Source organism: Streptomyces sp. NPDC058678, from assembly GCF_042714835.1.
Taxonomy (GTDB): Bacteria; Actinomycetota; Actinomycetes; order Streptomycetales; family Streptomycetaceae; genus Streptomyces.
In genome coordinates, this window is the sequence record NZ_JBHXSG010000041.1 from 1 (window position 1) to 57,671 (window position 57,671).

41 protein-coding genes and 4 pseudogenes (1 of these 45 running past the window's edge) are annotated in these 57,671 nt (G+C 70.5%); 18 read left to right on the forward strand and 27 right to left on the reverse strand.

Annotated elements, in window-relative coordinates:
* Positions 1-760: 760 nt before the first annotated feature.
* The 9 genes and pseudogenes from ACFWWR_RS31025 to ACFWWR_RS31065 all read right to left on the reverse strand — a co-directional run.
* Positions 761-1,068 (reverse strand): annotated as a pseudogene (locus ACFWWR_RS31025) (XdhC family protein); the annotation flags it as partial.
* Positions 1,069-1,158: 90 nt separating this feature from the next.
* A pseudogene (locus ACFWWR_RS31030) lies at positions 1,159-1,263 on the reverse strand (hypothetical protein); the annotation flags it as partial.
* Positions 1,264-1,455: 192 nt separating this feature from the next.
* On the reverse strand, positions 1,456-2,211 hold the full coding sequence (locus ACFWWR_RS31035) for an enoyl-CoA hydratase/isomerase family protein (RefSeq protein ID WP_384306756.1): 756 nt from the start codon (positions 2,209-2,211) through the stop codon (positions 1,456-1,458).
* Entirely contained in the window at positions 2,099-2,845 is a 747-nt protein-coding gene (locus ACFWWR_RS31040; protein WP_383868542.1) for a class I SAM-dependent methyltransferase, read from the reverse strand. Before ACFWWR_RS31040 ends, ACFWWR_RS31035 begins: the two co-directional genes overlap by 113 nt.
* Positions 2,846-2,902: 57 nt before the next feature.
* Positions 2,903-3,562 (reverse strand): response regulator, encoded by a 660-nt coding sequence (locus ACFWWR_RS31045; protein ID WP_383868544.1) that lies wholly within the window; start codon positions 3,560-3,562, stop codon positions 2,903-2,905.
* 108 nt (positions 3,563-3,670) lie between these two features.
* Positions 3,671-4,825, reverse strand: a pseudogene (locus ACFWWR_RS31050) (low temperature requirement protein A).
* 73 nt (positions 4,826-4,898) lie between these two features.
* Positions 4,899-5,750, reverse strand: a complete 852-nt coding sequence (locus ACFWWR_RS31055) for an alpha/beta fold hydrolase (protein WP_383868548.1) — start codon at positions 5,748-5,750, stop codon at positions 4,899-4,901.
* Between the two features lie 52 nt (positions 5,751-5,802).
* Complete coding sequence (locus ACFWWR_RS31060; RefSeq protein ID WP_383868550.1) at positions 5,803-6,618, reverse strand: oxidoreductase; 816 nt, start codon at positions 6,616-6,618, stop codon at positions 5,803-5,805.
* Between the two features lie 466 nt (positions 6,619-7,084).
* On the reverse strand, positions 7,085-8,095 hold the full coding sequence (locus ACFWWR_RS31065; RefSeq protein WP_383868552.1) for an alpha/beta fold hydrolase: 1,011 nt from the start codon (positions 8,093-8,095) through the stop codon (positions 7,085-7,087).
* Between the two features lie 752 nt (positions 8,096-8,847).
* Between ACFWWR_RS31065 and ACFWWR_RS31070 the strand changes: the two genes are divergently transcribed.
* Both ACFWWR_RS31070 and ACFWWR_RS31075 read left to right on the forward strand, forming a co-directional pair.
* The gene (locus ACFWWR_RS31070) at positions 8,848-9,426 is read left to right on the forward strand and encodes a TetR/AcrR family transcriptional regulator (RefSeq protein WP_383868554.1); all 579 of its coding nucleotides are present in this window, start codon (positions 8,848-8,850) and stop codon (positions 9,424-9,426) included.
* 1,395 nt (positions 9,427-10,821) lie between these two features.
* The gene (locus ACFWWR_RS31075) at positions 10,822-11,886 is read left to right on the forward strand and encodes a LacI family DNA-binding transcriptional regulator (protein ID WP_384306684.1); all 1,065 of its coding nucleotides are present in this window, start codon (positions 10,822-10,824) and stop codon (positions 11,884-11,886) included.
* Here ACFWWR_RS31075 and ACFWWR_RS31080 read toward each other — a convergent pair.
* The 4 genes from ACFWWR_RS31080 to ACFWWR_RS31095 form a co-directional block, all read right to left on the reverse strand.
* Positions 11,849-13,249 (reverse strand): glycoside hydrolase family 32 protein, encoded by a 1,401-nt coding sequence (locus tag ACFWWR_RS31080; protein ID WP_383868721.1) that lies wholly within the window; start codon positions 13,247-13,249, stop codon positions 11,849-11,851. The two genes, ACFWWR_RS31075 and ACFWWR_RS31080, sit on opposite strands and share 38 nt — an antisense overlap.
* 5 nt (positions 13,250-13,254) lie before the next feature.
* Complete coding sequence (locus tag ACFWWR_RS31085) at positions 13,255-14,115, reverse strand: carbohydrate ABC transporter permease (protein ID WP_033327945.1); 861 nt, start codon at positions 14,113-14,115, stop codon at positions 13,255-13,257.
* 65 nt (positions 14,116-14,180) lie between these two features.
* Complete coding sequence (locus tag ACFWWR_RS31090; RefSeq protein WP_384306687.1) at positions 14,181-15,167, reverse strand: carbohydrate ABC transporter permease; 987 nt, start codon at positions 15,165-15,167, stop codon at positions 14,181-14,183.
* On the reverse strand, positions 15,164-16,573 hold the full coding sequence (locus ACFWWR_RS31095) for an extracellular solute-binding protein (RefSeq protein ID WP_384306690.1): 1,410 nt from the start codon (positions 16,571-16,573) through the stop codon (positions 15,164-15,166). The genes ACFWWR_RS31090 and ACFWWR_RS31095 overlap by 4 nt, the downstream gene beginning before the upstream one ends.
* Positions 16,574-16,780: 207 nt before the next feature.
* On the opposite strand from ACFWWR_RS31095, the gene ACFWWR_RS31100 reads away from it, so the two are divergent.
* The 4 genes from ACFWWR_RS31100 to ACFWWR_RS31115 all read left to right on the forward strand — a co-directional run bounded on the left by ACFWWR_RS31100 (position 16,781) and on the right by ACFWWR_RS31115 (position 21,446).
* Entirely contained in the window at positions 16,781-18,358 is a 1,578-nt protein-coding gene (locus ACFWWR_RS31100; protein WP_384306693.1) for a glycoside hydrolase family 32 protein, read from the forward strand.
* Between the two features lie 470 nt (positions 18,359-18,828).
* Positions 18,829-19,269, forward strand: a complete 441-nt coding sequence (locus ACFWWR_RS31105) for an NADPH-dependent F420 reductase (protein ID WP_383868566.1) — start codon at positions 18,829-18,831, stop codon at positions 19,267-19,269.
* A gap of 72 nt (positions 19,270-19,341) precedes the next feature.
* Complete coding sequence (locus tag ACFWWR_RS31110) at positions 19,342-19,605, forward strand: hypothetical protein (protein ID WP_384306696.1); 264 nt, start codon at positions 19,342-19,344, stop codon at positions 19,603-19,605.
* Positions 19,606-19,967: 362 nt separating this feature from the next.
* Positions 19,968-21,446, forward strand: coding sequence for a ricin-type beta-trefoil lectin domain protein (locus ACFWWR_RS31115; protein WP_383868570.1), 1,479 nt, complete (start codon positions 19,968-19,970; stop codon positions 21,444-21,446).
* 1,038 nt (positions 21,447-22,484) lie between these two features.
* Here the strand turns inward: ACFWWR_RS31115 and ACFWWR_RS31120 are convergent.
* Positions 22,485-24,920 (reverse strand): SpoIIE family protein phosphatase, encoded by a 2,436-nt coding sequence (locus tag ACFWWR_RS31120; protein WP_383868572.1) that lies wholly within the window; start codon positions 24,918-24,920, stop codon positions 22,485-22,487.
* Between the two features lie 136 nt (positions 24,921-25,056).
* Between ACFWWR_RS31120 and ACFWWR_RS31125 the strand changes: the two genes are divergently transcribed.
* Positions 25,057-26,520 (forward strand): aldehyde dehydrogenase family protein, encoded by a 1,464-nt coding sequence (locus tag ACFWWR_RS31125; RefSeq protein ID WP_383868574.1) that lies wholly within the window; start codon positions 25,057-25,059, stop codon positions 26,518-26,520.
* Between the two features lie 194 nt (positions 26,521-26,714).
* Here the strand turns inward: ACFWWR_RS31125 and ACFWWR_RS31130 are convergent, their stop codons facing one another.
* Both ACFWWR_RS31130 and ACFWWR_RS31135 read right to left on the reverse strand, forming a co-directional pair.
* A complete protein-coding gene (locus ACFWWR_RS31130; RefSeq protein ID WP_384306699.1) occupies positions 26,715-28,340 on the reverse strand; it encodes an MFS transporter in 1,626 nt (541 codons plus the stop codon).
* Positions 28,341-28,776: 436 nt separating this feature from the next.
* Positions 28,777-29,061 carry an SHOCT domain-containing protein gene (locus tag ACFWWR_RS31135; protein ID WP_384306702.1) on the reverse strand — a complete coding sequence of 95 codons (285 nt, stop codon included), beginning with the start codon at positions 29,059-29,061 and terminating at the stop codon, positions 28,777-28,779.
* A gap of 267 nt (positions 29,062-29,328) precedes the next feature.
* On the opposite strand from ACFWWR_RS31135, the gene ACFWWR_RS31140 reads away from it, so the two are divergent.
* Positions 29,329-29,763 carry a hypothetical protein gene (locus tag ACFWWR_RS31140; protein WP_383868580.1) on the forward strand — a complete coding sequence of 145 codons (435 nt, stop codon included), beginning with the start codon at positions 29,329-29,331 and terminating at the stop codon, positions 29,761-29,763.
* Positions 29,764-30,457: 694 nt separating this feature from the next.
* On the opposite strand, the gene ACFWWR_RS31145 is transcribed toward ACFWWR_RS31140, so the two are convergent.
* Entirely contained in the window at positions 30,458-30,913 is a 456-nt protein-coding gene (locus ACFWWR_RS31145) for a DUF6325 family protein (RefSeq protein ID WP_383868582.1), read from the reverse strand.
* 153 nt (positions 30,914-31,066) lie between these two features.
* On the opposite strand from ACFWWR_RS31145, the gene ACFWWR_RS31150 reads away from it, so the two are divergent.
* From ACFWWR_RS31150 to ACFWWR_RS31160, 3 genes and pseudogenes are all read left to right on the forward strand, one after another.
* Positions 31,067-32,440, forward strand: coding sequence for a hypothetical protein (locus ACFWWR_RS31150; protein ID WP_384306704.1), 1,374 nt, complete (start codon positions 31,067-31,069; stop codon positions 32,438-32,440).
* Between the two features lie 526 nt (positions 32,441-32,966).
* Positions 32,967-33,308: pseudogene (locus tag ACFWWR_RS31155) on the forward strand (dehydrogenase); the annotation flags it as partial.
* A 173-nt stretch (positions 33,309-33,481) separates the two neighbouring features.
* Complete coding sequence (locus tag ACFWWR_RS31160) at positions 33,482-34,900, forward strand: DUF2252 domain-containing protein (RefSeq protein ID WP_383868586.1); 1,419 nt, start codon at positions 33,482-33,484, stop codon at positions 34,898-34,900.
* Between the two features lie 286 nt (positions 34,901-35,186).
* On the opposite strand, the gene ACFWWR_RS31165 is transcribed toward ACFWWR_RS31160, so the two are convergent.
* A complete protein-coding gene (locus tag ACFWWR_RS31165; protein WP_384306707.1) occupies positions 35,187-36,509 on the reverse strand; it encodes an MFS transporter in 1,323 nt (440 codons plus the stop codon).
* 209 nt (positions 36,510-36,718) lie between these two features.
* Positions 36,719-38,815 (reverse strand): RICIN domain-containing protein, encoded by a 2,097-nt coding sequence (locus tag ACFWWR_RS31170; protein ID WP_383868590.1) that lies wholly within the window; start codon positions 38,813-38,815, stop codon positions 36,719-36,721.
* Between the two features lie 547 nt (positions 38,816-39,362).
* Here ACFWWR_RS31170 and ACFWWR_RS31175 point away from each other — a divergent pair.
* The gene (locus ACFWWR_RS31175; protein ID WP_383868592.1) at positions 39,363-40,442 is read left to right on the forward strand and encodes a LacI family DNA-binding transcriptional regulator; all 1,080 of its coding nucleotides are present in this window, start codon (positions 39,363-39,365) and stop codon (positions 40,440-40,442) included.
* A gap of 110 nt (positions 40,443-40,552) precedes the next feature.
* Here the strand turns inward: ACFWWR_RS31175 and ACFWWR_RS31180 are convergent, their stop codons facing one another.
* Positions 40,553-42,343: a protein kinase gene (locus tag ACFWWR_RS31180; protein ID WP_383868594.1), complete on the reverse strand. Its 1,791-nt coding sequence runs from the start codon at positions 42,341-42,343 to the stop codon at positions 40,553-40,555.
* A 174-nt stretch (positions 42,344-42,517) separates the two neighbouring features.
* Here ACFWWR_RS31180 and ACFWWR_RS31185 point away from each other — a divergent pair, with 174 nt between their 5' ends.
* The 3 genes from ACFWWR_RS31185 to ACFWWR_RS31195 are packed head-to-tail and all read left to right on the forward strand — an operon-like array spanning position 42,518 to position 44,853.
* The gene (locus ACFWWR_RS31185) at positions 42,518-42,877 is read left to right on the forward strand and encodes a hypothetical protein (RefSeq protein ID WP_383868596.1); all 360 of its coding nucleotides are present in this window, start codon (positions 42,518-42,520) and stop codon (positions 42,875-42,877) included.
* Positions 42,856-43,719 (forward strand): DUF6424 family protein, encoded by an 864-nt coding sequence (locus ACFWWR_RS31190; RefSeq protein ID WP_383868598.1) that lies wholly within the window; start codon positions 42,856-42,858, stop codon positions 43,717-43,719. The genes ACFWWR_RS31185 and ACFWWR_RS31190 overlap by 22 nt, the downstream gene beginning before the upstream one ends.
* 12 nt (positions 43,720-43,731) lie before the next feature.
* Positions 43,732-44,853: a DUF2235 domain-containing protein gene (locus ACFWWR_RS31195; protein ID WP_384306710.1), complete on the forward strand. Its 1,122-nt coding sequence runs from the start codon at positions 43,732-43,734 to the stop codon at positions 44,851-44,853.
* A gap of 54 nt (positions 44,854-44,907) precedes the next feature.
* Here ACFWWR_RS31195 and ACFWWR_RS31200 read toward each other — a convergent pair whose 3' ends face one another.
* The gene (locus ACFWWR_RS31200; protein WP_384306713.1) at positions 44,908-45,780 is read right to left on the reverse strand and encodes an LLM class flavin-dependent oxidoreductase; all 873 of its coding nucleotides are present in this window, start codon (positions 45,778-45,780) and stop codon (positions 44,908-44,910) included.
* Positions 45,781-45,876: 96 nt separating this feature from the next.
* Complete coding sequence (locus ACFWWR_RS31205) at positions 45,877-46,566, reverse strand: ANTAR domain-containing protein (RefSeq protein ID WP_383868604.1); 690 nt, start codon at positions 46,564-46,566, stop codon at positions 45,877-45,879.
* Positions 46,567-46,753: 187 nt separating this feature from the next.
* Between ACFWWR_RS31205 and ACFWWR_RS31210 the strand changes: the two genes are divergently transcribed.
* Positions 46,754-47,107 (forward strand): STAS domain-containing protein, encoded by a 354-nt coding sequence (locus ACFWWR_RS31210; RefSeq protein WP_383868606.1) that lies wholly within the window; start codon positions 46,754-46,756, stop codon positions 47,105-47,107.
* Positions 47,104-48,045, forward strand: coding sequence for an anti-sigma factor RsbA family regulatory protein (locus ACFWWR_RS31215; RefSeq protein WP_384306715.1), 942 nt, complete (start codon positions 47,104-47,106; stop codon positions 48,043-48,045). Before ACFWWR_RS31210 ends, ACFWWR_RS31215 begins: the two co-directional genes overlap by 4 nt.
* A 69-nt stretch (positions 48,046-48,114) precedes the next feature.
* On the opposite strand, the gene ACFWWR_RS31220 is transcribed toward ACFWWR_RS31215, so the two are convergent.
* From ACFWWR_RS31220 to ACFWWR_RS31235, 4 genes are all read right to left on the reverse strand, one after another.
* Positions 48,115-49,152: a rod shape-determining protein gene (locus ACFWWR_RS31220; RefSeq protein WP_383868610.1), complete on the reverse strand. Its 1,038-nt coding sequence runs from the start codon at positions 49,150-49,152 to the stop codon at positions 48,115-48,117.
* Positions 49,153-49,427: 275 nt separating this feature from the next.
* Complete coding sequence (locus ACFWWR_RS31225; protein ID WP_384306718.1) at positions 49,428-50,777, reverse strand: carboxyl transferase domain-containing protein; 1,350 nt, start codon at positions 50,775-50,777, stop codon at positions 49,428-49,430.
* The gene (locus ACFWWR_RS31230; protein WP_383868614.1) at positions 50,770-52,215 is read right to left on the reverse strand and encodes an acyl-CoA synthetase; all 1,446 of its coding nucleotides are present in this window, start codon (positions 52,213-52,215) and stop codon (positions 50,770-50,772) included. Before ACFWWR_RS31230 ends, ACFWWR_RS31225 begins: the two co-directional genes overlap by 8 nt.
* Before the next feature lie 52 nt (positions 52,216-52,267).
* The gene (locus ACFWWR_RS31235; RefSeq protein ID WP_383868617.1) at positions 52,268-53,626 is read right to left on the reverse strand and encodes an SLC13 family permease; all 1,359 of its coding nucleotides are present in this window, start codon (positions 53,624-53,626) and stop codon (positions 52,268-52,270) included.
* A gap of 220 nt (positions 53,627-53,846) precedes the next feature.
* Between ACFWWR_RS31235 and ACFWWR_RS31240 the strand changes: the two genes are divergently transcribed.
* On the forward strand, positions 53,847-54,554 hold the full coding sequence (locus ACFWWR_RS31240; RefSeq protein ID WP_383868725.1) for a FadR/GntR family transcriptional regulator: 708 nt from the start codon (positions 53,847-53,849) through the stop codon (positions 54,552-54,554).
* A gap of 12 nt (positions 54,555-54,566) precedes the next feature.
* Here the strand turns inward: ACFWWR_RS31240 and ACFWWR_RS31245 are convergent, their stop codons facing one another.
* Positions 54,567-57,671 carry the 3' portion of a DUF4062 domain-containing protein gene (locus ACFWWR_RS31245; protein ID WP_384306721.1) on the reverse strand. It continues 1,209 nt past the right edge of the window, so 3,105 of the gene's 4,314 nt are visible here — the last part of the coding sequence; its start codon lies off the right edge, out of view; the stop codon is at positions 54,567-54,569.

The following is a 57,671-nucleotide window of genomic DNA, read 5'->3' on the forward strand; positions in this document are numbered from 1 at the left end:
CGAGCCACGCCATGCCGGCCATCGTGCGACACCCGGCCCGCAAGGGACCAACTCCCAAAGCCGGGGGCCGCGTTCATGGGGCGGTGTGCGGAGGCAGGGGAGTGTCGACACAGGCCACCCCATCTGAACTGCAGAAACGCCATGGATCAGCTTAGAAACGCAGGGGCCGCCAAGATCCTCAAAGGACTCATAATCCGTCGGCCGTGGGTTCGAGTCCCACCCGCCCCACTTGTGCAGGCTTCTGACCTGCGGAAACGTTCCTCGTGAGGTGTCGGAGCGGTCAACTATCGCTCAACGGACTGAATCCGCTGCTCGCGGCTTTGGGGCGGGGGCAGGATCTTGCTCCCTCACCAGGCAGTCGTTGCGCTGACCTGCGATAATGCTGATGATCAGGAACTGTGCCGGCGAGCTGGCAGTATCCCCTCGGCTTCATTTCGTGATCGTGGGGACGTGTTGGGGACGCAGGGTTTCGGAGCGGTCTGCTGACCACCGTTTGCGGGCCCTCTGTCCGGCCGCCCGGGGAGCTTCCGTGCGGGATTGCTGACCGAGTTCGGCCGCACCTTCGAGGGACTCCATCGCGTCGGCACCGGGGCGTGAGGGTCTGGTGCGCGGTGGGCGGAAACTGCCCGAACAGAAAACGGCCCGGTCTGTTCGATGAGCTGCTCGAGTGGGGTGCCGACGTCGCCCCGCGCAGCCCATGGCTTCGTGACGCCGTACCGTGAAGGACGCTCGCAGGGTCTTTTCCGTGGGTGGACGTAGGTCAGGCATTGAGGAAGTGGGGGGCCTCTCTTGCGAGGGGGCGGTCGTGAGCCGAGTGGATGGGGCCCGTGCCGTTGGACAGGGACCAGCCGGTGCCGTAGTGGGTGTGGGCGATGATCTCCGCGGTGATGGAGATCGCTGTTTCCTCGGGGGCCGGGCGCCGAGGTCGAGTCCGATCGGGGAGTTGAGGCGGGTGAGCTGTGCCGTGGTGACGCCGGCCTCGCGCAGCCGCTGGATGCGGTCCGCGTGCGTGCGACGGGAGCCCATCGCGCCGACGTAGGCGACGGGGAGACTCAGCGCCAGGCTCATGGCCAGGCTGTCGGGCAGGATCAGTGCGCCGCCGAGGCCGGAGATCAGCTGCGCGGCGATCACCACGGCGGTGGTGTCGGCGGTCGCGGCGAGCAGCCCTCCCGCGATCATGACCACCACACCGACGCAGAACATCCGCTTGCGGCCGAAGAGGTTGCCCAGCGTGCCGGCCGACAGCACCAGACTGGCCACCACCAGCGTGTGCGCGCTGGTGATCCAGATCAACGCACTCGGGCTGACGTACCCCTCGTTTCCCGAGGATGTGGTCGGCGTCAGTTGCTGGGCGCACCGCCGTGGGGCGCCAGGGCGGTGCGCCGTCGGCCGCTATGCCTGCTGGTTGATGAGGCCGGCGTAGCGACCGAGGTTCCGCTCGATCTCTTCGAGGCCTTACTCGGCTATGGCCTTGCCGAGCTGGGGTACGCGTGCCTGGAATCCGGGCCAGTTGACCGACTCCGCGAACTCCGCCCAGGACGCGCGCAGGTCGGCCACCGGCGGCAGCGTCGACCGGTTGATCTGCGCCTTCGCGCCCAGGACGGACGCCTTGTCGAAGGACGCGATGCGCGCTGCCACACCGTTGACGAGGTCATCGAGTTCGGCGTCCGGGACGGCCCGGGTCACCCATCCGTACTTCTCGGCGCGCTCGGCGTCGTAGTCCTCGCTGGTGAGGACCGCTTCGAGCGCGCGGTCCCGTCCCAGCAGCCGGGCCAGACGGTCGCTGCCGCCACCGCCCGGGACGATGCCGATCGCGACCTCGGGCTGGCAGAAGACCGCCTGCTCGAGGCTGGCGTAGCGCAGGTCGAAGGCCAGGGTGATCTCGTCGCCCCCGCCCCGCGTACGCCCGCGGATGGAGGCGATGCTGATGAAGGGGGCGCTGCTCAGCCGGGTGACGAGTTCGACCCACGTCGGGGTCCCGTCCGCGCCGTTCAACGCCAGGAGTTCGGGCACCTGGCCGAGATCGGCGTGGTTGAAGAAGTATCCGGGCGTACCGCTGTCGAAGACGACGACCTGAACCTTCTCGTCCCTGCTCAACTCATCGACGACAGCGAGCAGTTGGACGACAGTGTCCGCGCCGACGACGTTCACGGGCGCATTCGTGAAAGTAACGCGGCGGATCTTCGGTGCCACGGTCTCGATGCTGAACATGCTGTGCTGCGTCATGGTGTGCTCCGGTTCTGAAGTGTTCGAGTGGGGGTGGGAAGGGTTGTGTGGGCCGGCGTGAACGCGCGGTGCACGTACGCCGGCGGGAGATTCGGCCAGACGACCCGGCTGCGCTCCACGCTGGAGAACCGCGTGGCCAGTTCGGCGGCGAACCGGCGGGCCGGGGGAGTCCAGGCCGCGTGGACGTAGGCGGAAGGTGTTGAACCGGCCGTCCGAGTTCAATACGCCGGTCACCGCGTCGAGGATCCGGCGCTGCCGCTCGTGCGGCATGACGGTCCACGGCAGGCAGACCAGACACGACGGCGTCGACCGGATGGGGGACGAGCGCCGGCAGGTCCTCGGCGGAACCGTGCACCACCTCGACGGTGCTGTCCCGGCACCGGTCCGCGAGCCGGCGGGCGAAGACGGGGTTGAGCTCGACCGCGACCAGCCGTGTCCCCGGTGCCAGCCGTCGCCGTATCGCCTCGGTGATCGCTCCGGTGCCGGATCCCAACTCCACCACGACGTCGGCGTGCTCCAGGTCCAGGCCGACGGTCGTGGCTTGCGCGAGTGTGGCTGAGCTGGGGGCGACGGCGCCGGTGAGTCGGGTGTGGCGAAGGAACTCGCGCATGATCGACATGTCCGAAACCTAGGGAGCGTTTGTGTCGTCGGAAACCATCCCGAGCGCCCGACGGGGTCACCCGCCAGGACGAACCAGTCCGCTCTCGTAGGCCATGACGACGGCCTGAATCCGGTCGCGAAGGCGCAGCTTGGTGAGGATCCTGGCCACGTGGGTTTTGACCGTGGTCTCGCCGAGGAACAGCTTCCCGGCGATCTCCGCGTTGTTCAGCCCGCGGGCCACCAGGCTCAGCACCTCGCGCTCGCGGTCGGAGAGCACGTCGAGCGTTGCGTCGGTGAGCGGAGCGAGGGAACCTGTGATGTAGCGGTCGATCAGCCGCCGCGTCACCGAGGGGGCGATGACCTTGTCGCCGCGTAGGACGCTGCGGATGGCCACGAGCAGCTCGGCGGTCGGCGCGTCCTTGACGAGGAAGCCGCTCGCTCCCGCACGCAGCGAGGCGTAGGCGTACTCGTCGCGGTCGCACATGGTGAGGGCCAGTACCTGCGTCCCGGGCAACGCGGCCCGAACCTGCTCGGTGGCCGAGATGCCGTCCAGGCAGGGGAGCCGTACCTCCATGAGGACGAGGTCCGGGCGCAGGGTGAGCGCCTGCGCCACTGCCGTCTCGCCGTCCCCGGCCTCGCCGACGACCGTGAGGTCCGGCTGGCCGTCCACGACCATGCGCAGGCCGGCCCGCATCAGCTCCTGATCGTCGCAGATCAGCACGCTGGCCTGCGTCATGGCGCCCGGCCGAGGCCCCGGTCGGCCCCGGTGACGAGGACGGTGTGAGTGGAAAGGTTCATGGAAGGCTCCGGTGAGTCGGTCGGTGAGCAAGCGCATCGGTGGAGGTCAGCGCGATGGGATCGGCTTCGCACGCGCCCTCCCCGGCTGATGGCGGTCTTCGAACACGGCCAGCGCGACGACGATTACGGCGGCGATGACGGCCGACAGGTAGGCCGGGGCCGCCGTCGTGACCGCGCATCCGACGACCAGGGCGGACAGCGTGACCAGGCGTGCCGGGCTCAGTGCGTCGAACAGGGTTGCCCCGTGCCAGGTCTGCGCCCCGATGTAGAGGGCAGGCCCGCCGAAGAGGAGCAGGTTCGTGGTGATGCCGGCGTGCTCCACCGGATGTGCGATGACTCGTTCGTCGCCCGAGGCGGCGGCGATGATTCCGGCGACGGAGGCCATGAGGCTGATGACGCCGCTGCGCCCGGCCCTGATGGGGTCCTCGGTCCGCTCTTAGTGGCGGACGACGTGTTCTGAGCGGCTGAAGAACAGCCAGAACAACGCGATGGTGCCGGTGAGCGCGACACCGCTGGTCAGCAGGGTCATCGGCGCGTACGGCGCCGTGGTGAGCGCGGTGCCAGTGGTCATGATTGTCTCGCCGAACGCGATGATCATGAATAGTCGACCGCGTTCCAGCAGGTGGCCGCCGGCGAAGGCGACCTCTCGGGAGTCCAGCCTGCGGCCGGGCAGTGGATGCGCGGCCCAGGTGCCCGCCAGCTCGATCAGGATGGCGGCGGCCCACCAGGTCAGCCGCGCGCCGCCGTCGACCGCCGCGCCGATCAGCCACAGAGGTGCGGCCGCGACGAACCAGACCAGGACGCGGATGAAATGTTCCTGGTTGACCCGGTCGAGGCCGACGGTCAGCAGCCATACGGTCCGGCCGATGTGAATGAGCAGGAAGGTGGCGACGAAGACCCAGCCGGCGTCGCCGAAGGCTCGTGGGATCGCGGCGTTCATGAACAGCCCCGCGAGCATGACCCCCAGCAGCATCCGCCTGGTCCGCGGGTTCTCGGCCGGGACGAGGGTGACCGCCCAGGTGGTGTACGCCCACGCCGCATAGACGGCGAGGTAGAGCACGAGCGCCTGGGCGGCGCCGGTCCAGGTGGGATGTACGAGGAGCCGGTGCGACAACTGGCCGATCGCGAAGACGTAGACCAGGTCGAAGAACAGCTCCAGCGGCGTGACCTCCCGGCGCGCCGGGTCGCTGGTCACCTGCACGATGACTCTCCTCAGTGCGGGAGGCGTCCCGACTTTGTCGTGCCTCCTGTGGGGCCGGTGTCCGTGTGAACGGTCAGTCGGCGAGGAAGGCGCTCACCTGGCGGGCGAAGTCCTTGGCGTGCTGGAAGAGGAAGGCGTGCCCGGCGTCGCTGTAGGCGACGAGGGTGGCGTCGGGGACGTACTGGACAGCGGTGTAGGACGCCAGGGCGGGGATCATCGCGTCCTGCATGCCGGTGGCGTACAGGACCGGCTGCCGGATGGTCGCCAGGTCCGCGCGCACCTGCTCGAAGGGGATCGACGCGTCCTTCTGGATCGCGGCGATCTGGCCCATGGCCGCCGCCTCGGACACGTCGGGGCGTCCGGTGGCCAGCCGGGTGGCCACCCTGGCGAGGTGCTCGTACCCGGCGGCGCGGCCGGTGTCCGTCTCGGGGAAGAACAGGAACACCAGGTCGTCCCCGGTGACCTCGGGCTTGGTCATGGTGGCCCGCACCTTCGGGTCCGGGTCGGGAGCGCCGGGCACCGTCCCGCCGGGGTTGGCGGCCGCCACGACCAGCTTGCGGACCAGGCCGGGCCGGGTGCGGGCGATGTGCTGGGCGACGGTGCCGCCCAGGGTCCAGCCGAGCAGGTCGACCTGCGTGAGGCCGAGGGCCTCGATGAACTCGACGGTGCCGTCGGCGAGTCCCTCGACGGAGTCGCGTGGGGTGCCGGTGGTGTAGCCGGTGCCGACGTTGTCGAACACGATCACGTCGTGGGCGGCGGCGAGGTGGTCCAGGAACTCCGGGTCCCACCAGTCGAGGGTCCCGCGGACCCGGTTCAGCAGGACCAGCGGGATGCCGCCCCGGGGGCCGATGCGCCGGTAGGTGAACGTCGCGGAGGGGCCTTCCACGGTGAGGTCCTTCGCCGCGTCTGCCAGATAGGTGCTCATGGCGGGCTTCGCTTTCCTGTCGCTGCGTCTCATGACGGTCTTGTGGGAGTGGTCAGGCGGGCAGGCGGTTGAGCTTGCGCAGCTGCTGATCGAACATGCGGGAAGGGACGATGCGGCGCATGGTGCGTACGCGCCCGGTCATGGCGCCGGCGGTGTAGCGCACTTTGGGCTTGGTGTCGGTTGCCGCAGCGACGATCTGCTTGGCGACGACGGCGGGGTCGTCGCCGTCCTTGACCGCGCCGGCCATGTACTCCTCGAAGACGTGGCGCTGCTTGGCGTAGACGTCCAGGGGCTGGTCGGGTCGCACGCTGGCGGCGTCGAACGCGGTGTTGGTCCAGGCGGGTTCGACGAGCAGGGACCGTACGCCGTACTCGCGGAGTTCGTGGTCGACGGACTCCGAGTAGCCCTCGACGGCGTGCTTGGAGGCGGCGTAGACCGCCATGTAGGGCTGCGGCATGAAGCCGACGATGGACGAGATGTTGATGATCCGTCCGCTGCGCTGGGCGCGCATGTGCGGCAGGACGGCGTTGGTCATGCGGATGACGCCGAAGACGTTGATGTCGAAGAGGCCCTGGGCCTGTGCGGCGGAGCTTTCCTCGGCGGCGCCCGCCGAGCCGATGCCGGCGTTGTTGACCAGGACGTCGATCCGCCCGAAGCGGTCGATCACCTCGCCGACCGCGGCGGTCACCGAAGCGTCGCTGGTCACGTCGAGGTCGAGGAAGGTCACGCCCTTGAGGGGGGTGACCTGCGCGGTGTCGCGGCTGGTGCCGACCACCTCGTGGCCAGCCGCCACCAGCGCGAGCGCGGCCGCCTTGCCGATGCCGGAGGACGCACCCGTCACGAGGGCTACCGGACGTGTTGTCGCCATTGTGGGCTCCTGACTCATGGACTGCTTCGTCTTTACGGGGGGTGTGGGGGTCGCGGTGTCGGACGCGGACGCCCGTCATGCCGAGGTCCGTCGCCGTCGCCGCAACCTCCAATCGGTTTCACTAATGTATCAACTTCTCACTCAAAGGCAACATGACAGCATCAATTAAAAAGTCATCCGTAGCGTTCACGTATCTCTTACGGAGGGTCACGACATCAGCGGGTCCTCCCTCGGAGCGCCCGCACCGCACCCGAGGAGCGCCCGCTCGGGCACTGTGGGAGGCATGCCTCTGTGTCGGCGCCCGCCCCGCTGCAGCCCTCCGGATGGAGACCGGTCGGCGGCCCGTTGCACGGCGATGCCCCGCCGGGCTCGGCTCCGGCGGGGCATCGGGCATGAGGCCGGTCTGCGGTCACCGCTCCTGTCGGCGTCCTGTCGGCGCCGGCGACCGTCTCAGGGGGGGGGGCTGTCAGCGGTCGAGGAAGGCGTTCACCTCGGTGCCGAACTTGACGGCGTACTGGTAGAGGAAGCCGTGGCCGGCGTCCGGGTAAATGTGCAGTTGCGCGTTGGGGAGGTACTTGGCCAACAGGTGGGAGTTCTTGGCGGGCATCAGGATGTCGCTCTCGCCGTCGGCGACCAGAGTCGGCTGGAAGAGGGCGTTCAGGCGCGCCAGCTTGGACTTGTCGGGGATGCCCCACTCGGACCACGCGGTGAGCTGGCGGTCGCGGGTGGCGAGGCTGGAGGGGGCGTCGGGGTCGGTGGTGCGCTGCCCGAGGCGCTGGAGGAACTCGCCTCCCGCGGCCTGGCTGGAGGCGGTGTTCTTGAAGAACAGGAAAAGGTAGTCCTCGGGGCCCGGGTTGTCCTTCAGGGTCCGCTGCAGGATGTTCGGGTCGGATGCGCGCTGGTCCACTCCGCCCTGGGGGCCGGTGGCGGCCAGGACCACACGGCGGACCTGCCAGGGGCGGCGCAGGGCGACCTCCTGGGCGACCTCGCCGCCGAGGGAGAACCCGAACACGTCGTAGCGGGGCAGCTTGAGGGCGTCGATGAAGTCGATGGCGTCCAGGGCCATCTGCTGGACTGTGCTGGCGGTGGTGCCGGTGGAGCCGCCGACACCGACGTTGTCCACGAGGATGACCTCACGCTTGGCGGCGATGGTGTCGATGAGCTTGGGGTCCCAGCTGTCGAGAGTGCCGCGGAAGTGCTGGAAGAAGACCAGCGGCACGCTGCCCGCGCTGGGGTGGCCGAAGCGGCGGTACTGGTAGGTGACGCCGTTGGCGGCCTTGACGCGCAGGTTGGGGGCGGTGCTGGCGCTTTCCGCGTTCTGCGCCTGGGCGGCCGAGTGCCGCGTGCCGCCGGAGCTGCCGCTCACGGCATTGGCCATGCTCGGTGCCGTGACGACGACAGCCGCGACGACCGACATACTGGCCAGCGCCATCGCGGTCCGCCGGGAGATACGGGTACCTCGAGTGTTTGAGGACATGCCAATTCCTTGAGTCGGGCCGGAGATCTCCCCGGCGCGTTGAACCTGCCGTGCGCTCCGTGAATGCTCTGCGGGCGCGCGGGAGTTGGGGCTATTCCTGACCCGGCGACTTCGTCGAACCGGGCTCGCCGCCGTACGCATGTGAAAGCCCCAACGGGTCCGGGGACCTCCCGCTTGGATGCAGACCGGAGGCCACGGACTGCGCGAGGGTGGGGGGGGCTGGGAGCGACGACGCCGGTGAGCCGGGGGCGGCGAAGAGACTCCCGCATGATCGACATGTGCTGAAGCTAGGGATCGGCAATGTCGTCGGGAGTCGTCCCGGGCGCTCGACTGCGTCATCCGCCAGGGTGAATCAGTCCGCTCTCTTGGGTCATGACGACAGCCTCTGTCCGGTCGAGCCCGAAGCGTCGAGAGCATGACTGCTCGGGTCATGACCGGAGGGTTTGCCCCGGAGTGGTGAATCTGTCGTGCGCCGACATCGTGGGCTGCGCGAGCCGGTGCCGTCCCGGCTTCCGGCCACTGTCGCGACGCACCTGTCCGGTGGGCGCCGGCATGGAGCGCGAAAGCGTTGCCTGACCGGCGACTTCGCCGAGTCGTCGCCTGTCGGGCGGTGCGGCGCAAACTCCAATATGTGTCATCCATGTATCAGGTAGAGGTACATGCGCGGCAGGAAAGAATCAGTTATCGGGATACCCGTAGCGTTCACGTATCCTCTACGTGGGGATGAAAACGAACGAGACAGGGAGACCGCTATGGGCCGACCGCTGCGGGCAGATGCCGAGCGCAGTGTGCGTGCGATTTTGGAGGCGGCCGAGCGGGTCCTCGCCGACGACGCCGGTGCCTCCATGGAGCAGATCGCCGAGGCAGCGGGGCTGACCAGGATCACGGTGCACCGCCGGTTCGCGAATCGGCAGGCGCTGCTGGAGGCGCTCGCCGTCTCCGCGAAGCAGCAGCTCCTCGACGCCATCGGGGAAGCCCGGCCCGACTCCGCCCCCGCGCTCGTGGCCCTGTACCGGGTGACCGCGAACGTCCTGCGGGTCAAGAACACCTGGCGCTTCACCCTCAGTCACGCCACGCCCCATACCAGCGCCGCAGCCGCCATCTGGGAAGAGATCGACACCTACACCGTCGAACTCCTCGCACGAGCGCAGAACGAGGGACTCCTCGCCCCAGACGCGGACCTGGACTGGACGCGGCAGGTGTATTACGCCCTCCTGAGCGAAGCCCTCGACAGGCCGGGCGCCGACCAGGATCCAGCCGCGCAGGACCCGGACGCGCTGGCCGCACTCGTCATCGACACACTCCTGCACGGCGCGGGACCACGCGGCTGAGCCGCAACTGCTCGACAGGACGCCGGATCCACTGACCGACCGCCGACGCCGCCGAAGCGTGTCGGCGGCCCTCACGTCTGGCGGCACAGGTCGGCCTGCGTAGCCACGCGGACGCGCGGTGGGGCACCTCGGCCCTTTCCCGGTACCAAAACTTGTCTCCGCACGGCGTAGGGTCACCCGCCATAACGGCCACTGGGGCTCCACCCTGGGTGGCGGACGGACCTGTGCGCTGGAAGGGGAATCCGCTGCGGGCGAGTTCGAGAGCCCCTTTCGAGCTGGCGAGATCGCATGTTAGCCCCGTGCCATTTTTGCTGTGCGACGGAGTTGGGGACGCGTTGGGGACGCGTTGGGGACGCGTTGGGGACGCAAGGATAGGAACAGACTGACAAGGGCCGGGGAGTATCGACACAGGCCACCCCATCTGACCTGCGGAAACGCCACGGATCGGCTTGGAAATGCAAGGACTGCCAAGATCCTCAAAGGACTCATAATCCGTCGGCCGTGGGTTCGAGTCCCACCCGCCCCACGTGCGCAGGTCTCTGACCTGCGGAAACGTTCATTTTTGGGTGTTGGATCGTCAACTTTGCCTGAACGGACTGGATCCGCTGCTCGCGAGTTTGACCCCAGGTTGGTCTGTGTCGGCTGATGTTGCTCTGACCTGCACGTATGCGCCCAGAAACGTAGCTGGTGAGGCGTGTTCTGGTCGGCTCTGCTGCGGCGTTGAGGCCATTCTGAGGCCGAAGGTATGGGGGAAGTACCGGAGACTGGGCTCCGACGAGTCGTCTGGATATGGCTCAGGGCTTTGGCGGGTGTGTCGTACATGCGGACGGCGACGATCAGGCCGGAGACGGCGGTGAGGGCGGCGACGGTCCAGATCGCGGTGGTGATGCCGTAGGCGTCGGCGAGGAAGCCGGCGAGGAGTGCGCGACGGCGAAGCCGCCGTCGCGCCACAGGCGGTAGACCCCGACGGCGCGGGCGTGCCTTCTCGGTCCCGTCTCCGGTGCGCACTTCAACCCTCAGCACGTCGAGCGCCCGCCGGTCCGGCGTCAGCATGCGGTCGAAGAGTTCGATGGGGGTCCTCTGGGTTGTGGACCGCTCGGGATGTGCCTTGGCCATGGCCGGTAAGTGGTGAGGAAACGGCCCCGGGAGAAAGCGGCCTCGCAGGGAGCCCTCGACGGCTGTCGGGGGCGGTCGAGGCCGAGCCTCGTTGAGGCGTGCTGACAGCCGCGAGGGACGGCGGTCGGACGTCCACGGTCGCACGGCGACCTGCACCCCGGCGTGCCGAGGCCTGCGGCTGTTCCACCGCGGTGTCCCGTTCGGTCCGCGGCGGCGGGCTCCGCAACATCTCCCGCGGGTAGGCTTTGCCTGATCAGGCAAAGTCGGCGGGGACGAGGCATGGGCGGGGTCGAGAAGACGCGGGGTGGCGGGGCTGAGCGGGCGACCTCGCGGGATGTCGCCCGGCTTGCCGGGGTGTCACACACGGCCGTGTCCTTCGTCTTCAACGGGCGTGCCCAGGGCAACCTCTCCGCCGAGACGCAGGAGAAGATCCGCAAGGCGGCCGAACAGCTCGGCTACCGGCCGAACGCGGTCGCCCGTGGCCTGCGCCGGCGTCGTACCGCCGTGATCGGTCTGGTCACGGACGAGATCGCTACCTCGCCGTTCGCCGGGCGGCTGCTGCGCGGGGCCATGGACATGGCGTGGAGCAGTGAGCACCTGGTGCTCACCGTCGACTCCGGGCAGGACCCGGTCGCCGAGGACGCGGCTGTCGCCGAACTGCTCGACCGGAGGGTCGACGGGATCATCTACGCCGCGCTGTCGTTGCGCCGCGCCCGAGTCCCGGAAGGGCTGCACCGCACGTTCGCCGTGCTCGCCAACTGTCTCCCCGAGGACGGCTCCCTCCCGGCCGTCATCCCCGCCGAGCGGGCCGGTGGCCGCAGCGCCGCGCGCGTCCTTCTCGACGCGGGCCACCGCCGTGTCGCCCTGGTGGGCGGTCTGGACGACATCGCGACCGCGGAACGGCTGCGCGGCTTCCGGGACGTGCTGCGGACGGTGGGGCTGACCGCCGAGAAGGACTGGATCATGCGGACGGGAGGGGAGATCGCCGCCGGGTACGAGGGAGCGTTGCGGCTGCTGGACGGTGTTCCCGCCGACCGGCGGCCCACGGGGATCGTCTGTTACAACGACCGGGTCGCCGCGGGCGTCCTCCACGCCGCCGCGCGCCTGGGCCTCGACGTGCCCGCCGAGCTGTCCGTCGTCGGCTATGACGACCAGGAACACATGGCGGCTTTCCTCAGCCCGCCCCTCACCACGGTCGCTCTGCCCCATCGCGCGATGGGAGAGACGGCCGTCCGCCTGCTCCTGGACGCCATCGACAGCGGGACCGCGCCGCCGGTCACCACCCGGCGCCTGGAGTGCCCCGTCGTCACGCGGGCTTCGGTGGGACCAGCTCCCAGCCCGTGACCTCGACGTCCGTCCCCCGCACGGTCAGCTCCGCGATGTCGTCGTCCCGTCGGTACACCCGTTCCGTGGCCGTCGCCCGGTCGCCCGCGAACAGTTCCAGCAGGGAGCCGTCCACGAGGATCCGTACGGTGAGGGTCTCGCCCGGCGGGGTCGGCAGGACCAGGGGGGCCGTGCCGTCCGTGCGGGAGCGTGGCCAGGCCGTGCGGTCCAGGGTCACCGTGCCGGACGCCGGATCGAGTCGCACGGTCAGTTCGGCCCCGGACGTGGCCCGCAGCAGACTCACGGTCGCCGCTGAACGGGCGGTCACCAGCAGGTCGTACGCGAGGGGGAGTGGCCGGTGCGGTCCTGGTGCGGCCGTGAACGGGACGGCCGCTCGCAGTAGTTCGAGCTCCGGAGCCGGTACGACCCGTAGCGTGCCGTCCTCGTGGGTGTCCATCACCCGGGGTGCCGTGAGGACGCCGGACCAGCCCGCGCGGTCTACCTCCTCGGGCGGGCGTGACTCCCAGGACCAGCCCCAGAGCAGGGCGCGGCCGGACTCCGTGTCCTGGAGGACGGAGGGGGCGTAGAAGTCACGGCCGAGGTCCAGCGGGCCGCCGCCCGTACCGGCCGCGAACCTCGGTCCACCGTCCGCCTGCTCCACCAGACGGCCCGTGACGTACGCGGTGCTCAGCGGGTCGCCGTCCCACAGGGCCACCGCCAGCACCCAGTCGCCCCCGGGGGTCGCCCACAACTGCGGGCACTCCCAGCCGATCGCCCGCTTGCCGAATGCGCGGGCCGCCGCCGGGTCCCGGCCGTCCAGCAGGACCCCGGCGAACCGCCAGTCGTGCAGGTCCTCACAGTCGTACACCAGGACTGACGGGGTGCCGTCGGCGTGGCCGGCGCCCATCAGCGCCCAGCGGCGTCCGGCGAAGCGGAAGACGAAAGGGTCCCGGAACATCGTCACGTCCAGGCCGGGTGGTGGGCCGGCGACCACCGGCACCGGCAGTTGCTTCCACTTCTGGAGGCCGTCGTCCTCGGTCACAGCGAGACAGATCGCGCTCAGGCCCTGGTGGTCGTGGTCGATCCCGGAGTACACCGCTGTCGGTACACCACCGTCGTCCACCACGCAGCCGGACCAGCAGCCCGCCTGGTCCGGGCCGTCGGGCGTGGGGCGCAGGGCGATCCCGTGGTCGTCCCAGTGGGCGAGGTCGGGGCTGGAGGCGTGGCCCCAGTGAACGTTCGTGTGCACGGGGGCGTCGGGGTTGTGCTGGTAGAAGAGGTGGTATCGATCGCCCCAGCGGAACGGGCCATTCGGGTCGTTCATCCAGTTGGCCGGCGGGCGGACCCTGAAACGCGGGCTGTTGGCGTCGGTCGACCGGCTCACGGAACTCAACGATTGACTCCTGCGGATGTGATGCCCTCGCGCAGAGGGCGCTGGCCGACGACGAACACGACGACGGCGGGGATCATGGAGAGGACGACTCCGGCGAGGACGACGGAGATCGAGCCGGTGCCGAGGTTGCCCTGGAGGGAGACCAGGCCCAGGGGCAGCGTGAGGTTCTCGGTGGAGGTTTCGAGGATCAGCGGCCGGAAGAACTCGTTCCAGTGGTAGTTGAAGGCCAGCACGCCGACGATGGCGAGACCGGGGGCCGCCAAGGGGGCGTACACCGACCGGAAGACGCGCCACGGACCCGCGCCGTCGATCATCGCCGCCTCGCCCAGGTCCTTCGGCATGCCCAGGAAGTACTGACGCATCAGGAAGGTGCCGAAGGCCGTCGGGAAGGCCGGGACGATGAGGCCGAGCAGGGTGTCGGTCAGACCCATCGTCTTCAGTTCCAGGAAGACCGGGACCATCGTGACCTGCAACGGCACCATCATCGTGGCCAGGACCAGCGCGAACAGCGGCTTCTTGAAGCGGAATTCGAGGCGGGCGAAGGCATAGCCCGCCAGGCCCGCGGTGATCATCTGGCCGGCCGCGATCAGCGCGGTCACCAGGGTGGAGTTCAGTGCGTACAGCCAGACGTCGATCTGGTCGAAGACCCCGCGGTAGGCGTCGACGGTGGGGTCCGTGGGGATGATCTTCGGCGGCAGGTCGAAGGACTCCGCCGGCGTGCGCAGTGACGTCGACACCGTCCAGATGACCGGGCCGAGCGTCAACAGGGCGCACAGCGCCAGGCCTGCGATCCGGCCCCAGGGCGCCAGGCCGTGCCGTACGCGTGACGCGGTGGGGCTCGTGCGGGGACCCGGCATCGAACCCGACGCCGCACCCGATACCGAACCCGAGAGGGAACTCGTACTCATCTGACTCACCCGGCTCACTGGTAGTGGACGTAACGCCGGCTGAGCCGGAACTGGAGTGCGGTGACCGCCATGATCAGGGCGAAGAGCAGGACGCCCACGGCGGACGCCTCGCCGAAGCGGAGCTGCTCGAAGGCCGTCTCGTAGATGACCATCACGACCGTGCGCGTCGAGTCGCCGGGACCGCCCGCCGTGAGGACGTACGGCTGCTCGAAGACCTGGAGGGCGTTGATGATGCCGACCACGGACGCCACCAGCAGCGTGGGCGACAGCAGCGGCAGGGTGATGGCGAGGTGTTTGCGCACCCCGCTCGCACCGTCCAGCGAAGCCGCCTCGTGCACCTCTTTCGGGATGTTGTTCAGGCCGCCGACGAACAGCAGGAACGAGAAGCCGAACTGCTGCCAGACGTACGCCAGGACCACGGCCGCCATCGCCCCGTTCTCCGAGGTCAGCCAGGGGACCGAGGGGATACCGACCGTGGCAAGGAGCCAGTTCACGGGGCCGAAGTCCTGGTTGAACAGGTACTTCATCACCACCGAGATGGACGCGGCGGACAGCATCAGCGGGAAGAAGAACGCCGAACGGAACACGGACCGCAGCCACTTGGGCATCCGGCCGTTCACCGCGATCGCCAGCACGAGCGCGATCAGCAACTGGAGTGCGACCGCGAGCACCATGAAGACGAGCGTGTTGCGGAAGGAGACGAGGACCGTCGAATCGGTCAGGATCTCCCGGTAGTTGGCCGCTCCGGCCCACCGCGGGTCGTCGATCACGTCCCACTGGAAGAGGCTGAGGACGACCGAGCCGACGATCGGTACGACCGTGAAGACGACGATGCCGACGACGGTGGGCGCGAGGAACAGTACGGCGAGGAGGCGGGTGCCCCGGGTGCGGATGGTGGTGGCGGCCGTGGACTCGGAGGCCTTACGGGTCTGACCGGTCCTGCGGTTCCTGCGGGTGCGGGCGGGCTCCGGCCCCACGGGCCTGATCTCGGTGTTCGTCACAGTTCACGCTCCATGGCCTTCTCCAGGTCCCCCTGCAGCCGGCGCAGCGCGGGACGCACCGCGCCGGGGCTCGCGAGGGCGGTTCCGGTGTGCTTGATCAGCAGTTGCTCGACCTCGTTGACCTGCGGCGGGGCCGGGATCGGGCCGGTGGTGGGGATCTTGTCGAGGGTGTCGTAGAAGACCTGCCAGTGGGCCGGTCCTGTCTCCCGGTAGCGGGCCTCGTCGACCATGGAGCGGCGGGCCGGAGTGGTCTGGTTGGCCGCGAAGAGCTGGGTCATCACGTCCTTGCGGGCGGTGTACTTGATGAACTCCCAGGCCTCGTCCCGCATCTTCGACGTGCGCAGCATCGCGTACCCGGCGGCGCCGAACTGGTGACGCCGGGTACGCCGGCGCGGGAAGTACTGCACGTCGTAGTCGGCCGGTTTCATGCCCGCCTGATGCAGGCCGCCCGCCCAGAAGCCGCCCGCGGGCGTGACACCGACGCGGCCGGTGGAGAAGACGCCGACGAGGTTGCGGCCGTCGCCGCCCTCCGGCCGGGTGCACAGGTCCTCCTGGACGAGGGAGGAGAGGTAGTCGTAGACCTCCGCGACGCGGTCGGAGTCGGCCAGGGGTGTCGTCCACCGGTAGCCGCCGCCCCGGCCGCGCCGCTGTGCCTCGGGATAGAAGGAGTTCCAGAGCCAGTCGCCGCCGGGGGCCTTGGACTCGGTGAGGAGGTTGGTGTCGTTGGCGAAGAGCCAGGGGACCACTCCGCCCCACAGCCGGTTGGTCCAGAAGTACGGGGTGAACCGGTCGCCGTTGCTGCGTTTCATCGCTCGCAGCAGCGTGGTGAAGTCGTCGTGGGTCCAGTCGTCGTCGGGGAGGTCGGCACCCGTGCGTTCGAGGACCCGGCTGTTGAGGTACATGTCGGCCGCGTTGAACTCGACCGGCAGCTGGTAGAGGCTCCCCTCGTACATCATCGACTCGACCAGCGAGGGATGGACGTCGGCGAAGTACGTGCGCAGCTCGGCCGCGTCCCGCTTCGCCCACCTGTCCAGCGGTACGCCGAGCCGCTGGGCGAAGAGCTGCACGCCCTCGGTGGCGACGTACACGAGGTCGGGTGCCGTGCCCGCGGCGATCTGGGTGAGGATCTTGGAGAAGAAGTCCGACCAGTCGTAGGCCTGTACGGGGTTGATGCGGATCCTGATGTCGGGGTGGACCTCGCGGAATCCGTCGCGCAGGGCGCGCTGCGCCTCGGGGTTGAAGGCGGAGCCCAGGGTGGCGATGACGAGCGAGCCGTCGTCGCGGCCGGGGATGTCGGCGGCGGTGAGGCGGTCCCAGCCGGCCGCGACACCGGCGAGAGCGGCGGCTCCGGCGCCGTATGCGCCGTAGCGCATCAGGGCCCGTCGGGAGAGGAGCGAGTCGGTCATCGGCGAGCCTAACTCGTGTTAGCCGAACTTTGATTTCATGATGATGAGAACCCCGCCGCGGCTCTGTCAAGGGATGTGCGCGGAGGGGGAGTTGCGAACGGCCGGTGCGCGAGGGCTTGACCTTTAACGAGTTAGGTATACGGTTCCGGACCACATGAGCCGTGTCCCGACGACGATGTCGGGGAAGGGAGCCGCACGATGCGTGGCATGAAGAGGAGTTCGCTCGGCCCGGGGGAGACACTGTCCAGGCGGTCGCTGCTGACGGCCTCGGCCGTCGGCGCCGCCGGTGTTCTGCTGCCGGACCTCGTGGGGCCGGCGGTGGCGGTGCCCCGCGAGGCGACGGCCGCGTGCTCGGGCAGCTACCGCGCCGAGTACCACTTCACGGTCCCCGACCAGTGGATGAACGACCCGCAGCGCCCGATCTGGATCGACGGCGAGTACCACTACTACTACCTCTACAACCCCGACTACTCGACGGGCGGCACGACGGCCGGCACCACCTGGCGCCTGGCCACCAGCACCGACCTCGTCTCCTTCACCGACCGGGGCATCGCCGTGCCCAAGGACACGACTCCCAATGGCGATGTCTGGTCCGGCTCGGCGGTGGTCGACACGGACGGCACGGCGGGCTTCGGCGCGGGCGCGGTGATCGTCCTCGCCACCATGGCGCCCGACGACGTCACCCAGGCCCAGTACCTGTACTACTCGACGGACGACGGCCGCACCTTCACGAACCACGGCACCGCCCCGGTCCTCCCCAACCCCGGCGTACGGGACTTCCGCGACCCCAAGGTGATCCGCGACGAGGAGCGCGGGCGGTGGGTGATGCTGCTCGCCGAGAACGACAAAGTCGGCTTCTACCACTCCGTCGACCTCAAGGCGTGGACGTACGTCGGCGGCTTTATCAAGGGCGGCATCGGCGTCCTGGAGTGCCCCGACCTGTTCCGGATCAGGGCGGACGACGGGACCTGGAAGTGGGTGCTGGGCGTCAGCGCCAACGGCAAGGGCTCCGGGCTGCCGAGCACGTTCGCGTACTGGACGGGTTCCTTCGACGGTACGACCTTCACCGCCGACGCCTCCGATCCCCAGTGGCTGGACCACGGCTGGGACTGGTACGCGGCGGTCACCTTCGACAAACGTGACGCGAGCGGGGTCCTGGACCCTGACGCGCGGTATGCGATCGGCTGGATGAACCACTGGGACTACGCGAACACCACGCCCACCATCGAGTGCGACGGCTTCAACGGCACCGACTCGATCGTCCGCGAGGTACGACTGAAGCACGCGTCGGGTACGTATTACCTGGCGTCCCAGCCTGTGGCGGCCCTGGACGACCATGTGTCGCGCACGGTGGACCTCGGCGACATCGCGGTCGACGGCACCCGACCGCTCGACTACACGGGTACCGCGTACGAGCTGACCTGTGAGATCACCTGGGACCAACTGCTGGGCGCCGGCCTGCAGTTGCGGCGGTCGTCGGACGGCGGGCGGCACATCGACGCGGGAGTCTACGGCGACTACGCCTTCGTCAACCGCGGTTACACCGTGAGCCCCGACACCTCCGGCCGCTGGCAGGAGAGCCGCACGCCGTTCGACCTGTCCGCCGGCACGGTCCGCCTGCGGATCCTCGTCGACCGCACGTCCGTCGAGATGTTCGTCGACGACGGCCGGTACGTGCACTCGACCGAGGCCTTCCCCGACCCGTCCGACACCGCACTGGCGCTGTTCACGATCGACGGGCAGGCGGTGTTCCGGAACGTGGTGATCCGGGAGTTCACGGTCTGATCCGACGGGGAGGTGGCCGGGGCGGGCCGAGAGGCTGCCGACGACCGGCGCGCCAGGGCTCTCTATACCGAGGCAAGCCAGGGCCTGTCCGGCGGATCAGGTCGGCTGCAGAAGACGGCGCTTTTCAGGCAACCCGAGCGGGGTCATGGGGGTCCCCCCCGCTCGAGCGAAGCCGAGAGTGGGGGAGCGTGCAGCTGCAAGGCGGAGGAGGGAGTCGACGCGGGGCGTCGGCGACTGACGACAACGCGGCAGATGTGCGTGCCAGGGCCCGCGACGCCGACATGATCCGCCGGACAGGCCCTAGACATCGGCACCGCGGAAACGGGCACGAGACCACGCCCGCACATGTGGTGGAGCCTCGCCCGTCGGTAGGGGAATGCGCCGCGGGCGAGTTCGAGAGGTCCTATCCAGCCGGCGAGATCACTCTCGACGCCATCGGTCCTGCCCCTTGCGGCCTCATTGAGGCCGCGTTGAGGCCACAAGGACAGGAGCAGACGGTCATTGACACGTGCAACTACGGCCCCGGGCGTGACGGGCACATCCTCGAGCTCGACAGCAAGTCGCTCACCTCGAGCGAGCTGCCGCTGCGGTACATCCCGGACGCCATGGTCGTGAAAGCGTTCAACACCATCTTCTTCAAGCATCTGCTGTCACTCGCCCGCCCGGCGGGGGCGGCCGACCGCTCCTACCTGCCGATCGCCGGGGACTCCGCGCCGGCGAAGGCGGCGGTGACCGAATTCATCGAATCCATCGGGTACAGCGTGGTGGACGCGGGACCGCTGGCCGACAGCTGGCGGCAGGCGACGGGCACGCCGGTGTGGGGGACCCCGTATGGGCCCTTCTCGAACGAGAAGGGCCAGCCGGTCGGCGAGGACGCCATCCGCGCGGCACTGGCCACCGCAACGCGGTAACCGTAAGTTGGCGCGGGCCGCGGTATGGTCCGGCCGTGTTATGGCCCCGCCCGGTAGGCGCCGGGCGGGGCCATGACGCAGAACTCGTTGCCGTCCGGATCCGCGGGGATCCAGCTGGCCAGGGGCGATCTGCTGGCCACGGCCACCAACCCCGGGGCACGCCTGGAGGGGGTGACCGCCGGCCGGGTGGCCGCCGGCGCCGATGCGACGGCGGACGCCTGGTCCAACCCCACCTCGCTCATGATCGGGCTGCTGGCCGTCACGACGACGGCGTTCAGCCAGCCGCTTCCGAAGCCGCTACGGGCCTCCCTGCGCGTAGACCTCCCTGCAGCATGACTCGCCATGGCACGAGCCTCCGTGTCGAGCGTCACGGTCCTGCGAGACAGGAACGGATACCTCCAATTTCCCTCAATCCGATCAACGGTGCACTTCGGCCGATTGTCGGGGTATCGGACATGCTCAGCTACGCGTCGCAATGGACCACTCCGGGCCCAGGGCAAGAGTCCGTCGTGTTTCGGAACCGTCACGGGTCTTGTCACCAGTGCGGGCGTCGTGCCAGTGTCCGGGCCAATGGTTACGTAACCATGGCCGGTTTACAGGGGTCCGAGTGTCTGTATCCGGACCCTGGTTCATCACTGCCTCGGCTCAGGTGACGAACCCGCACTCCGCCCTCCGCGATTCCCGTCACTGGAGACGACATGACCAAGACCCCGACGAGGTCGAGAAGACTGGCCAGTGTGCTCATGGCCGGCTTCGGCGCGACACTCATGTTCCTGACCGCCCCCGCCTTCGCCCAGCCGGCCGCCGAGACGTCAGCCGCCTCGCACACGTCGGTGAAGCCTGCGTCGAAGGGCGGTACCAGTGACTTCCGCGGGGTGAACTGGGCAGACCCGCGGGACAACTACGCCAGTGACGCCGTGGTGCCCAGCGGGCTGTCGGTGACCGACGACTACCGCACCGTGTACCGCACCACCGGTCACATGGTGCGCGGCTTCAAGAAGAACCTGGGCGCCAACACGCTGCGACTGCCGATCAACCCGGCAAGCGTGGGCACCAACTGGTGGAAGTCGTACCGGGCGACGATCGACGCGGCCACGGCCTACGGTGACAAGGTCATCGTCAGCTACTGGGAGGCCAACACCAGCAAGGACGGCCTGGTCGACGACACGGCCGCCTGGAAAACGATGTGGAACACCGTGGTGCGGGAGTACAAGCACAACCCACGGGTCTACTTCGAGCCCATGAACGAGCCGCACGGCTACACCCTGGACCAGTGGGTGTCCGTCACCAGCGGTTGGCTGGCCCAGCACAAGGACGTCCCGCGCGGCCGTGTCGTGATCAGCGGTACCGGCTACAACGACAACGTCACCGGTGTCGGCGCGGCACCCGAGCTGCGGGGAACGCTGCTGTCGCTGCACTTCTACGGCTTCTGGGCCAGCTACACCCAGCAGGCGGACTGGACCGCCGACCTCGAAGCCCGCATCGGCAAGTACGCCGGCCGGACCATCATCGACGAGGCCGGCTCCCCGATGACCACCGGTCTGAACTACGGCGCCTGGAACGGCAACATCTACACGTCGTATCTCGCGGCCGTGACCAACACCGCCCGCAGCAAGGGGATGGGACTGGTGTACTGGCCGGGCCTGAGGTTCGGCGACGCCTACTCGATCGAGTCGCTGGACTCCGAGGGCAACCTGGTGGACAACAACGCCAGCGGAGTCGCCCTGCTGCGCTGGGGCTACGGCTTCGGCACGACCCCGCCCGTCAACGACCTGCCGCCCGCGCCTCCCGGCGAGGTCCTGCGCGGAGTGGCCTCCAACCGCTGCGTCGACGTGCCCGGCTTCAGCACGACCAACGGCACCCAACTCGACCTCTGGGACTGCAACGACGGCGGCAACCAGTCCTGGAACTGGAACGCGGACAAGCAGCTCACCGTCTACGGCAACAAGTGCATGACGGTGGGTGGCACCGGAGCCACCGCGGGCGACCCCGTGGTCATCTCCGACTGCACCGGCGCGGCGGCACAACAGTGGAACGTGAACGCCGACCTCACGGTGACCAGCGTCGCGAACCCGGCGCTCTGCCTCGACGCAGCCGGAGCGGGCACCGGCAATGGCACGGCGGTCGATGTCTGGTACTGCAACGGAAGCAGCAACCAGCAGTGGGCCAGGAGCTGAGGCCGGCACCTGTTCCCCTCGACCACTGATCCGAACCGCACGGGCCCTTCGAGTACCCTCGCCGGCCCGTGCGGGTCAGCGCCGCCGCGCCTCGCCTTCCGGTGAGGGCGGCGGCGCTCCGGTGCTCGCGCGGACCACCAGCCGGGTGGACCGAGGTCTTGTCGATCAAGTCGGGCCCAGTGCGGCCGATCTCGCTCAGCAACTCCTGAAGACCGAGCCGGCCGACCGCGGCGAAGTCCTGCCGCACGGCGGTCAGCGGTGGCGCCAGTGCGTACCCCGGGCAGGACGAAACGCCTTGCAGTCTTTGGCGTGATCCCAAGAGGCCGGAATGATGTTGTGCTCGGGGGAGCCGGGATGACGTCCTTGTCACCCGTTCGCCGGACTGCGCGGTCGGCATGGTGAGCCTCATGATGTGTGCCGTGATCAAACATGCACTTGCAGTTGTCGCCCTGGCCGCAACATCCACCGTCCTGGCAACGGGAACCGCGTCCGCTGCGCCCCCTCCCAAGGCCGGCGACCATGCTGCCGCCGTGGCCCCCTTCGTTTCGGCCGTTTGCAACTCCAGGGTGCTGAACCGTCACCTCTGCCACAGGTGACCTGCTGAGCGACTTCCGTATCGAGCCCGAAGACCGAGGGGTACGCACAGTCTGAGCACCCCAGGAAGCACGAAAGCGGCCCCGCCCTCCCGAGGCGCATTCCAGGGGTCGTTGCCACACAAGTGATCAACTGGCTGTGGCCAGTAGCTCAACGAGACGCTCGGCTGGGGTTTCCCAGCCGAGCGTTTTGCGTGGGCGGCGACCCGCACTGCCACGGACGGCCCGGTTGGTCCGGTCGGGCCCGGCGGCTCCGTGATGGATGTACCGGGCTCGCCGCGGCTGCCGGGCGGCCCAGTGACGGGTCCCCCCCCGAGGCGCTCGACCTGTTGGGCGAGCGGCCGGTTGTACTCCCGTTCCGCCTTCAGCCGGTGGCCGAGCCGGCCGCCCTCTTGGCAGTGGCGGTTCTGCAGGACGCCTCGCCCGCGGCGAGTTCCCCCCGGCTTCAAGTGAGGGGGAGGGGCTGTTCGGCCCAGATCGTCTTGCCGTTGTACGTCTGGCGGGTGCCCCAGCCCTGGGTGAGCTGGGCGACGAGTAGCAGGCCGCGGCCGCCTTCGTCGAAGGTGCGGGCGCGGCGCAGGTGGGGGGCGGTACTGCTGGCGTCGGAGACTTCGCAGATGAGGTTGCGGTCGCGGATGAGCCGGAGCTGGATGGGGGCGCCGCCGTAGCGGATGGCGTTGGTGACGAGTTCGCTGACGACCAGTTCGGTGACGAAGGCGGCCTCGTCCAGGCCCCAGGCGGCCAGCTGTCGGCGGGTGTTCCTTCGGGTCTCGGCGACGGCTGAGGGATCGGGCGGCACGTCCCAGGTGGCGACATGTGCCGCGTCCAGGGCGCGGGTGCGGGCTATCAGCAGCGCCACGTCATCGGCGGGGCGGTCCGGGAGGAGCGTCTGGATCACGGTGTCGCAGATGCTCTCCAAGGACGGAGCCGGCCGGGCCAGCACCTCGCGCAGCGCGTCGAGGCCTTCGTCGATGTCGCGGCCACGGTCCTCGATGAGACCGTCGGTGTACAGCGCGAGGAGGCTGCCTTCGGGCAGTTCGAGCTCGGTGACTTCGAAGGGCAGGCCGCCCAGCCCCAGCGGCGGGCCCGGCGGGATGTCGGGAAATTCCACGGCGCCGTCCGGAGTCGCCACCGCGGGTACGGGGTGGCCCGCGCGAGCCAGGGTGCAGCGCCGGGAGACCGGGTCGTAGACGGCGTACAGGCAGGTCGCGCCGATGTCGCCGACGGCGACATCGGCCTCGGCGGACAGGTGGATGACCAGGTCGTCCAGGTGGGTCAGCAGCTCGTCGGGCGGAAGGTCGACATCGGCGAGGGTGCGCACGGCGGTGCGCAGGCGTCCCATGGTGGCCGAGGCCTGGATGCCGTGGCCGACGACGTCGCCGACGACGAGCGCGACCCGGGCGCCGGACAGCGGGATCACGTCGAACCAGTCGCCGCCGACGCCGGCCTGCGTACTGGCGGGCAGGTAGCGAGAGGCGACGTCGACGGCGGCCTGCGGGGGCAGCCGTTGCGGCAGGAGACTGCTCTGCAGGGTGAGGGAGGTGCGGCGCTCACGGGTGTAGCGGCGGGCGTTGTCGATGCAGACGGCGGCCCTGGCGGTGATCTCCTCGCCCAGGAGCAGGTCGTCCCGCTCGAAGGGTTCCGGGCGCCGGTGCCGGGAGAACGTCGCCACGCCGAGGGTGATGCCTCGGGCGCGCATCGGTACGGCCAGCACCGAGTGGAAGCCGTAGCGCCGCATCCGTTCGGCCCGGTCCGGGGCCTGGGTCGCCACCTGGTCCATCGTGGACACGGTCACGTTCTCGATCAGCGGCCGGCCGGTGGTCAGGCACCTGGCCGCGGTCGACTCATCCGGGTAGGCGGCCACTTTCCCGCGCTCCACCACGACCTCGGGGCAGCCCTCCAGGACCGACTGGTAGGCGACACGGCGCAGCATGACGGGGCTGGGCGGCGAGCTGTCGCGCGGGTCTTCGCCGCCTTCGATGGCGGGAAGCAGGTCGACGGTGACGAAGTCCGCGAGGTGCGGGATGGCGACGTCGGACAGTTCCTGCGCGGTCCGGGCGAGGTCCAGGGTGCTGCCGATGCGGATGCTGGCCTCGTTGAGCAGGGCCAGGCGCCCTCGGGCCAGGTGCTCCTCGGTCACGTTGTAGGCGGACAGGAGGACTCCCCGTACCGTTCCCCCGGCGTCCCTCACGGGGGTGAGCGAAGTCGACCAGATGCTCTCGCTCTCGTGGCCCGCCAGGCGCAGGACCTGCTGCAGACGCTGCTGTTCTCCGGTCTCCAGCGCCCGCCGCATGCACGCTTCCGTCCGGTCGCCCTCCGGGGCGACCACGATCTCCGACACACGCAGACCCTCCATCGCCGCTTCGGGCAGGCCGATCACACGCTCCATCTCCGCGTTCGCCCGCCGCAGCCGCAGGCCGGTGTCGTAGAGCGCCGTCGTGGACGGGGACTGGGTGAACGCCCACCTCACCAGTGCGTCGTCCTGGACGGGCGACGACGGCCGGGCCAGGGGGGACACCAGGAGCCACTCGCCGTCCCCGTTGTCTTCGTACCCGGGCTCCCGGCGGTGGGCGAGCAGGTTCACTGTGAGGCGGTGGCCGTCCCGGTGCAGGAGAGTCGCCGTCCCGTTCCACCTCGGCAGCTCCTGCAGGGAGCGCAGCGTCTCAGAGGTCGGCTCCCCGGCGAGCAACGGCGCCGCGGGCCGGCCGACGACCTCCGCGGACCGGTATCCGAGCAGCCGCCGCGCTCCCCTGCTCCACCCGGTCACGATGCCGTGCGGATCCACGGTGGCCCTGGCCGTGGCCGACTCGTCGACGGGGTCGTCCGGCCGCCACGCCGCCCGGTCGTCGTCGGCGGTTTCAGAACCCGTCATCACGTTCATCCGCCTCACCTCGGTCTTTCCACCGTGCGTCCCGGCCCGGCCAGGAGCAACCGACGGGGAGTGGTTGAACATATACGCTCAATAAGGCGATAAGTGTAAAAAGGCTATCAACGCATCGACGACGGAGGGTCGTGCCATGGCTGCCACAGGCGAGGGGACGTGGCCGGACGCGGCCGAATGGACCGGGAAGATCTACAGCGGTGGCTGGCGGCAGTCCGGGGGCGGGGCTCAGCCGGTGAACGAACCCGCCACGGGAGAGCGGCTGGCGGAGGTGGGTGTGGCGGCGCCCGCGGATGTCGCCCGGGCCGGGGCCCTGGCCGCCCGGGCTCAGCGGGCCTGGGCCGAGACGGCACCCCAGGAGCGCGCCGAGGTCCTGCTCCGTGCCGCCCGGGCACTGCGCGACAACAGCGGGGCGATCCGCGAGTGGATCGTCAGGGAGTCCGGAGGCGTCCCGGCGAAGGGCGACTACGAGATCGCGGCCGGACTCAGCCAGTTGTCGCAGGCCGCCGGGCTCGCCTCGCTGCCTCGCGGCGAGATCCTGAGCCCGCCGACACCCGGCCAGGCCAGTTACGCGTGGCGGGTACCGCTGGGTGTGATCGGCGTCATCAACCCCTGGAACGCCCCACTGCTGTTCGCCATGCGGGCCCTCGCGCCCGCTCTTGCGCTGGGCAACGCCGTCCTGCTCAAACCCGATCCCCACACACCGGTGTCCGGCGGCGTCGTCGTGGCGCGGCTGTTCGAGGATGCCGGGCTGCCGGAAGGGCTGCTTCATGTCCTGCCCGGAGGCCGCGGCACCGGTGAGGCGGTCGTGGCTGATCCCCACGTCGCCATGGTCGCCTTCACCGGCTCCACCGAGGCGGGACGGGCGGTCGCCCGCGCCGCGGGCGACGGGCTCAAGCGGGTGGCCCTGGAACTGGGCGGCAAGAACTCCATCGTCGTGCTCGACGACGCGGACGTCGACGCCGCCGCGGCAGCCGGGGCGATGAGTTCCTTCGGTTACCAGGGGCAGGCCTGCGTCGCCGCCGGACGTCATCTCGTGCACGTCGACATCGTGGAGCCGTACACCGAGGCACTGATCAGGCAGGCCGGCGCGCTGCGGGTCGGCGACCCCCGCGAGCAGGGTGTCGCCCTCGGTCCCGTGATCAGCGAGCGCCAGGCCGCGAGGATCGAACGTCTCGTGGACGAGAGCGTGGCCGCCGGGGCACGGGTGCTGGCCGGCGGACGCCGTGACGGGCTGTTCTACCCGCCCACCGTCCTGGACCACGTCGAGCGGACCATGCCAGCCTTCACCGAGGAGATCTTCGGTCCGGTCGCCCCTGTCGTCGCGTTCCGTACCGACACGGAGGCCGTCGAGATCGCCAACGACACCGCATACGGTCTGACGGCGGCTGTGCACTCCCGTTCGGTGCCGCGGGCCGCGCTCATCGCCGAGCAGTTGCGCACCGGAATGGTGCACCTCAACGACGTCTCCGCCAAGGACGCCGCGAACGCCCCCTTCGGCGGGATGGGAGCATCGGGCAACGGCTCCCGCATCGGCGGCACCGCCAATCTGGAGCAGTTCACCCAGTGGCGCTGGATGACGGTGGCCGAGGCGGTCTGATGCCTGCGGCGCCGACGGCGTCCGCGCCGCGGCACCTGTGACCTGTGTTGTCAGTGCCCTGTGTTGTCAGTGCCCTCCGGGGCAACAGGCAGGTCACAGAGCAGGTCGTAGTGGAGTTCGGGCGCGATGAGGCGGGTCTCGCCGGACATCTCCTGCAGCAACGGGGTGCGGCTGTGGTTTCAGCAGTCCGGCGGCTATGGCCCCGTCGAACCGGGCTGGGCCTTCGGGATCCGGTGGGTGAAGAACATCGCGAGGAGGGCGGTGAAGGCGAGGATGGCGAGTGCTGCGCGCAGACCGTCGATCCTGGCCGCGGCGTTCGAGTCGAGCGCCGCCCGAGTCACCTCCGTGCTCGTGCCCGCTTCGTCGAGGGCGGTCTTGAGCTGGGCGTCCGACAGGAACGGCGCGCCGCTCTGGAGTTCCACGCCCGCCCGGTTCTTGACGTCGGCCGGGACCGCCGGATTCTGCTCCACGCTGGTCAGGAACGAAGTCGTCAGCGTGGCGATCATGATCGATCCGGCGAGTGCCGTACCGATCGAGGCGCCGAGATTGGTGACGGCGTTCTGGACGCCGCCGACCTCCGCGCTCTGAGCCTCCGGCACCGCGGATACGGTGACCGCCCCGAGCTGGGACGCCAGCGCGCCCATCCCAAGCCCGATCAGCAGGAGCGGGATGGCGACGATTTCCGCACCGGCGTCTGCGTCGAGCGCGGCCATCAGGACCACCGCGCCCGCGAGCAACGCGAGGATCCCGAGCCGTACCACCCGCCGTGGAGAGACGTCCGGAAAGAAGCGGGGGATCAGGATCGCGGCCGCCAGAAGGGTGACCGACAGCGGCAGGATGCGGGCACCGGTCGCGAGCGCGGACAGGCCCAGGGCCACCGACAGGTAGAGCGGTACGACGAAGAACACGCCCATCTGTACGAGGTACTGGAAGAAGAACATCGTCAGCCCGCCGGTGAGTTGCTTGTTCTGCAACATGGCCGGGTCGATGAGCGGCTCCCTCCGCCGCTCCACCAAGCGGGCCTCCCAGCGGAGAAGGAGCCAGATCAGAAGGAGGCCGGCCAGCATCAGCCACACGACCAGCGAAACTCCGAGCCACGAAGGCGCCTCGGGCTTCGGCCGGAACCAGCCCCATTCGTCCGAGCGGAGAACGCCGTAGACGAAGATGCCGAGCCCGCTCGCGGAGAGCACGACGCCGACGAGATCGATGCGCGGGCGTTCGCCGATCGGCGCGTCCGTGATGCGGCGTGCGAGCGCCAGGATGCCGAGCACCATCAGCACCTCACCCGCGAAGACCCACCGCCAGGAGAAGTACGTGGTCGCGACACCGCCGATGAGCGGCCCGACCGCGATCGCCACGGCCCCCGCGGCCGCGACGAGTCCGTAGGCGGCGGGCCGGCGTTCCACGGGGAAGTTGCTTGCCACGAGCGTCACGATCGCGGGCAGGATGAGCGCCGCTCCGATCCCCTCCAGGAACGCCCAGCCGATCAGCAGCACGGGCAGATTCGGTGCGAGCGCCGTTACCAGGGAGCCGCAGCCGTAGATACCGCAACCGATCATGAAAACGCGTTTGCGGCCGATCAGCGCCCCGGCCTTGCCGCCGGGAATCATGAACATCGCCATCACGAGGGTGTAGGCCGTGATGGCGCCCTGGATCCCCGTCACGGTCGTGCCCACGTCGTCGGCGACCGTCGCGATCGACACGTTCATGACCGAGCTGTCGAGCGCCATCAGGAACTGGCCGGCCGCGAGTGTCAGCAGGACGATGCGTGCCGTTGCCGCAGTGCCGGCAGTGCCTGCAGTGCCTGCCCCGGGTGTCATGCGCGCATCGTCTCAGCAGCCCCGGAGGGCGATCCGCGCCACGCCAAGGAGGTCAACCGGTTGGCGGGCCCCTCAGCGGGGACCGGGTCGCGTATCGGGCATGGTGACCGGTCGTCGGAGTCCATCACCGGTCCGTGGTCTGGTCGTACAGGCTTCGGCCCGCGACGAAACGGCCACCGAGGCTCCGTCCCCGTAAAGGGACGCCGTCGTGGCCTGAGGTCCAGTCCTCGGACCTCGGACCGGGAGTCGCCTCGTGTGGTCCTCGGCGGCGGGCTGCCGCAGCGTGCCGGACAGTGAGCTGTCGGTCGGGATCGTGCTCCGTGTCACCTCCGGCAGGGGGAGCGCATCGAAGGCCGTGCGAGCCACCCTTGTCGCAGCGCCGGGAGAGGCGCCGCAGCACGACGGGCTCGGCCAGCCCTGGTTAATTCGGCATCGCTCAGGAACTGAGCAGCCTGCTCTTCTGCTCCTCGAACTCGGCCTCCGTGAGGACACCCTGAGCCTTGAGTTCCCCGAGTTGCTTCAGCTGGTCGATCTTGCTGCTCATGTCGACGGGCGGCTGCGCGGCAGGGGGCCCGGCGGGTGCCGCCGGCTGCAGCGCGGCGTCCTGGTAGTCCTGTTGGGCCCATCGCCCCTGCTGGCGGCGGGACACACGGTTCGACACGGCGGTCGCTGTACCGGCCACGACGGCTGTGCGGGCGACCCCGCGGAGGAGACCTGGCACGGCGATTCCCTTCTCGAAGGAGGCATGCGGGACAAAGGTGCGAGCCAAGCGCGGGAGACAAACAAATCCCCGGCCGACGCGCAATTACCGGCACACCGGACCCTCCCATTGGATCACCGTACGAACTTCCCCGCATCTCGGCCTCGGCGCTGCCCGGCGTGCATATCGGTGTTCTGCCGGGCTGTGATTCTCATGGCAAGCTGATATGTGGGCCATGTGGCCGCGCGGCCACATCAAGTGGCGAGGTCTACGCGGGAGGAGCCCGAAATGACCACGACGGGAATGCACCACCGGCACGGAGCCACGAGCGGCAGCGAAGGGGCGTGGGTGGCCGGCTGGACCGGTTTTGCCGGGGTCATGATGATCTTCGGCGGGTTGATGGCGATATTCCAAGGAATTGCCGCCATTGCCAAGGACGACGTCTTCGTCGCCACCCGCGACTACGTCTACAACTTCAACCTGACGAGTTGGGGATGGATCCACCTCGTCCTCGGTGTTCTGGTGGTCCTCGCGGGCGCCGCCGTGTTCCGTGGGGCGGTGTGGGCGCGGGTGGTCGGAATCGCCCTGGCCGGCCTGGCGATGATCGCCAACTTCATGTGGCTCCCGTACCAGCCCGTCTGGGCCATCGTGCTGATCGCCGTGGATGCCTTCGTCATCTGGGCGCTGTGTGTCGGAAAGGGCCGGGAGGCTCGCACCGATTAGTCGTCTGCGCCGTGCCGTCCAACCCGGCGGGCGGGAAACGCGCCGAACGGAGCGGGACAGCACCCACCCCGGGCGGTGGCACGGGACGCGCCGCCGGGCCCGCAGGACCCATGGACGCCACAGCCGGCCTTCCGGTGGATCTCCTCCCGGGTGCGGGCCGCCGTCGCTCCCCGGGGCGGACGAAGGTGAGCAGCGGGCCGACGACCGTCTGCCTGGACACCACCAGGATCGCTCCCGGCATCACGGCCGCGCCCTGTGACATCCCGAGGAGCGGTGCGGCCACCAGCGCCACAGACAGCGCCACCGAGGCGACGGTGAGCAGCGTGCCGAGCCAGATCAGCCGCACCGCGAACCCGCCGGTTGTGGGCGATGAACATCTTCAGGTCGAGGCCGAGTCCGGCGTCGTAGAGAAAGCACCGCGACCGCCAGCGGGACCAGCGGGGAGAAGGTGCTGCCCAGGAGCCGCCCGGGGTGGACGTCGTCGGTCAGTGCGCCCGCGGTGAATCCGACGGGCAGCAGCAGGATCAGCGCGGGGATGCGCAGCCGGCTCGCCACCACCTGGCAGCCCGCGGCCAGTACGACGATCAGGCAGGCCGTGGCCCAGGAGTACTTGGCCTTCCGTCACCGCTAGGCCTCCCGCACCGCTGAGGACACCCGAGCGGACCCGGCCCCGTGGCCCGCGGTGGCGGAGTCACTACGTCGACGGCTGACCCGGATCGGTGGCATCCAGTGCGGCCAGGACGTCCGGCACCGGGATCCGCCCGGAGGCGACCAGCTGCCCGCCGCCGCGTCGCAGGGCGGTGGCGAAGGGCGCGGCCCACAGGTTCTCGTAGATCAGGATCCCGGCGGAGGTGCCGGGTTCCAGGGCGGCAGCCGCCTCCTCGATGTCGTCCTGGCCCAGCAGGCCGGAGGAGACGCCCTCGAAGACGGCCAGGTCCAGAGCGCCGTCGCCGGTGAGGTCGGCGATTTCCAGGCCGACCACGGATCCGTCCTCGTCCTTCCGGACGAACAGCAGATCGAGGATCCGAATGAGGCCGCGATCCACCAGGTCGACAAGGAGGGGAAAGCCCTCGCCCGTCATTCGGTTGCCGGGAAATTCAACGACCACATAGTCGATCGGACCCATCATTTCAGCGGATTCATCGCTCATGGCTTCACCCCTGGGTGGTCATGACATGGAGAATTCCCCCTACTTCCGTATGCCATTGCATCACCGGACGGAAGGCGCCGCACTTCAGTGCGGTATCAACCCGTCGGGCCCGTCCAGGTCGCGGGGCCCGATCAGCGCGGGTCTCCTGTGACCATGACGAGCAGCTCACCTCCGCCGGGGCCGGACGAGCCCTCCGCCGGCCCGTCCGGCGACCAACAGGCCTCGGCGCGGGACCGCGACGAGCTGGCCGAGCTGCGGCACAGGGTGAGGGCCCTGGAGAGCACCGGGCGGTCGCCGGGGACACGGCACCACTGGTTCCGGTCGACGGGGTCGGTCCTGCTGCTCCTCCTCGCCTCGCTGCTGTCGCTGCTCGCCGTCGTCGCGGTCTGGGCGAACAGCATCGTGCGGGACACGGACCGCTACGTCGCCACCGTCGGGCCGCTGGCGAGTAATCCGGACGTACAGAAGGCGATCACCAACCGGGTCACCTCAGCGGTCCTGGCGCGGGTCGACGTGGAGGGACTGGTCAAGGAGCTGGAGCGGGCGGCGGCGCGGCAGGGGGCCCCGCCCAAGGCGGCCAAGCTGCTCGGCGATCTGAAGGGGCCGATCACCAGCGGCCTGACGAGCCTGGTCAGCCACACCGTGGAGCGGGTGGTCGCCAGCAGTGCCTTCGACACCGTCTGGGTCACCGCGAACCGCAGGGCCCACAACGCGCTCGACGAGGCCCTCACGGGCGAGTCCGACGCAGTGGTGTCCGTCGAGAACGGTCAGGTCACCATCGACGTGGGACCGATCGTGGCCCAGGTCAAGGACCGGCTGGTCAGCGCCGGCTTCAAGCCGGCCGCGGGTATCCCGGCCGTCCACACCGAGTTCGTGGTGTTCGCGTCGAAGGACATCGGCAAGATCAAGTGGTATCTGCGGGTACTGGAGATCGTCGGCAGTTGGCTCCCCCTCATCGCCGTACTGGTCGGCGCCGCGGGCGTCTACCTGGCCGTGCACCGCCGCCGGGCCCTGATCGGGGCCGCCCTCGGGGTGTTCGCCGCGATGCTGCTGCTCGGCATCACGCTCAGCGTCCTACGATCCGTCTACCTGGACCATCTGCCCGCCGGGGCATCGGAGGCCGCCGCCGGTGCGGTGTACGACGCGCTGATCAAGTTCCTGCGCGCCGGCGTACGGGTGCTCGGTGCGGTGGCTCTGGTGACGGCCGTCGGTGGCTTCCTCGTGGGCCCGTCCCGGGTCGCCGTCCTCACCCGTACGGGCTGCCGCAAGGCCATCGGCGCCCTCCGGGACGCCTCCGTGTCGGCGGGGCTCCCGCTGGGGGCGGTCGGCCGGTTCGTCCACCGCTACAAGGACTGGATCGGCGGTGTGATCCTGGTGGTCGCCGCGATCGTCCTGTTCACATGGAACTACCCGACCGTGGCGGTCGTGGTGTGGACGCTGGTGATCGTGCTGATCGCCCTCGCGATCCGCGAGTTCCTGGACAGTGACACTCCTGACACGCCGTCCGCTGCTACGCCTGGCGCCTGACCGCGCGCTCGTGCCGGCGCGCGCCCACCCGGCGCCGGATCGCCCGCCGGCACTCGAGTATGCCGGTGCCGACCCCGATCGGTACGACGATGTTGAGCAGCGGTTGGAGCAGCGAACCCCACGCCTCGTCCCAGCCGGCGAACGCCGTCGAGACCCCGATGTCGGCCGCCGCCGGAACACGGGGGTCCCTGAGCCCGGCAACTCGGCCTGCGAGGCCCCGGTACCTGCCGCAGGGTGGGGATGCGGTCGCCCAGCGAGCTGAGCCAGGTGGTGGCACGGCGGGCGGCGATCTGCGGCGCTGAGGCGGTCTTCACCCGGCTGTCGTGGCTGACCGGCCCCTGCGTCGTGGTGGCCGTCGGCATCACCACCCGTGCGGTCATCGCGCGGGAACCCACCGTGTCCCGGCACCTCGGCTCACCCGAACAGCCCAACTCGCCGGAGTCATGCCCCGGGGATACCTTGGTGTCGGGCTGGACGCCCTTTTTCGACCGGCAGGACCGGAGCAGTTCCGAGGACGGTGGCCGGCATGACCGAGGCGCAGCACTACGACGTCATCATCATCGGAACCGGTGCGTGCGGTGGGACCATCGCCCACCGGCCGGCACCCACCGGGAAACGGATCCTCCTTCTCGAACGCGGTGACCACTTTCCCCGCGAACGCGGCAACGGGGAATCGACCGCGGTCCTCGTCAAGGGGAAATACCGCGCCCCGGAGTTCTGGGACGACAAAGACGGAAACCAGTTCCCGCCCGAGGTCGATTACTGCGTGGGCGGCAACACCAAGTTCTTTGGCGCCGCACTCCTCCGCACGCGCCCCGAGGACTTCGGTGACCTCCGCCACCACGACAGCGTGTCCCCCGCCTGGCCGCCGATGGGCATCCACCTGCACAAGGGCATGCCCATCGGCGCCACCGCACATCGGGCGGGCACGGTCCGCTTCGGTCGTGACTCTTTCTCCCCGAGCACCGGAGCGGTCAGTACGTCCCTGCCCGCCGTCGCCGACGCCCTGCGCGTCGGCGACCACACCGTGGAGCGGCCGCAATGACCTCCCACCACCTGACCGGCGGCGACACCAGGAACCGCACCCCGCGGGAGCGAGCCGCACTCGGGAAGGCCGCCCGGTCGTCCGTACCCCGCTCCGGCCACGCCGAGTTCGCCCCCACGCCGAAGCGGCCCGACCCGGTGGACGTCATCGAGGCACAGTCCGCGACGCGGGTCCCCGAACTCGTACCGATCCGCTACGGCAGGATGACCGAGTCACCCTTCCGCTTCTACCGGGGGGCCGCCGCCATCATGGCCGCGGATCTCGCCGGCACCCCCTCGTCCGGGATCAGGACACAGTTGTGCGGGGACGCGCACCTGCTGAACTTCCGGCTGCTGGCCTCGCCCGAACGCCGCATGATGTTCGACATCAACGACTTCGACGAGACGCTGCCCGGCCCGTGGGAGTGGGACGTCAAGCGCCTGTCCGCGAGCTTCGTCATCGCCGGCCGGGCGAACGGCTTCAGCACCAAGGAGCGGGCCGGCATCGTACGGGCGACGGTGCGCTCCTACCGCGAGTGGATGCGGCGCTTCGCCGGGATGGGCAATCTCCCGGTGTGGTACGCCCAGTTCGACGAGGCGTGGGTGCGGGAGCAGTTCGCCCCGGAGCTGAGCAAGCGGGCCCGCGACCGCTGGTCGGGGGCCGTGTCGAAGGCACGTACCCGGGACAGCCTCCAGGCCTTCGACAAACTCACCCAGGTAGTGGACGGGAAGGTCCGCATCGCCGCGGATCCGCCCCTGATCACGCCGATCCAGGACCTGCTTCCGGACGTCGAACGCGGCGCCCTGGAGAAGGAGATCCACCGGCTGATCGAACACTACGGTCAGACCCTGCAATGGGACCGGCGCTTCCTGCTGGAGCAGTACCGGGTGGCCGACATGGCCCGCAAGGTGGTCGGGGTCGGCAGCGTCGGCACCCGCTGCTGGATCGTGCTCCTGCTGGGCAGGGACGACACGGATCCGCTGCTCCTCCAGGCCAAGGAGGCGGACCAGTCGGTGCTGGCGCCCTTCGCCGGCTCCGCCGGCTTCAGGACGCAGGGCGAGCGTGTGGTCTGCGGCCAGCGGCTCATGCAGGCCACCAGCGACATCTTCCTCGGCTGGGAACGGGTCGACGGCATCGACGGCCGCCGACGGGATTTCTACGTACGGCAGTTGCGGGACTGGAAGGGCATCGCGGAACCCGAGTCGATGGTGCCGGCCAGCATGCGGACCTTCGGTGAGCTGTGCGGTGCCACGCTGGCCCGTGCGCACGCGCGGTCGGGTGACCGGATCGCCATCGCCGCCTATCTGGGCAGCGGCGACTCCTTCGACCGGGCCTTGGTGACGTTCGCCGAGCGCTACGCCGACCAGAACGAGAAGGACCACCAGGCACTCGTCGAGGCCGTCGGTACCGGGCGGGTGACGGCCGAAGCAGCCTGAAGGCCCGCGTCGGCTTCCTGTCCCCCCGCAGCCCCGGCCGGCTCAACACCCTCGACGCCATGACAGGGGCAGGCCGGAGCAATGGTGGCGGTGGGCGATGTTCTACGCGGTGATGGAGATGGCAGTTTCCTCGGAGGTGTGGGCGCCGAGGTCCGAGGCGCCGATCGGGAGTTGAGGCGGGCGAGTCGCGCCGCCGTGACGCCGGCCTCGTGCAGTCGTGGTCACGTCGCCTGGGAGACGTCGCGGGCGAGGAAGACGCCGCACGTGCCGGACGCCTCCCGCGGGTTCATGAGCGGTCCCCTTGGTGCTGTCCTGCGGGATTTGTGCTCGGTTGCGTGCGCTGGGCCACGTCCGCCGCGGCGGCGGTGCGGTCACGGGTGTCGGCGGCGGGAGCGATGAGGATGGCGGAGGCGACGAACACCAGCACCACCAGCATGGCCGAGCGCAGCCCGTAGTGGTCGCCCAGGAACCCGAGGGCGGGCGGTCCCACGAGGAAGGCGACGTAGCCGATGATGGCGACCAGCGAGACGCGGGCGGTCTGGTCGGGGCCCGAGTCGCCTGCCGCCGACAGGGCGACCGGGAAGCCGAGGGATGCCCCAAGTCCCCAGAAGAGTACGGCCGTCGCCGCTACGACAGCGTTGTCGGAGAAGATGACCAGGAGGAGTCCGACCGCACCGGAGACGGCACTCGCGCGCACGACAGCGGCCCGCCCGAAACGGCTGAGGAAGAACCTGCCGCTGAAGCGCCCCAGGGTCATCGCCGCCGCGAATCCCACGAAGACGAGTGAGCCCATCGCGGCGTCAAGGCCGTGGCCGTCGACCATGAGCAGCGGCAGCCAGTCGTTGGCGGCGCCCTCGGCCAGCGCCATGGCCAGCACGATGGCGCCGATCAGCAGCAGCTTCCGGTCCTTCCACACCTGCGGCTTGGATCGTTGCCCCGGAACCGGAACCGGCCCCGGCCCCGGCCCCGGCCCCGGCCCGGCCCCCGGCGTCGACGGCGCGGCGCTGATGCCGATCCCCGCCGGAATGGCACGCAGGGCGTGGACCAGCATCCCCGTGGCGACCAGGGCGACCACGGCCAGATGCCAGTGGGCGGGTACTGCGGTGGCGGTCGCCGCCATTCCCGCCGAACCCCCGATGACCGTGCCCAGGCTGAAGCAGCCGTGCAGCGTGGGCAGCACCGCGGTCCCGGTGATGCGCTCCACGTCGGCGCCGTCCACGTTGATCGCCACTTCGCCCCCGCCCATGCCCGCGCCGAACAGGCACAGTCCCGCGGTGACCAGGGGTGCCGACGGCACGGCGCTGCCCACACCGATGACGACCGTGCCCGCGATGATCAGGGAAGTGCCGAGCACGATGACCGGCCGGGTGCCGAACCGGGATACGAAACGGCCGGAACACAGGATGCCGATCATGGAACCGACGGACAGACCGAACAGGACCAGCCCCATCTGCCCGATGGACAAGGCCAGTTGATCACGGACATCCGGGGTGCGCGTGACCCAGGACGACATGGCGATACCTGGAAGGAAGAACAAGAGGAACAAAGCTTGACGGCGTCGGCGTACGGCGCGGTCTTCCAAGGGGGAGCTCCGCTGGGTTCGGGACATGGTTTTCGGAAGGCGATCCGTCCGATCGCCTGCCGAGTATCCGCACTCGAACCGGCGCTCGGCAAGGGAGGGCCGGATACCCCGCTCGGCCGCCGCCTAAGCAGGGCAGCGGCACTCATGCCCACGCGATGGCGCGCACGTGAATCGTCGGACGGACCCGAAGAACCCGGTCCGTCCGACGATCGGGAACGAACGGCGGCGTCAGTCCGTCAGTTGAGCGTCCACCGCTGGTTGGTTCCTCCGTTGCACGTCCACAGGTCGATCTTGGTTCCGTTGGCCGTGCCGTTGTTGTCGGCGTCGAGGCAGAGCCCGGACTGGTTGTTGGTGATGGTGCCGTCGGAGTTGACGGTCCACTTCTGGTTGGTGCCGCCGGTGCAGTCCCAGATGATGACCTTCGTGCCGTTGGCGGTGCCGTTGTTGTCGGCGTCGAGGCACTTGTTGCCGTAGGCCACGAGCTCGCCGCGCGACGTGGACGTGAAGGTCTGGTTGTGTCCGCCGACGCAGTCCCAGAGGGCGAGCTGGGTGGCGTTGGTGATCGAGTTCTTGGCGATGTCGAGGCAGCGGTTGGAGCCGGCCCCGACGATCTCGTTGCCGTTGGTGCCCGCGATGCCCTGGAGCAGGACGGCGTCGAGGTTGGGCGCCCAGCCGCCGCTGTTGGAGAACTTCATGGTGTTGGAGCCCTTGGCCATACCGACCAGCACGGAGACGGTGCCGGAAGTGGTCCAGGAGCCGGTCGGCGGGAACGAGACCACGGTGGGCTGCTGGCCGTCGACCTGGAGCGTCGCCGTACGGGCCGTGCTGTCGCCGTTGACGTAGGCGATGGTGGCGAGCTTCACGCCGGACGTCGAGGCGCTGACGTTGTCGAACGTCAGGGTGTTGGCCGAGCCGTTGCCGATCCAGCCGACCAGCGAGCCGCCCGAGCAGTTCGCGCAGGTGCCGGTGGCGGCGGTACCCGCGAGGGTGTTGGAGGAGGACTCCGCCTCGTAGGTGGTGCCGGAGGCCTCGGTGCCGGTGACGGTGAGCAGCACCGCTTCGCCGGCCGGGACGCCGGCGGTGTAGCTCGTCGCGGAGCTGCCCGCGTTCGTCGCCGTCCATACGTTGCGCACGGAGGCGGAGGCCGTGGTCAGGCCCAGGTCGGCCCAGCGGGCGGTGATGGACGCGGCGGAGGAGGTCCGGTTGAGCAGCAGCACGGCCCGCTTGCCGGTGCCGGACAGGACCTTGCTGTAGACCTGCAGGCCCTTGGTGTCCTCGGCGACCTTGACGCCCTGGAGGCCGCGGGCGTCCTGGTCGATGGCGATGACCTCGGAGTTCGTGAGGATCGAAGCGGTGGTGGAGCTCATGGCGGTGAGGTTGTTGCCGGCCAGCAGCGGGGCGCCGGAGATCGCCCACAGGCCCATGTGTGTGCGGTTCTGGGCGGCACTGAAGCCGTTCATGCCGACCATCAGCATGTCGGGGTCGTTGTAGTACCCGGTGTGCTGGGACGACGGGTGCAGCGCCTTGTCGAAGTTGGCCAGCATGTTGGCCGTGGAGGGGCTGTTGCCCCAGAAGATGATGTCGGTGCTGGTGCGCCACATCGGAGCCGTCCCCGCGCCCCAGTTCCAGGGGTTGCCGGTGCCCCACTCGCAGAACGACAGGACCAGCTTGCGGCCGGTGATCGCCGCCGCGGCGTCGTTGGCGGCGCTGATCGCCTTGTACGTGGTCTCCGGGTCGAGGCCCTCGGCGTTGCCACCGCACCAGTCGATCTTGACGAAGTCGTAGCCCCACTCCTGGAAGGTCCGCATGTCCTGCTGGTAGTGGCCCTCACTGCCGGTGTTGGGTGCCGCGGGCCTGGTGGTGGGGTAGTAGTAGCCGCAGCCTTGCTTGCCCGCGTCGGTGTAGATTCCCGCCTTCAGGCCCTTGCTGTGGATGTAGTCGGCCATGGCCTTCATGCCGCCGGGGAACAGGCTCTCGTCGGTGACGATCTTGCCGTTGGCGTCGCGGGCGCCCTGCCACCAGCCATCGTCGATGTTGACGTACTTGTATCCGGCGGCGGCCATTCCGGACGAGACAAGTGCGTCGGCCTGGGCCTTGATGGTGTTGTAGTCGATGCTGCTGGCGAAGCTGTTCCAGGAGGCCCAGCCCATCGGTGCCGGCGGAACCGCGACCTGGTTGGTGGTCACCGCGACCGGCTCGGTCCGGCCGAGGTCGGCCGACGGTGTCCGGGCACCGCCCATGGCCACAAGCCCCGCGAGAGCCAGGCCGAGGACCAACGCCTGGACGGCGAGGGATCTTATCCAGGGGGGCACGGCGGTTCTCCCTGATGGCATGAAATCAACCCTTTCGTCAGCGAACGAACGACAGCAGATACGAGATGTATGGGCGACAGGGCGGGGGTACGGGCGAGGCGTTCCGGCTCCGTCATACGGCTGGACAGAGCAGGGCATAGCGGTTGCTGAGTCGGGGCCACTGCGGCAGAAATGTTACCGCTCACATTTTCCTGGCCGCAGAACTCGGCGACAGACGGTGGGGGAAGGGAGGGTGCAGTGCGGCTTTTGGCCAGGTCAGCTACGAGTCCGTCCCGGTGCGTGGGTCCCTGCACGCTTCCGGTGTCGGACGTTGAGGCCCAGTGACGCAGAGGTAGTGTGAACGCTAACATTTGGCCCTCGCAATACCCCGCGTGAAACTTTCTTTTGGCGTCCCGTCAGGCGAGGGCGGTCGGAAGCGTCCGGAGCACGCCGGCGGTGGCCTGGGGCTGGTCACGCGGCTCGGCCGGAGTTGTCGAAGAGGAGCATCACGGCTGCGGGTACGGTGTGGCCGTCGATCCCGACTCCGAATGGTGACTTCGTGTCCCGCCGACGAGGAGCCGTCCCCACCATGCAGGAAGCGACCCCCGCCCCCCGCTCCGGCGGGGGACCGCAGGCTCCGAAGACCGTCAGCATCCGGGACGTCGCCAAGGAGGCGGGCGTGTCCCACCAGACCGTCTCCCGGGTCGTCAACGGCCACCCCAAGGTCAAGGCGTCGACCCGGGCCCGGGTCCTGGACGTCATCGCCGAGCTGGGCTACACGCCCAACCGGATGGCCCGGGCGCTGGCCGGCGGTGCGGTGCGCTCGGTGACCGTGCTGACCTCGGACACCTCCTTGTACGGCGCCTCGGCGACCCTGAAGGGCATCGAGGAGGCCGCGAGGGCGGCCGACTTCGCGGTCGGGATCAGCGTGCTCGACGCCGGCTCGTCCCAGCAGCCCGCGGACGTCGCGGCCCGGGTCAGCCGGCCGGGGGAGGCGGTGCTGGTGATCGCCTTCGACGCGGCGGGCGTACGGGCATGGCAGGCACTGCCCGCCGGGTTCCCGGCAGCGGCGGCGGTGGAACGGCCCGAGGACGGCCGCCCCGGCGACCGGCCCCAGCTCTGGCTGGACGACCGGGCGGCCGCCGCTCAGGCCACCCGTTATCTCCTCGGCCTCGGCCACGAGACCGTGCACTACCTGGCGATCCCGTCCTCCACCACCCGCATCGGCCAGCGCACCGAGGGCTGGCGCGACGCCCTGCGGGCGGCCGACAAGCCCCTCCCGGAACCGCTCGACGCCGGCTGGAGCCCTCGCTCCGGCTACCTCGTCGCCCGCTCGCTGCTGGCCGACCCGTCGGTCACAGCCGTGCTCTGCGGCAACGACGATCTGGCGCTCGGCGTACTCCGCGCGGCCCGGGAGGCGGGCCGTGACGTGCCGGGCGACCTGAGCGTGGTGGGCTTCGACGACGCCCCCCATTCCGCCTACGCGCACCCCGCCCTGACCACCGTCCGCCTCGACTTCGAAGGTCTCGGCCGAGGCTGCTTCGGCCTGCTCCACCGGCTCCTCGAGCCCGATACCGCCCCGGCCCTGCCCCTGTGGGCCGAGCCGGAGCTGATCGTGCGGGAGAGCAGTGGTCCGGCCCCGTCGCGGCGGGACCGGTCGAAGGGTTGAACCGGCGCCGCTGATTCCTCATGCCGTCCATGCCGTCAGAATCTTCCTGCCGGCAGGCGGAGGGCTCGAGCTGCTTCGGGGCTGAGGGCCCGGACCGACGGTCCGGCCACTCACTCGGTGCTGCGCAGCGCGGCCCAGGTGTCGTGGCCCACGATGCCGTCGACGTCCAGCGCCGAGTCGCTCTGGAAGCTCCGCACCGCGGCGTCCGTCTCGGAGCCGAACTCGCCGTCCACGCCGCTTCCGCCCACGCCGTATCCGCGTTTCGTCAGCATGCACTGCACCTGCAGCACGCGCTTGCCGCTGTCCCCCTGGCTCGTGCGTCCGCTGCCGGAGTAGTGGGTGCAGTCGGAGATCCAGGGCGGGGTGGCGGGTTCGGAGGGGTCGGGGCTCGGGGGCGGCGTGGTGTCGGCGGGGGCGCTGGGCTCGGTCGCAGGAGGAGCAGGATCGTTCGTCGGGCCGTCGTCGGCGGAGCCGGTGACCACCGGGGACGAGGCCTCCTCTTCGGTGTCGGCGGCGCTGCCGGCGGTCCTGCCCGGCGCGCCCTCGGCAGACGCCCCTTCCGAGGCGCCGGGCCTCGGCGAGGCGGCGGCATCACCGGGCACGGAGCCGGCGGAGGCCGTCACACCGGCTCCCGGCCCGTGAGCGGTGGCGGGGCTGTCCTGGCGGGTGAGCACGAAGACCCCCGCGGCCACCACGCAGAGGGTGACGGCCGCGGCGACGGCCGGCACCCGCTTTCGCCCTGCCCAGGTGCGGGCCCCCGTCGGGCGTGACCGCTCCGGCGGGGTGACGGCGGTGACGGCGGCAGGAACCGCCGTCTCCGCCGCAGGCCCGAAGCCCGGGGGAGCGGGCCTGCTCTCCCGGGCGGGCGGGGTGGGCGGCACCGGCTGCTGCCGCTCGCCCGGGGGCCGTACCCGAGCCCTCCGTTCGGCCGGGAGGCGCTGCAACGCTTCGTACGCCCGCTGCCGGGCCTGCACCCTGTCACCCAGCGGCTCGGCCCAGCCGGTCCCGGCGTGTGCCGCGGCCGCGTCGATGAGGTCCTGGGGAGTGGGCCGCCGCTCGGGCTCCTTGGCCAGGCAGGCGGACAGCAGCGAGCCCAGCGCCGCGTCCGCCGTCCGGATCTCGCCGAGCAGCTTCGGGTCCGGCTCCTCGAACGCCACCCGGTGCATCACGTCGACACCCGTGCCGTCACCGAACGGAGCGCGCCCGGCCGCCGCGTAGATCAGCGTCCCGGCCAGCGAGAACACGTCCGACGCCGTGTCCGACAGGCCGGTTCTCAGGTGTTCCGGCGACATGTAGGCCGGAGTGCCCACCCGGTTGCCCGTGCCGGTGATCGCGCTCGCGTCCACGGCTTTCGAGATGCCGAAGTCGATCACATGCGCGCCCCGGACGGTCAGCAGGACGTTGGACGGTTTCAGGTCCCGGTGCACGATGCCCGCGGCGGCGAGGTCGGCGAGGGCCTGCCCCAGCTGGGCCGTCAGCCGCCAGACCGTGGCCGTCTCCAGGGCGCCGTCCTCCCGTACGGCCTCCGCCAGGTCGAGCCCCGGGAGGTACTCGGTGGCCATCCACAGCAGCTCGTCCCGGAAACCCGTGCCGCACAGTCTCGGCGTGTGCGGGGTGCGGAGCCGGGCGTGCACGAGCGCCTCACGCTCGAACCGGCGCCGGAACCTGGCGTCTTCCGCGTACTCCGGCCTGATCACCTTCACGGCGACCAGGCCGGGGCTGTCGTCGACGGGGCGGGCCAGATAGACCCGGCCCATGCCGCCGCTGCCGAGCAGTGCCAGCGGCACATAGGGGCCGACCTGGCCGGGGTCGCCGGGGCTCAGCGGAGCGGCACCGGTCTGCCGCAGTGCGGAGGCCTCGCTCGTCGCCGGGTGCGGTGGTAACGGCCGATCTTCTGACACGGAACCCCCGAAATGATGTGCGCCGTACGCCAGTTCGCCAACGAGGAGACGAGGCTAACCCAGCCTCGGCGTGGGTTCAGGACTTCGATCACTTCCGTCACGCGGGCCACACGGTGAGTCAGACGAACGACAGGTTGGCTGCGCCGGATCGGGGCCGCCGCCGGTCGTCTCGCCGTGCCGGCGGAAGACGGCGCCCTGGCGGAGCTGTCCCGGCCCGGCCCTTACCTGTCTCCCAAGGCGTGCGCGGACCTCGGCGCCGATCCACCGGCCACCCTCATGGTCGGGGACACCCCGGTCCGGGACGGTGGCGCGACCGCCTGCGGTCTGCGCGCCTACGTCTTCCCGGCCGAGCAGCGCATCGGGGACCGCGGCCTGAGCGAAGTCCTCGGGCTCGTGGCCCGACGTCCCCGTCCGGCCACAAGTCGACGGTGCCTGGTGGCCGCTGCACGATGGAGACAGCGGCGCTCGGGCGCGGCACAGCGTGCGGGGCCGCCGACGGAAGGAGGCCGGCCATGGCAGACGCCGGTTCCGTGACAACGCCGGGGATCGCAGGTCCGGGGGCTGGTGCCGACCTCGAAGTGGACCACACCCATGGGGAGACCCGCCCCTGGGAGATACGCATCGTCAAGCATCCCAAGCGCTCCGAGTCCAGTCACTTCCGCGCCGCCAAGACGGTGGCCAAGAAGATCCTCAAGGAGCTGAGCGCCGACTCGGTCGAGCCGCCGTACGGCCCGGGCCCCTGGGAGATGCACCACGGCGGCAGCCTCTGGGTCATGACGGGGAGCGGCTGGCGGATGTACCGGGCCCGGGTCGGCATCGAGTGGAGCATGCAGTTCTGCGCCGACCCCGCGAAGGTCGAGCGGCTCCGGCAGGAGGCCGCCGACCTCGTGGCCGCCTTCCCCTTCACGCTTCCGGCCCTGGAATCCCTCGGCTACAAGCGCGCCCGTCACCTCCTGGGCACCCCCGTCACCGATGCCGACGGCGTAGAGGCCTGGACCGACGGACTCTTCAACGCGTGCGTGCCGATGAGCAACCCCCACCACTCCGGGGTCCTGCCCAAGGCGGCCGGCGAACACCACTACCCCTGGCCGACCAAGTCCGCGGACTTCTTCAAGTTCGACGACTTCCAGCTGTGGGTCACCCTGCCCGACGGAACCCACGCCGGCGTCGCGCCGGTGGACCGCCGGGGTTCCGGTGACGGGCACGTGCGCATCGTCCACGCCCGGCACGGCACGCCGGCCGGGGACGCCCTGGCGGAGGCGCAGCGGCGCCGCATGATGGCGGTGGCACCGCCGGACAGTCCCGTGGCTCTGGCGGCGTTCGAGCAGCAGATACCTCGCGGGGCGAGCAGCGCGTCCACCCCGCCCGTCGGTTAGCGAGGAGCGATCATGCCGCGCAAGATCGTCATCTGCCTCGACGGAACGGGCAACCAGGTCGGCGCCCGCAACCCCACCAACGTGGTCAAGCTGTACGAGATGCTGAGGGCCGACACCCCCTCGGACCAACTCCTCTACTACGACCCCGGCGTCGGCACCATGTCGTCGGCCACCGCGCGCGGCCCCCTCGGCCACCGGCTCTCCCGGCTCGGCGGCCTCGCCTTCGGGACCGGGCTCAGAACCAACCTCGCCGAGGCCTACACGTACCTGATGCGGCACTGGGAGCCGGGCGACTCCGTGTACGTCTTCGGATTCAGCCGCGGCGCCTACACGGCCCGCGCGCTCGTCGGGATGCTCAACAAGCCGGGCCTGATGCGGCCCGGGGCGGAGAACCTCGTCCCCTACGCCGTGGCGAAGTACGCCTTCAACCAGGACATCGACCGAAGTCAGCAGGAGGTCGCGCGCTTCTCGCACGCCTTCTGCCGGCACACCACCACGGACCCGTTGTGGGAGACCGTCAAGCGCAACGACCCGAAGCAGGTCTCGCGCTACGCCGTGCCGATCGCCTACCTGGGGCTGTGGGACACCGTGAAAGCGGCCGGCATCCTCCGCCTGGGCGATCTGCAGTGGCCCTACACCCGCTCCCTGCCCAACGCCGCCCGCATCCGGCACGCCGTGTCCCTCGACGAGAGACGCCGCCCCTACCGCGAGTACCTCGTCAAGCGCCGGCCGCAGCTGATCCGGGACACGCTGGAGGAGGTCTGGTTCGCCGGGGTGCACTCCGATGTCGGCGGCACCTTCGACCACGCGAAGGGCGAGCCCCTGCTCTCCACCATCACCCTCAAGTGGGTCGTCGACGGTGTCCGCCACGACCTGGACTTCCGGCGCGACGCGTACGCCGAGGCGACGGCGCTGAGCAAGGAGTTCGCCGACGCCCCCGTCCACCGCAACGGCCCGCTCTGGTTCCTCGTGGGCAGGCGGCTGCGTGGCGTGCCCGAGGACGCGGTGTTCCACGCGAGCGTCCGCCTGCGGCAACAGCAGGATCCGGAGTACCGTCGCGGTCTTCCCGACCCGGACGACCTCGGGCGCTGGGCGGACCCGGACTGGACGGAACCGGCGCCGGAGCTGCCGTAGCTGCCGTGGGGGGGCATGCAGCGAGCCCTCAGCGCCCTCAGCGCCCGAGAGCCCTCAGCGCCCGAGGGCCTTCAGTACGGCTTCCAGCTGCTGGAGCGGCTCGGGGCCCATGATGCGCAGCACGACGGTGTCCGCCCCGGCCGTCCGCAGCTCGTGGAGTTGCTCGGCGGCCTGCGCGGGCTTGCCGGAGACGGTGAACACCTCTTCCTGCGGGCGGCCGAGCCAGGTGCCGTGGCCCTGGGTGTGCGGGTGCAGGGTCTGTGCCACCTGGTCGGGATCCTCGCCCACGCAGCAGAAGGACAGCACCGTCAGGGTGTGGCCGGGCCCGGCCCCGCCCTTGGTGGTCAGCACCCGGGTGTTCTCCAGGTCCCGCGGGCCGTGGCCCTCGGCGATCAGCGTGCCGTCCGCGACCCGGCCGGACAGCTCCAGCGAGCGGGGGCGGACCACGCCCGCGACCACCGGCGGCGGTTCGGCGGGCGGGTGCACCAACTGGACGCCGTCGAGCCGCACCTCCCGGCCCTCCAGCCGGACCGGTTCCCCGCGCAGCAGGGCGCGTACGGCGGTGATCGTCTCCTCCAGCAGGGCCAGCGGTGAACGCGGTGCCACGCCGACCGACACCATCCACTCCCGCACCCCGTGGCCGATCCCGGCCACGAGCCGTCCCGGGAACACCCGGGCCAGCGTGGCCAGTTCCATCGCCAGCAACGCCGGGCTGCGCAGTGGAGCCGGTGTGATGCCGATCCCCACCCGGAGGCGCTCCGTCGCGCCCAGCGCCACGGCCGCCGCCGACACCCCGCCGTTCCAGCCGAGGTCCTCGACCACCCACAGGTCGTCCACACCGAGCGCCTCGGCCTGCCGTGCGAACCCGGGCAGGTCCTCCGGGGCCCAGTCGCGGTCGTACATCACGCCGATCCGAAGGTTCGTCATGTGTCGGAACCTATGCTCCGGCCGAAGAGGGGATCAAGGCCGCACGACGGTCCCGGGGGCGTGGGCACGGCGAAGAGCCGTAGTTGGCCGAAACCACTACCGTCCGTGCCGTGCCACGGCCGTGCGCAGGGCCGCGCGTACGTCCTTCGGGGGCGGCGGGCCGTCGGTGCCGGTGCTGGCGGTGACCGCCTCGGCGACCGTGCGGAGCTTGGTGTTGGAGAGCTGGGAGGCCTCCCGGAGGATGGTCCAGGCCTCGTCGGAGGTGCAGGCGTGGGTGGCCATCAGGATGCCGCGCGCCTGGTCGATCACCGGCCGGGAGACGATCGCCTGGCGAAGCTGGTCGACCTCCTCCTGGAGCTGCTTCAGCCGTTCCGCGCGTTCCAGGGCCACCGCCGAGTGGGCGTCGGGGTGTTGGGGCTCGGGGGCGGATTCGCCGTCCGAGGCGTGCAGTGGGTCCGTGGTGTCCAGGCCGACCAGTTCCAGGATCCGGCGCGGCTGGCCGTCCCAGTTCACGGTCACGACCGCTGTTCCGTGCAGGCGGCCGTAGTCGCCGAGGGTCTCCAGGAACTCCAGTCCCGCCGTGTCCATGAAGAGCACCCCGGTCATGTCCAGCTCCAACCGGCTTATGCCTTTGGGTAGTTCGGCCAGGGTCTTCGCCAGGATGTCCGCGGATCCGTGGATGAGTTCCCCACGCGGAACGAGCACCGCCCGGCCCGCGTCCACGTGGCTCTCGATCACCAGGGCCTTGAGCCGCCCCGCGAGAGGTGTGTGTGCCGCTGAGGTCATCTCCCCGCCTTGTTGGTCACCGACAGTTTCATGACGTTGCGTGCCCCCGTCCGCCGGGCCGGTACGGTGGGTCCGGCGGCGCTGACTGAGCACCTGCCCGCCGTACGGCGTACTACACACCGTCTCCAGGAATGGCAGGCGTGGTCCGGGGTATGGGCGCTTTCGTCCGGGAGAGTGGGGAGATGGTGTGGGCATCCGATACCTGACACCTTCCGGAACTGCGGCCGCGGTCCCGGAACTGACGGTGTCCCCCCTGGCCGAGCGCAGCGGGCTGCGCGTGGCTGGGGAGGTCGGCCTGGCCACGCACGAGGCGTGGCGGAGCGTGCTGGAACAGGCCGTCCGTGAGGACGAGGATGTCTACTACCTGGAGTTGTCGTCCGTGACCTTCGTCGACGTGGCCGGAGCCGGTGCGCTCGCCGCCGCCGCCCAGCAACTGGGCGAGGGCCGGCGGATAGTGCTGGATCAGCCGCCGCACACGCTGCGACGCGTGCTGGAGATGTTCTGGCCCGACCTTTCGGCGATCGAGGTGTCGATGTCATGAGTGCCGCGGCCGAACTCTCCGAACCCTTCGTCCACCCCGCCCTCTTCTACGGCGACGAGCAGGAGTACGTCGCGGGCACGGTGTCCTTCGTGCGCCAAGGCCTCGCCGCCGGCGACCCCGTGGCGGTCGCCGTGCCCGGCGAGAACCTCCGGCTGATCCGGGACGGCCTCGGCGCCGACGCCGACGCGGTGAAGCTCCTGGACATGCGGGAGGCCGGGCGCAACCCCGGCCGGATCATCCCCGGCGTGCTGCGCGCCTTCGCCGACGCCCAGCCGCCCGGCCGACGGGTGCGGATCATCGGCGAGCCGATCTGGGCGGGCCGGTCGGAGACCGAGTACCCCGCCTGCGTCCAGCACGAGGCGCTCATCAACGCGGCCTTCCAGGGCCGCACGGTCAGCATCCTGTGTCCCTACGACGTCCGGCGCCTCGACCCGAAGGTCATCGCCGACGCGTACGCCACCCACCCGACCGTCATCCACGCGGGCGCGGGCTCGGAGCAGGCCAGCGGGGCGTACGACCCCGAGGACGTCGTGGCGCGCTACAACGAGCCACTGCCGTCCGTCGCCGGCGTGCCGTCCTTCGCCTACGACACGGACACGCTCTCCCAGGCCCGGCACGTCGCCACCGACCTGGCCGCCCGGCTCGGTCTGACCGGGGTCCGCCTGCAGGACCTGGCGCTCGTCACCGCCGAGCTGACCACCAACAGCGTGGTCCACGGCGGCGGTTCGGGCACGCTCCGGGTGTGGGCCGACGACCAGTACGTCATCTGCGAGGTCCACGACAAGGGGCGCCTCACGGATCCCCTGGCGGGGCGCAGGCCGGCCGGCCGCGACCAGCGGGGCGGCCGGGGGCTGCTCATGGTCAACCTGGTCGCCGACCTGGTGCGGGTGCACACGGGTGTGGAGGGCACGCGGGTGCGGTGCTGGTTCGTTCGCTGACCGGCGACCGCCGCGCCACCGTCGTATCCGACCGCCGCGTCACCGTCGTACCGCTGCCGGTGCGCCGGATCAGGGGGCCAGCGGGTCCAGGGCCAGGGGTTCGATCTTGCCTTCCAGCATGTAGCCGAGGCCCTGGGCGGCGCACACGTCCGGCCGTTCGGCGATGTGTACCGGCATGCCCGTCGCGTGCCGCAGCATCTGGTCGAAGCCGGGCAGCAGGGCGCTTCCGCCGACCATCATGATCCCGCGGTCGGCGAGGTCGGCCACCAGGTCGGGCGGGCAGTTGCGCAGTACCCGGCCGATGCCGTCGAGCACGGCGGTCAGCGGGGTCTCGATCGCGTCGCGTACGGCGGCGGTGTCGACCTGGACGGAACGGGCGAGGCCGGTGGCCACGTCCCGTCCGTGGATCTCGGTGCGGGCCGGGCCGTGCGGGGTGAGGCCGTTGCCGGAAAGAGCGAGTTGCAGCGGCCGTACCGACTGGCTGGGCAGCATCAGCTCGTGCTCGTGGCGCAGGTGCTGCACGATCGCGTGGTCGACGGCCTCGCCGCCCACCGGGATGCGTTCGGCGGTGACGATCGAGCCGAGGGAGAGGACGGCCACCTGGGTCGCCGCGGCCCCGCACACCATGATCATGGTCGCCTCGGGCCGCTCGACGGGCAGTCCGCAGCCGACCGCGGCGGCGATCAGCGTGTCGACCAGCTCCACGCGGCGGGCGCCGAGCCCGACGAGCGTCTCGATCGCGGCGCGCTGGGCCAGCGGGTCGGCGTCGTGCGGGGTGCAGGCGGCGGCCCGCAGCCGGGGCTTGCGGCGCAGGGCGCGGCGGATCTTGTCGCCGAGCAGGTGCCGCAACATGCGCTGAGCCATCTCGATGTCGACGACCGTGCCGCCGGAGACGGGCCTGACGACACGGATGTAGTCGGGCGTACGGCCCGTCATCTTCTCCGCCAACTCACCGACCGCGATCAGCGCGCCGGTACGGGTGTTCACGGCGGCGGCGGACGGCTGGTCGACGACCAGCCCGGCCCCCTTCACGTACACCCGCGTCCTCGCCGCACCCAGGTCGACCGCGAAGTGACAGCGGCGCAGCTGCTCCAGACTGGCGGTCATGGCAGGTCCTCCCGAGAGCACAGACCGTGGGCCGCCGGGTGGTGGCCTCCTAGGCATCGTGCGGCGGTGCGGGAGGGGGCGCGCCTTGTGGTGGGCCGGGTGGGGGGCCGCTGAACGGGGGTTTGTGGCAGAGGAAGGGGTTTGTGGCAGGGGAAGCGGAACGCCTCGAGCCGGACCGCTCCCGGGAGGGAGAGGATGTCGATGAGCAATCCATGGTGCCCCCGCCGTTCCGGCGTACGTTCTTGCACTGCTCTCGCGGCACTGGGCATCTGCTGTTACGGACGGTGCTCGATGTTGTCGTGTGGCGCATGCCGGATCAGGCCCAGCTCGGCCAAGTCCTGTGGCCGAATTCGGAGTTGGTCCGCCGTCGCCTCTACCTCCGCCGGCGTTCGCTTCAGGATCTGCGCGGCCGGCTCGGGTGCGATGACCGAGAAGTAACTGTCCGGCGTGGCCCAGGTGTTGCCGGGGGCCGCCAGGGCCAGTGCGCCGCCCGAGCCGCCCTCGCCGATCAGCAGCGTGGTGACCGGGGTGCGGGCGGCGGCCACCGCGCCGAACAGGTCCGCGATCGCGGCGCCCGCGCCCTGCCGCTCGGCCTCGGCGTCGTTGGCCGCGCCGGGAGTGTCCACCAGGGTGAGCACCGGGATGCCGAGCCGGTCCGCCAGGCGGATCAGGCGGGCGGCGGTGCGGTAGCCGGCGGGGCGGGTCGCCGTGCCGGTCTGGGCGGCGTAGGCGACCGTACGGCCCTCGTGCTCGCCGAAGCCGCACAGCATGCCGTCGGGGTCGGTGCCGCCGCAGCGGTCGCCGTTGATCGCCACCCGATGGGTGAAGTAGGTGTCCAAGTAGCGCTCGGCGCGCGGGCGTCGGGGGGAACGGGCGCGCTGGACCGCGGCCCAGCCCGTGGCCGGGAGGTCCGTCGTGCCGAGGGGTGGCGGGACCGGGGCGGGTGCGGTCGACCGACCCGTCAGCAGCCCCAGCCAGCGGCCCAGCGTGTGGCGCAGGTCCTCCGGGTGTACGACCGCGTCGGCCGCGCCCGCCGCCACCTGCGCCTCGGCGGTGTACGCCGCCGGGTCCGCGTCCGGCGGCCGGACCCGGGAGCCCGCGAAGCCGACCTGCGCGCCCGGCAGCGCGAGGACCACGTCGGCGCCCGCGCCCAGGGTGGCCCAGCCGCCGCCGGTGGTCGGGTCCCGCAGGACCGCGATCTGCGGCAGCCCCGCCTCCCTGGTGAGCACCGACTGGCGGGCCACGCGCTGGAGTTGGGAGAGGGCGAGCATGCCCTCCTGCATGCGGCTGCCGCCGGTCGCCGTCAACGGCACCACCGGCAGCCGGTGGTCGCGGGCGTACGTGTACGCCGCTTCCAGCCGGTCGCCGGTGCGCTCGCCGAGCGAGCCGCCCAGGAAACCGAACTCGAACGCGATCAGCACCGCCCGGACGCCCTCCACCTGCGCGGTTCCGCAGACGACGGACTCCTGCTCGCCGGTGCGTTCGGCGGCGCGGGCGCGCGAGGCGTCGTAGCCCTGCCAGGCGAGCGGGCCGTCGGGCTGGGCGGCCCGCTCGGGGTGCGGGAGTTCGGTGAAGTCGTCGGTGACGGCGGCGAGGATCTCGCGTGCGGTCCGGCGGTCAGTCACGGGTCAGCGCCCGCTTCATGATCTTCCCCATGTCGTTGCGGGGGAGGGAGGAAAGGTGGTGGATCACCCGGGGGCGCTTGTGCGGGGCGAGGCGGCTCGCCACGTGGTCCGCCAACTCGACGTCCGCCGGGGGGGACGTGGGGTCCGTCGGCACGATCCACGCCACGATCCGCTCGCCCAGGTCGGCGTCCGGCTCGCCGGTGACCGCGGCCTCCCGTACTCCGGGATGCTCCAGCAGCGCGTTCTCGATCTCACCAGCCCCGATCTTGTAACCGCCGCTCTTGATCAGGTCGGTGGCCTTGCGGCCGACGATGCGGACGTAGCCGTCGGGGTCGCGCACGGCCATGTCCCCGGTGCGGAACCAGCCGTCGGCGGTGAACGCGGCGGCCGTGGCGTCCGGCCGGTTGAGGTACTCGGTGAACAGGTTCGGGCCGCGCACCTGGATCTCGCCGACGCTCTCGCCGTCGTACGACGTGATCGGCGCCCCGTCCTCCTCCACGAGCCGCAGCTCGACTCCCGGCAGCGGTACGCCGACCGTGCCCGCGCGCGGCTCGCCGTCCGCCCGGACGCTAGTGTTCATCAGCGTCTCCGTCATGCCGTACCGCTCGATGACGCGCTGCCCCGTCACGGCCGTGATCCGCTCGTGGTCGTGGACCGGCAGCGCGGCGGAGCCGGAGACGAGCAGCCGCGCCCGGCCCAGTGCCTCGGCCAGCGCGGGGTCCTCGGGGAGCGCCTCCGCGATGCGGTGGTACATGGTCGGGACGCCGAACAGCATGGTCGCGCCGGCGTTCAGCTCGCGCGTCACGCCCTCGGTGCCGAACCGGCCCAGGTGGCGGACCGATCCGCCGCGCCGCAGCGGGCCGAGGACACCCAGAACCAGGCCGTGGACGTGGAACAGGGGCAGCCCGTGCACGAGCACGTCGTCGCCGGTCCACTGCCAGGCGTCGGCGAGCGCGTCCAGGGTGGCGGCGATCGCCCGGCGGGGGATGACGGCACCCTTGGGCGGGCCGGTGGTGCCGGAGGTGTAGACGACCAGGGCGGGGTCGTCCTCGGACGCCCGGCTCTCGGGAGCGGGCCCGTCCGCCCGCACGCTGACGTCGATGCGCTCCAGGTCCGCCAGCGGGGGCGGGAGTTCGTCTCCCGGAGCGGCCAGCACCACCGAGGGGGCGCTGTCGGCCAGGATGTGCCCGAGTTCCTTCTCCCCGGACTTCGGGTTGAGCGGCACGGCGGCGACGCCGGCCTCCAGCGCTGCCACCACCGCGACGGCGGTCTCCAGCGCCGGGGTCGCCCAGACGGCCACCCGGCCCGCCCCGCCGATCCGTGCAGCGAGGGCACCGGAGGCGGCGCCGAGCTCGCCGTAGGTCAGGGACCGGTCGCCGAACCGCAGGGCGGGCCGGTCGGTCCGGCTGCCGGTCAGGGCCGGGAAGAGAGAGGACACGCGTCGTACTCCTTAACTGTTCACTGTCACTGCCTGTCGCCGTCTGTCGGTCCTACCCCCAGCCCGGCACGACCATCACCAGCCACGCCACCGCGGGTACCACCGCCACCACGATCCCTCCGTAGATCATCAACTGCCTGAAGAAGCGCTCGCGGTCCACGTCCGGCGCCGCGGCCAGCACCAGCGCGCCGTTCGTCGAGAACGGGCTCACGTCCACCACTGTCGCCGACACCGCGAGCGCCGCCACCATGCCGACCGCCCCGATCTCGCCCTGCGCGAGGAACGGCACGGCGAGCGGGATCAGCGCGCCCATGATCCCCACGGAGGAGGCGAACGCGGACACGATGGCGCCGATGTAGCAGAGCAGAACGGCCGCCAGCAGCGGGACGCCGATGCCGCTGACGCCCTCGCCGGCCCAGGTGATGGTGCCCATCTCGTCCAGGACACCGACGTACGTCAGAACACCGCAGATCAGCAGCACCGTCGACCAGGCGATCTGCCCGACCGCCGTGCGGCTGTCCTCCGGCCAGGCGGCGCTCAGCAGGACGGCGAGGGTGATCGCGGTCAGACCGGCGTCGAGGTCGAAGGCGAGCACGGCGACGACGAGGGCGACCAGCGCGGTGAGGGTGGCGATCCGGGCGGGATTCAGGCGGGTGGTGTCGGGGGTGCCGGGGTGCGCCTCGACGAGGGTGGCAGTGCCGGAGGGGCTGGTGCCGTCGCCGGTGTCGGTGGAGGTACGGGCACCGCTGCCGCCCTGCGGCACGTCGCCCTCACCGGAGCCCGCGTCCGGCGCGACCGCTCCCCGCGCCCACAGCTTGAGCCCGCCGAACAGGACGAAGACGACCGCCGCGATGATCAGGTTGGCGATCAGCGAGGCGAGGAAGAGGGCGATCTCGTTGCCCGGCAGCTTCTCGCGCTCGACGATGCCGTTGACGATCGTGCCGTAGATGCTGATCGGCGAGAAGCCGCCGCCCTGGGCGCCGTGCACCACCATCGCGCCCATCAGCAGCGGACTGATCCCGTAGCGGGCGGCGAAGCTCAGCGCGATCGGCGCGACGATCGCGACCGCGGCCGGGCTGACCGCGCCGATCGCGGTGAGCGCGCCGGTGAGGAAGAACATCACCCAGGGGATCAGCGCGACACGTCCGCGGACGAGCCGGATGGACGCGTGGACCAGCCAGTCGGTGGTGCCGTTGGCCCGCGCGATGGCGAAGAGGTACGTGACGCCGACGAGCACGACGAACAGGTCGCCGGGGAAGCCGGCGAAGATGCCGTCCGCGTCGAGGTCGGCGACGAGCTCGCCGACCGCGAAGGCGGCGGCGAAGGCGAGCGCGCCCATGTTGACGGAACGGGTGGTGGCGATGACGAACACCACGACGAGGACGAGGATCGAGATGAGTTCGGGGGACATACGGGCTCCCGTCTTTGGGTCCCGGAGCGGTTGCGGGGGTACTTCGGGTGCGTCGAGAGAGTGGTCGAGTGGCTGAGCCACTTACGGGTCGGTTGGCTGGTTAGCGTGGGCGCGCATGGGGTCGCCGTCAAGGGGTCGCGCACAAATTGGCTCAGCCACTCGGCCACCGGGAGGCCCGGTGTTACGCTCCCGACGAGAGGGGGACCCCATGACCGAGCCCGTGACCGGCGCCCTGCGCCCCATGACGAAACAGCGCCTGTACGAGCAGGTGCTCGACCGGCTGCGCCAGTACGTCACCGAGGGCGGCCTCAAGGCCGGCGACCGCCTCCCGCCCGAACGCGACCTGGCCCAGCGGCTGGGGGTCAGCCGGGCCTCGGTCAAGCAGGCGATCGTGGTCCTGGAGGTGCAGGGCCTGGTGGAGGCGCGGCACGGGGGCGGGACGTACCTGGTCCGCGACAGCCTGGACGTCGAGCCCGTGGAGAGGATGGTCGAGCGTCGCCGGCGCCTCCCGGACGTCCTGGAGGCGCGCGAGGCCTTGGAGACGAAGCTCGCCGAACTGGCCGCCGAGCGCCGCACCGAGGACGACCTCACGGCGATGCGGTCCGCGCTCGCCCACATGGCCGGGGAGATCGAGGCGGGCGGTCATGGGATCGAGGGCGACCGCCTGTTCCACGCGGCGGTCACCGCGGCCGCCCACAGCAGCCTCCTCGCCGAGTTCATGCGCTCCATCGCCGACCAGATCGCCGAGAGCCGCACCGAGTCCCTCCGCCAGCCCCACCGGCCCCACCGCTCCCTGGCACAGCACCAGGCCATCCTCGACGCCGTCGCCGAGGGGCAGCCGAAGCAGGCGGCCGCCGCGATGCGCCGCCATGTCCGTACGGTCGCGAAGGTACGGCTGCTGGACTGGGAGCCGGAGGAGGAGCGGTAGGACCTGGGGCGGTCAGGTTCCGGCGTCTCGTCGTGTCTCCCAGTCGGCGATGAACCGGCGGAGTACCTCGACCGGACCGACGCCCTCGGACTCCATGCGGGCGACTGCGCGGTGGCCCTGTTCGATGGCCTCGTCCAGGCGTCCCGCCTCGGCGAGCATGGGTCCCACGTTGACCTGTGGGACGAGGTCGGGCGTCTCGCTGAGGTCGATGTGCCGGAGATACGCGTCGGCCGCCTCCTCCGTGCGACCGAGTTCCTGGAGCGCCCAGCCGAGGTACATGTAGGCGCTGGCGAGCTGGTCGTCGATGCGGTACTCACCGAGTACCTCGACCGCTTCCCGCAACAGCGGCAGCGCCTCGTCGAACTGTCGCGCGTCGATGTGGTACTCGGCGGCGGTACCGAGTGCCGAGCCGAGACCTGGCGCGTTGCCGGTCCGCCGCGCCAGCTCGACGCGCTGGAGAGTGGTGCGCAGACCGAGCTCGGGGTCTCCCATCTGATGATGGAGGCGTGCCAGGAGGGACAGCGTGACGCTTTCCTCGGCGGAAAGGCCGTGGGCGTGGGCGTAGTCGGCGGCGGAGCGCAGCAGTCGTGAGGCTTCCCGCGCGTTCCCGCTGGCGAGAGCGACCTTGCCCAGGCTGCCCATCGCGCGCGCGATGCTGGGGGGATGGTCGATGCTCCGCGCCAGTTCCAGCGCCCTGCCGAACTCCCCTTCGGCGGTGGCGAAGTCACCGATGCCGAGAGCTCGCTCACCCATGAGAGCCCGCGCGTTGAGCTCGGCATAGGCGGCCTCGTCGTTCGGCCGGACCGAGTGGGTCCAGCGGCCCGAGCCGCCGAACTGCGTGTCCAGCAGAGCCAGGACACGCTTCCCCTCGGGGTGCAGGGTGATGCCTCGCGCCCGGAGGTCGCTCAGTATGGAGTGCGCCTCGCCCAGGAGCCGGAGTCCCTCCAGTCGCTGTGACGGGATGCGCATCGTCTGACCTGCCAGGGCGAAGAGGGCGATCGCCAGGGTCCGGGGCTCTTCCTCGCCTTCAGGCCGAACGGCCCACAGCTGTCGGTAGATTCCGACCGCCTTGTCGAGATGCTCGATCGCTTCCTCGGGTGAGACGTCCGGGAGCGATGCGACGCGTTCGTACGCCAGACCGACGTCCCGCCGTGCCCAGACGTCGTCGGGGACGAGCGCGCTGATGCGGGACCGCATCGCGAGTGATTCGTGGAAGACCGCGTGTGCGTCCTGGGGTGTCCTGCCCTGCATCAGCGCGTCGCCGTATCGAGCGAGAGCCGCGGCCAGTTGCTGCTGCGTCGGTAGGTCGTCGGGCAGGGCCGCCGCCAGCTTCCGGCAGCCCTCGAGCGACTGGAGGTACCAGTGCATGGCCTGTGCCGAACGACGTCGTGCGAGCTCGATGTCCCCCAGAGCGGACTGGATGTGCAGCCATCGCCTGTGTGACTCGACGTTCTCCGGCGCTTCTTCGACCGCGCGGCGCGCGAGGTCCTCGGCCTCCGCGTAATGGCGAGCGGCATCGGCGAGACGGTCGGTGGTTTCGGCCAGGCGCGCGGAGTTGACGTGTGTGCGGATACGGAATTCGGCCAGGTGCGGGCTGCCCCGGAGGTGTGGTTCCAGAGCCGCCATGCGCGCGTAGTGGGCCGCGGCCGTCGGGGCGTCGCCCTCCTGCCGGCACAGTTCGGCGAGACCTTCGAGGGCCGTGCAGTACGTCATGCACATATCACCGATGTCGGTCGGGCCCTCGGCGATCAACCGCTCCAGCGTGTGGGCACATTCGCCGTAGTGCCGCTTCGCCTCACTCGGGTGGCCTTCGAGCAGGTCCATGCTGCCGAGCCGTTCGAGCGCGATGGCGAAGTCGACCTCCGCGAGAGGCAACGCCTCCGAGTCGCGCGCGGCCCGGTGGTTGTTGTCGACGAGGTACTTGTACGACTGCCTCGCCGAGGCCCGGTCTCCGATGTCCATGGCCAGGTCCGCCAACCGCAGCAGGACCACCGCGTGCTGACGCTCCGCCAGTTTCCGGGCCGTCGGTGAAGCCGCCGACGCCACGGCGGTGGCGGTACTGTCACGGATCACCTCGAGAAGCGAACGGCGCTCGTCCGTGCCGGCTCCGTCGCCCGTCAGCCGGTCGTCCAGGTACCGCAGCATCATGTGGCCGAGCTGCAGGCGCTCGGCGAAACCGAGTCCGTCCTGGGCGAGCAGGCCTGCCACCCACGGCTTGCCCTCCGGCCCGGAGTGGAACCGGGCGGCCAAGGAGTCCGTCGCCCAGCGGGCCAGGTCGGAGGCCGGTTCCGCACGCGCGTAGAGCCGCGCTGCTCCCAGTCTGTCGTCGGCGCCCACGAGATGGTGCATGAGTTCACGTCGGCGGTGGGCATCGTCCGGATCCAGGTCCGTCAGATGTGCGGCGAGGCGCTCGTGCAGGTCTCGTCGGCCGGACGGGGGGAGTGTGTAGGCGTCGAGAGCCGCGGTACGGAACGCGCTGTGCGAGAAGTCCCATTGCCCTGCGGCACCGCGCTGCACCAGATGATCACGGAACACCCGCCGGACGCTGGAGAAGAGCAGGTCGGTCCATCGGACGCCGGTGAGGTCGCCCATGACCGCGCGGAAGTCGCTCTCCCGCCAGCCCTGCCTGCCCAGGGCCAGCATCTCCATCAGGCCCTTGACCCACGCCGGTCCCTGCTGCCCGTCGGATCCCGTGCCCGCCGAAATGGCCAGCTCCGCGACCTTTTCGGCGCGCCGCATCATGCGCAGGTACATCCCCCGCGGGGTGGCCGGCAGCTCTTCCACCAGGGCGAGCTGCAGGGCGGTGAGGCGCTCGTCGGCGGGGCCCGGGAACGTGGTCGAGCGCGCGAAGTGCTCGGCACTGAGCAGGTTCATCTCCTGGCAGACCAGCTCCAGCCAGACCGGTGAGCCGTGTGCCGCCGCACCGTCCGCCGTCCGCTTCGCGAGAATCGCCTGCTTGACGCCGCGATTGACGGCACGCCGATACCGGCGGTAGATCGCGTCGACGAGGCGGCCGGCCGCATAGGGCTCCAACGGCCCGACCTCCAGGCGCAGGGCCCCGGTGCGCCGGCTCACGGCTTCCACATCGTCGCCGTCGTTGGCGGTGAAGATCAGCCT

Coding starts and splice junctions, on each gene's coding strand:
- ACFWWR_RS31170 (WP_383868590.1), bottom strand. CDS start 38,815: ATGCCATCAGGGAGAACCGCCGTGCCCCCCTGGATAAGATCCCTCGCC.
- ACFWWR_RS31150 (WP_384306704.1), top strand. CDS start 31,067: ATGACGAGCAGCTCACCTCCGCCGGGGCCGGACGAGCCCTCCGCCGGC.
- ACFWWR_RS31110 (WP_384306696.1), top strand. CDS start 19,342: ATGACGCAGAACTCGTTGCCGTCCGGATCCGCGGGGATCCAGCTGGCC.
- ACFWWR_RS31200 (WP_384306713.1), bottom strand. CDS start 45,780: ATGACGAACCTTCGGATCGGCGTGATGTACGACCGCGACTGGGCCCCG.
- ACFWWR_RS31190 (WP_383868598.1), top strand. CDS start 42,856: ATGGCAGACGCCGGTTCCGTGACAACGCCGGGGATCGCAGGTCCGGGG.
- ACFWWR_RS31045 (WP_383868544.1), bottom strand. CDS start 3,562: ATGACGCAGGCCAGCGTGCTGATCTGCGACGATCAGGAGCTGATGCGG.
- ACFWWR_RS31220 (WP_383868610.1), bottom strand. CDS start 49,152: ATGACCGCCAGTCTGGAGCAGCTGCGCCGCTGTCACTTCGCGGTCGAC.
- ACFWWR_RS31125 (WP_383868574.1), top strand. CDS start 25,057: ATGGCTGCCACAGGCGAGGGGACGTGGCCGGACGCGGCCGAATGGACC.
- ACFWWR_RS31140 (WP_383868580.1), top strand. CDS start 29,329: ATGACCACGACGGGAATGCACCACCGGCACGGAGCCACGAGCGGCAGC.
- ACFWWR_RS31040 (WP_383868542.1), bottom strand. CDS start 2,845: ATGTCGATCATGCGCGAGTTCCTTCGCCACACCCGACTCACCGGCGCC.
- ACFWWR_RS31085 (WP_033327945.1), bottom strand. CDS start 14,115: ATGCCGGGTCCCCGCACGAGCCCCACCGCGTCACGCGTACGGCACGGC.
- ACFWWR_RS31160 (WP_383868586.1), top strand. CDS start 33,482: ATGACCTCCCACCACCTGACCGGCGGCGACACCAGGAACCGCACCCCG.
- ACFWWR_RS31195 (WP_384306710.1), top strand. CDS start 43,732: ATGCCGCGCAAGATCGTCATCTGCCTCGACGGAACGGGCAACCAGGTC.
- ACFWWR_RS31075 (WP_384306684.1), top strand. CDS start 10,822: ATGGGCGGGGTCGAGAAGACGCGGGGTGGCGGGGCTGAGCGGGCGACC.
- ACFWWR_RS31035 (WP_384306756.1), bottom strand. CDS start 2,211: ATGTTCAGCATCGAGACCGTGGCACCGAAGATCCGCCGCGTTACTTTC.
- ACFWWR_RS31235 (WP_383868617.1), bottom strand. CDS start 53,626: ATGTCCCCCGAACTCATCTCGATCCTCGTCCTCGTCGTGGTGTTCGTC.
- ACFWWR_RS31065 (WP_383868552.1), bottom strand. CDS start 8,095: ATGTCCTCAAACACTCGAGGTACCCGTATCTCCCGGCGGACCGCGATG.
- ACFWWR_RS31055 (WP_383868548.1), bottom strand. CDS start 5,750: ATGAGCACCTATCTGGCAGACGCGGCGAAGGACCTCACCGTGGAAGGC.
- ACFWWR_RS31095 (WP_384306690.1), bottom strand. CDS start 16,573: ATGACCGACTCGCTCCTCTCCCGACGGGCCCTGATGCGCTACGGCGCA.
- ACFWWR_RS31115 (WP_383868570.1), top strand. CDS start 19,968: ATGACCAAGACCCCGACGAGGTCGAGAAGACTGGCCAGTGTGCTCATG.
- ACFWWR_RS31145 (WP_383868582.1), bottom strand. CDS start 30,913: ATGAGCGATGAATCCGCTGAAATGATGGGTCCGATCGACTATGTGGTC.
- ACFWWR_RS31060 (WP_383868550.1), bottom strand. CDS start 6,618: ATGGCGACAACACGTCCGGTAGCCCTCGTGACGGGTGCGTCCTCCGGC.
- ACFWWR_RS31175 (WP_383868592.1), top strand. CDS start 39,363: ATGCAGGAAGCGACCCCCGCCCCCCGCTCCGGCGGGGGACCGCAGGCT.
- ACFWWR_RS31100 (WP_384306693.1), top strand. CDS start 16,781: ATGAAGAGGAGTTCGCTCGGCCCGGGGGAGACACTGTCCAGGCGGTCG.
- ACFWWR_RS31120 (WP_383868572.1), bottom strand. CDS start 24,920: ATGAACGTGATGACGGGTTCTGAAACCGCCGACGACGACCGGGCGGCG.
- ACFWWR_RS31215 (WP_384306715.1), top strand. CDS start 47,104: ATGAGTGCCGCGGCCGAACTCTCCGAACCCTTCGTCCACCCCGCCCTC.
- ACFWWR_RS31130 (WP_384306699.1), bottom strand. CDS start 28,340: ATGACACCCGGGGCAGGCACTGCAGGCACTGCCGGCACTGCGGCAACG.
- ACFWWR_RS31205 (WP_383868604.1), bottom strand. CDS start 46,566: ATGACCTCAGCGGCACACACACCTCTCGCGGGGCGGCTCAAGGCCCTG.
- ACFWWR_RS31070 (WP_383868554.1), top strand. CDS start 8,848: ATGGGCCGACCGCTGCGGGCAGATGCCGAGCGCAGTGTGCGTGCGATT.
- ACFWWR_RS31165 (WP_384306707.1), bottom strand. CDS start 36,509: ATGTCCCGAACCCAGCGGAGCTCCCCCTTGGAAGACCGCGCCGTACGC.